Annotated in this window: 53 protein-coding genes and 1 tRNA gene (2 of these 54 cut by a window edge); 33 read left to right on the forward strand and 21 right to left on the reverse strand. The window is 41.2% G+C overall.

What is annotated here, in order from left to right; all coding sequences use genetic code 11:
• Nucleotides 1-387: the 5' portion of a Crp/Fnr family transcriptional regulator gene (locus tag AN391_RS09055; RefSeq protein ID WP_055015113.1), read on the reverse strand. 270 nt of this gene lie to the left of the window's left edge; 387 of the gene's 657 nt are visible here — the first part of the coding sequence; the start codon lies at nucleotides 385-387; the stop codon falls past the left edge of the window.
• 485 nt (nucleotides 388-872) lie between these two features.
• Here AN391_RS09055 and AN391_RS09060 point away from each other — a divergent pair, with 485 nt between their 5' ends.
• Complete coding sequence (locus AN391_RS09060) at nucleotides 873-1,112, forward strand: YgjV family protein (RefSeq protein ID WP_055015114.1); 240 nt, start codon at nucleotides 873-875, stop codon at nucleotides 1,110-1,112.
• Between the two features lie 5 nt (nucleotides 1,113-1,117).
• Here the strand turns inward: AN391_RS09060 and AN391_RS20375 are convergent.
• The 6 genes from AN391_RS20375 to AN391_RS09095 form a co-directional block, all read right to left on the reverse strand.
• Nucleotides 1,118-2,352, reverse strand: a protein-coding gene (locus AN391_RS20375; RefSeq protein ID WP_152967894.1) for an IS3 family transposase whose coding sequence is annotated in 2 segments (ribosomal slippage) — nucleotides 1,118-2,001 and nucleotides 2,001-2,352 — 1,236 coding nt in all. Because the reading frame shifts where the segments join, the coding sequence is not laid out codon by codon here.
• 89 nt (nucleotides 2,353-2,441) lie between these two features.
• A complete protein-coding gene (locus AN391_RS09075; RefSeq protein WP_055015117.1) occupies nucleotides 2,442-4,118 on the reverse strand; it encodes an amidohydrolase in 1,677 nt (558 codons plus the stop codon).
• 131 nt (nucleotides 4,119-4,249) lie between these two features.
• Nucleotides 4,250-4,486, reverse strand: a complete 237-nt coding sequence (locus tag AN391_RS09080; RefSeq protein ID WP_004586100.1) for a calcium-binding protein — start codon at nucleotides 4,484-4,486, stop codon at nucleotides 4,250-4,252.
• An 8-nt stretch (nucleotides 4,487-4,494) separates the two neighbouring features.
• Entirely contained in the window at nucleotides 4,495-4,731 is a 237-nt protein-coding gene (locus AN391_RS09085; protein WP_024033183.1) for a calcium dependent protein, read from the reverse strand.
• Between the two features lie 289 nt (nucleotides 4,732-5,020).
• Nucleotides 5,021-5,248 (reverse strand): hypothetical protein, encoded by a 228-nt coding sequence (locus AN391_RS09090; protein WP_004586102.1) that lies wholly within the window; start codon nucleotides 5,246-5,248, stop codon nucleotides 5,021-5,023.
• Between the two features lie 25 nt (nucleotides 5,249-5,273).
• Entirely contained in the window at nucleotides 5,274-5,507 is a 234-nt protein-coding gene (locus tag AN391_RS09095; protein WP_004586103.1) for a calcium dependent protein, read from the reverse strand.
• A gap of 301 nt (nucleotides 5,508-5,808) precedes the next feature.
• Here AN391_RS09095 and AN391_RS09100 point away from each other — a divergent pair, with 301 nt between their 5' ends.
• From AN391_RS09100 to AN391_RS09115, 4 genes are read left to right on the forward strand one after another with little or no spacing between them, the layout of a single operon-like run.
• Nucleotides 5,809-7,260 carry a HAMP domain-containing sensor histidine kinase gene (locus tag AN391_RS09100; protein WP_055015118.1) on the forward strand — a complete coding sequence of 484 codons (1,452 nt, stop codon included), beginning with the start codon at nucleotides 5,809-5,811 and terminating at the stop codon, nucleotides 7,258-7,260.
• Nucleotides 7,261-7,264: 4 nt separating this feature from the next.
• Entirely contained in the window at nucleotides 7,265-7,786 is a 522-nt protein-coding gene (locus AN391_RS09105) for a hypothetical protein (protein ID WP_054982762.1), read from the forward strand.
• A gap of 2 nt (nucleotides 7,787-7,788) precedes the next feature.
• A complete protein-coding gene (locus AN391_RS09110; RefSeq protein ID WP_004586106.1) occupies nucleotides 7,789-9,138 on the forward strand; it encodes a sigma 54-interacting transcriptional regulator in 1,350 nt (449 codons plus the stop codon).
• Between the two features lie 20 nt (nucleotides 9,139-9,158).
• Nucleotides 9,159-9,659, forward strand: a complete 501-nt coding sequence (locus AN391_RS09115) for a DUF1543 domain-containing protein (RefSeq protein ID WP_024033177.1) — start codon at nucleotides 9,159-9,161, stop codon at nucleotides 9,657-9,659.
• 8 nt (nucleotides 9,660-9,667) lie between these two features.
• Here the strand turns inward: AN391_RS09115 and AN391_RS09120 are convergent, their stop codons facing one another.
• Complete coding sequence (locus AN391_RS09120; protein ID WP_004586108.1) at nucleotides 9,668-9,895, reverse strand: hypothetical protein; 228 nt, start codon at nucleotides 9,893-9,895, stop codon at nucleotides 9,668-9,670.
• A gap of 125 nt (nucleotides 9,896-10,020) precedes the next feature.
• Between AN391_RS09120 and AN391_RS09125 the strand changes: the two genes are divergently transcribed.
• A complete protein-coding gene (locus tag AN391_RS09125; protein ID WP_024033175.1) occupies nucleotides 10,021-11,271 on the forward strand; it encodes a multifunctional CCA addition/repair protein in 1,251 nt (416 codons plus the stop codon).
• 8 nt (nucleotides 11,272-11,279) lie between these two features.
• Here AN391_RS09125 and AN391_RS20680 read toward each other — a convergent pair whose 3' ends face one another.
• The 3 genes from AN391_RS20680 to pdsR all read right to left on the reverse strand — a co-directional run bounded on the left by AN391_RS20680 (nucleotide 11,280) and on the right by pdsR (nucleotide 14,410).
• Complete coding sequence (locus AN391_RS20680; RefSeq protein WP_024033174.1) at nucleotides 11,280-11,444, reverse strand: hypothetical protein; 165 nt, start codon at nucleotides 11,442-11,444, stop codon at nucleotides 11,280-11,282.
• Nucleotides 11,445-11,585: 141 nt separating this feature from the next.
• Nucleotides 11,586-13,721 carry a proteobacterial dedicated sortase system histidine kinase gene (gene pdsS, locus AN391_RS09130; RefSeq protein WP_055015119.1) on the reverse strand — a complete coding sequence of 712 codons (2,136 nt, stop codon included), beginning with the start codon at nucleotides 13,719-13,721 and terminating at the stop codon, nucleotides 11,586-11,588.
• Entirely contained in the window at nucleotides 13,721-14,410 is a 690-nt protein-coding gene (pdsR, locus tag AN391_RS09135; protein WP_055015120.1) for a proteobacterial dedicated sortase system response regulator, read from the reverse strand. The genes pdsS and pdsR overlap by 1 nt, the downstream gene beginning before the upstream one ends.
• A 200-nt stretch (nucleotides 14,411-14,610) precedes the next feature.
• Between pdsR and pdsO the strand changes: the two genes are divergently transcribed.
• From pdsO to AN391_RS09150, 3 genes are read left to right on the forward strand one after another with little or no spacing between them, the layout of a single operon-like run.
• Nucleotides 14,611-15,342, forward strand: coding sequence for a sortase-associated OmpA-like protein PdsO (gene pdsO / locus AN391_RS09140; protein ID WP_024033170.1), 732 nt, complete (start codon nucleotides 14,611-14,613; stop codon nucleotides 15,340-15,342).
• A 46-nt stretch (nucleotides 15,343-15,388) separates the two neighbouring features.
• Nucleotides 15,389-17,371, forward strand: a complete 1,983-nt coding sequence (locus AN391_RS09145) for a marine proteobacterial sortase target protein (protein ID WP_055015121.1) — start codon at nucleotides 15,389-15,391, stop codon at nucleotides 17,369-17,371.
• On the forward strand, nucleotides 17,368-17,967 hold the full coding sequence (locus tag AN391_RS09150; protein ID WP_055015122.1) for a class GN sortase: 600 nt from the start codon (nucleotides 17,368-17,370) through the stop codon (nucleotides 17,965-17,967). The genes AN391_RS09145 and AN391_RS09150 overlap by 4 nt, the downstream gene beginning before the upstream one ends.
• Here the strand turns inward: AN391_RS09150 and AN391_RS09155 are convergent.
• Complete coding sequence (locus AN391_RS09155; protein WP_004586115.1) at nucleotides 17,856-18,821, reverse strand: DMT family transporter; 966 nt, start codon at nucleotides 18,819-18,821, stop codon at nucleotides 17,856-17,858. The genes AN391_RS09150 and AN391_RS09155 overlap by 112 nt on opposite strands.
• Before the next feature lie 116 nt (nucleotides 18,822-18,937).
• On the opposite strand from AN391_RS09155, the gene proB reads away from it, so the two are divergent.
• The 5 genes from proB (at nucleotide 18,938) to AN391_RS09180 (ending at nucleotide 23,558) form a co-directional block, all read left to right on the forward strand.
• On the forward strand, nucleotides 18,938-20,041 hold the full coding sequence (gene proB, locus AN391_RS09160; RefSeq protein WP_055015123.1) for a glutamate 5-kinase: 1,104 nt from the start codon (nucleotides 18,938-18,940) through the stop codon (nucleotides 20,039-20,041).
• A gap of 137 nt (nucleotides 20,042-20,178) precedes the next feature.
• Nucleotides 20,179-21,153 (forward strand): GGDEF domain-containing protein, encoded by a 975-nt coding sequence (locus AN391_RS09165; protein ID WP_055015124.1) that lies wholly within the window; start codon nucleotides 20,179-20,181, stop codon nucleotides 21,151-21,153.
• Between the two features lie 54 nt (nucleotides 21,154-21,207).
• Nucleotides 21,208-21,567: a glutaredoxin domain-containing protein gene (locus AN391_RS09170; RefSeq protein WP_004586118.1), complete on the forward strand. Its 360-nt coding sequence runs from the start codon at nucleotides 21,208-21,210 to the stop codon at nucleotides 21,565-21,567.
• Between the two features lie 45 nt (nucleotides 21,568-21,612).
• Nucleotides 21,613-23,097 (forward strand): glutamate--tRNA ligase, encoded by a 1,485-nt coding sequence (gene gltX / locus AN391_RS09175; RefSeq protein ID WP_055015125.1) that lies wholly within the window; start codon nucleotides 21,613-21,615, stop codon nucleotides 23,095-23,097.
• A 161-nt stretch (nucleotides 23,098-23,258) separates the two neighbouring features.
• Nucleotides 23,259-23,558 (forward strand): hypothetical protein, encoded by a 300-nt coding sequence (locus tag AN391_RS09180; protein ID WP_055015126.1) that lies wholly within the window; start codon nucleotides 23,259-23,261, stop codon nucleotides 23,556-23,558.
• 4 nt (nucleotides 23,559-23,562) lie between these two features.
• Here AN391_RS09180 and AN391_RS09185 read toward each other — a convergent pair whose 3' ends face one another.
• Nucleotides 23,563-23,955 (reverse strand): hypothetical protein, encoded by a 393-nt coding sequence (locus AN391_RS09185; protein ID WP_055015127.1) that lies wholly within the window; start codon nucleotides 23,953-23,955, stop codon nucleotides 23,563-23,565.
• Nucleotides 23,956-24,123: 168 nt separating this feature from the next.
• On the opposite strand from AN391_RS09185, the gene AN391_RS09190 reads away from it, so the two are divergent.
• The 3 genes from AN391_RS09190 to AN391_RS09200 all read left to right on the forward strand — a co-directional run bounded on the left by AN391_RS09190 (nucleotide 24,124) and on the right by AN391_RS09200 (nucleotide 27,202).
• Nucleotides 24,124-24,825, forward strand: a complete 702-nt coding sequence (locus tag AN391_RS09190; RefSeq protein ID WP_055015128.1) for a DUF3581 domain-containing protein — start codon at nucleotides 24,124-24,126, stop codon at nucleotides 24,823-24,825.
• A gap of 93 nt (nucleotides 24,826-24,918) precedes the next feature.
• Entirely contained in the window at nucleotides 24,919-26,169 is a 1,251-nt protein-coding gene (locus tag AN391_RS09195) for a DEAD/DEAH box helicase (RefSeq protein ID WP_055015129.1), read from the forward strand.
• 55 nt (nucleotides 26,170-26,224) lie between these two features.
• A complete protein-coding gene (locus tag AN391_RS09200; protein ID WP_055015130.1) occupies nucleotides 26,225-27,202 on the forward strand; it encodes a sensor domain-containing diguanylate cyclase in 978 nt (325 codons plus the stop codon).
• A 76-nt stretch (nucleotides 27,203-27,278) separates the two neighbouring features.
• Here the strand turns inward: AN391_RS09200 and AN391_RS09205 are convergent, their stop codons facing one another.
• Nucleotides 27,279-28,235, reverse strand: a complete 957-nt coding sequence (locus AN391_RS09205) for a methylenetetrahydrofolate reductase (RefSeq protein WP_055015131.1) — start codon at nucleotides 28,233-28,235, stop codon at nucleotides 27,279-27,281.
• Nucleotides 28,236-28,494: 259 nt separating this feature from the next.
• Between AN391_RS09205 and AN391_RS09210 the strand changes: the two genes are divergently transcribed.
• Complete coding sequence (locus AN391_RS09210) at nucleotides 28,495-31,374, forward strand: pitrilysin family protein (RefSeq protein WP_055015132.1); 2,880 nt, start codon at nucleotides 28,495-28,497, stop codon at nucleotides 31,372-31,374.
• A 79-nt stretch (nucleotides 31,375-31,453) separates the two neighbouring features.
• Here the strand turns inward: AN391_RS09210 and AN391_RS09215 are convergent, their stop codons facing one another.
• Nucleotides 31,454-31,768, reverse strand: a complete 315-nt coding sequence (locus tag AN391_RS09215) for a helix-turn-helix transcriptional regulator (RefSeq protein ID WP_055015133.1) — start codon at nucleotides 31,766-31,768, stop codon at nucleotides 31,454-31,456.
• Between the two features lies 1 nt (nucleotide 31,769).
• Nucleotides 31,770-32,177, reverse strand: a complete 408-nt coding sequence (locus AN391_RS09220) for a hypothetical protein (protein WP_055015134.1) — start codon at nucleotides 32,175-32,177, stop codon at nucleotides 31,770-31,772.
• Nucleotides 32,178-32,482: 305 nt separating this feature from the next.
• On the opposite strand from AN391_RS09220, the gene AN391_RS09225 reads away from it, so the two are divergent.
• From AN391_RS09225 to AN391_RS09235, 3 genes are all read left to right on the forward strand, one after another.
• Entirely contained in the window at nucleotides 32,483-33,412 is a 930-nt protein-coding gene (locus AN391_RS09225; protein WP_055015135.1) for a diguanylate cyclase, read from the forward strand.
• A gap of 123 nt (nucleotides 33,413-33,535) precedes the next feature.
• A complete protein-coding gene (cysE, locus tag AN391_RS09230) occupies nucleotides 33,536-34,354 on the forward strand; it encodes a serine O-acetyltransferase (RefSeq protein WP_055015136.1) in 819 nt (272 codons plus the stop codon).
• 40 nt (nucleotides 34,355-34,394) lie between these two features.
• On the forward strand, nucleotides 34,395-35,075 hold the full coding sequence (locus tag AN391_RS09235) for a hypothetical protein (protein ID WP_055015137.1): 681 nt from the start codon (nucleotides 34,395-34,397) through the stop codon (nucleotides 35,073-35,075).
• An 11-nt stretch (nucleotides 35,076-35,086) separates the two neighbouring features.
• Here AN391_RS09235 and xseA read toward each other — a convergent pair whose 3' ends face one another.
• Nucleotides 35,087-36,418, reverse strand: coding sequence for an exodeoxyribonuclease VII large subunit (xseA, locus tag AN391_RS09240; RefSeq protein WP_055015138.1), 1,332 nt, complete (start codon nucleotides 36,416-36,418; stop codon nucleotides 35,087-35,089).
• Between the two features lie 146 nt (nucleotides 36,419-36,564).
• Between xseA and guaB the strand changes: the two genes are divergently transcribed.
• Together guaB and guaA are read left to right on the forward strand one after the other, a co-directional pair.
• The gene (guaB, locus tag AN391_RS09245) at nucleotides 36,565-38,034 is read left to right on the forward strand and encodes an IMP dehydrogenase (RefSeq protein ID WP_055015139.1); all 1,470 of its coding nucleotides are present in this window, start codon (nucleotides 36,565-36,567) and stop codon (nucleotides 38,032-38,034) included.
• A 96-nt stretch (nucleotides 38,035-38,130) separates the two neighbouring features.
• On the forward strand, nucleotides 38,131-39,708 hold the full coding sequence (guaA, locus tag AN391_RS09250) for a glutamine-hydrolyzing GMP synthase (RefSeq protein WP_055015140.1): 1,578 nt from the start codon (nucleotides 38,131-38,133) through the stop codon (nucleotides 39,706-39,708).
• Between the two features lie 100 nt (nucleotides 39,709-39,808).
• Here guaA and AN391_RS09255 read toward each other — a convergent pair whose 3' ends face one another.
• Entirely contained in the window at nucleotides 39,809-41,392 is a 1,584-nt protein-coding gene (locus tag AN391_RS09255) for a BCCT family transporter (RefSeq protein ID WP_055015141.1), read from the reverse strand.
• A gap of 434 nt (nucleotides 41,393-41,826) precedes the next feature.
• On the opposite strand from AN391_RS09255, the gene AN391_RS09260 reads away from it, so the two are divergent.
• From AN391_RS09260 to rimI, 3 genes are all read left to right on the forward strand, one after another.
• Nucleotides 41,827-41,903: transfer RNA gene (locus AN391_RS09260), tRNA-Trp, on the forward strand.
• A gap of 64 nt (nucleotides 41,904-41,967) precedes the next feature.
• Nucleotides 41,968-42,273: a hypothetical protein gene (locus tag AN391_RS09265; protein WP_055015142.1), complete on the forward strand. Its 306-nt coding sequence runs from the start codon at nucleotides 41,968-41,970 to the stop codon at nucleotides 42,271-42,273.
• Nucleotides 42,260-42,727, forward strand: a complete 468-nt coding sequence (rimI, locus tag AN391_RS09270; protein ID WP_055015143.1) for a ribosomal protein S18-alanine N-acetyltransferase — start codon at nucleotides 42,260-42,262, stop codon at nucleotides 42,725-42,727. The genes AN391_RS09265 and rimI overlap by 14 nt, the downstream gene beginning before the upstream one ends.
• Before the next feature lie 3 nt (nucleotides 42,728-42,730).
• Here rimI and AN391_RS09275 read toward each other — a convergent pair whose 3' ends face one another.
• Complete coding sequence (locus AN391_RS09275; RefSeq protein ID WP_055015144.1) at nucleotides 42,731-45,403, reverse strand: ATP-binding protein; 2,673 nt, start codon at nucleotides 45,401-45,403, stop codon at nucleotides 42,731-42,733.
• 510 nt (nucleotides 45,404-45,913) lie between these two features.
• Here AN391_RS09275 and prfC point away from each other — a divergent pair.
• The 4 genes from prfC to AN391_RS09295 all read left to right on the forward strand — a co-directional run bounded on the left by prfC (nucleotide 45,914) and on the right by AN391_RS09295 (nucleotide 51,315).
• On the forward strand, nucleotides 45,914-47,503 hold the full coding sequence (prfC, locus tag AN391_RS09280) for a peptide chain release factor 3 (protein WP_055015145.1): 1,590 nt from the start codon (nucleotides 45,914-45,916) through the stop codon (nucleotides 47,501-47,503).
• 62 nt (nucleotides 47,504-47,565) lie between these two features.
• A complete protein-coding gene (argS, locus tag AN391_RS09285) occupies nucleotides 47,566-49,308 on the forward strand; it encodes an arginine--tRNA ligase (protein WP_055015146.1) in 1,743 nt (580 codons plus the stop codon).
• A 588-nt stretch (nucleotides 49,309-49,896) separates the two neighbouring features.
• Complete coding sequence (gene pdxH, locus AN391_RS09290; RefSeq protein WP_055015147.1) at nucleotides 49,897-50,535, forward strand: pyridoxamine 5'-phosphate oxidase; 639 nt, start codon at nucleotides 49,897-49,899, stop codon at nucleotides 50,533-50,535.
• Nucleotides 50,536-50,547: 12 nt separating this feature from the next.
• Nucleotides 50,548-51,315: a TatD family hydrolase gene (locus AN391_RS09295; RefSeq protein WP_055015148.1), complete on the forward strand. Its 768-nt coding sequence runs from the start codon at nucleotides 50,548-50,550 to the stop codon at nucleotides 51,313-51,315.
• On the opposite strand, the gene AN391_RS09300 is transcribed toward AN391_RS09295, so the two are convergent.
• Nucleotides 51,282-51,902, reverse strand: coding sequence for an AhpA/YtjB family protein (locus AN391_RS09300; RefSeq protein ID WP_055015149.1), 621 nt, complete (start codon nucleotides 51,900-51,902; stop codon nucleotides 51,282-51,284). The two genes, AN391_RS09295 and AN391_RS09300, sit on opposite strands and share 34 nt — an antisense overlap.
• Before the next feature lie 151 nt (nucleotides 51,903-52,053).
• On the opposite strand from AN391_RS09300, the gene serB reads away from it, so the two are divergent.
• Entirely contained in the window at nucleotides 52,054-53,085 is a 1,032-nt protein-coding gene (serB, locus tag AN391_RS09305; RefSeq protein WP_055015150.1) for a phosphoserine phosphatase SerB, read from the forward strand.
• 5 nt (nucleotides 53,086-53,090) lie between these two features.
• Here serB and AN391_RS09310 read toward each other — a convergent pair whose 3' ends face one another.
• The gene (locus AN391_RS09310; protein ID WP_055015151.1) at nucleotides 53,091-55,568 is read right to left on the reverse strand and encodes a PilZ domain-containing protein; all 2,478 of its coding nucleotides are present in this window, start codon (nucleotides 55,566-55,568) and stop codon (nucleotides 53,091-53,093) included.
• Between the two features lie 357 nt (nucleotides 55,569-55,925).
• Between AN391_RS09310 and radA the strand changes: the two genes are divergently transcribed.
• Together radA and AN391_RS09320 are read left to right on the forward strand one after the other, a co-directional pair.
• On the forward strand, nucleotides 55,926-57,311 hold the full coding sequence (gene radA, locus AN391_RS09315) for a DNA repair protein RadA (protein ID WP_055015152.1): 1,386 nt from the start codon (nucleotides 55,926-55,928) through the stop codon (nucleotides 57,309-57,311).
• A 75-nt stretch (nucleotides 57,312-57,386) separates the two neighbouring features.
• Nucleotides 57,387-57,671, forward strand: the start of a protein-coding gene (locus AN391_RS09320) for a hypothetical protein (RefSeq protein ID WP_055015153.1). Its footprint extends 648 nt past the window's final position; 285 of the gene's 933 nt are visible here — the first part of the coding sequence; it begins with the start codon at nucleotides 57,387-57,389; its stop codon lies off the right edge, out of view.

Consider the following 57,671-nt stretch of genomic DNA (forward strand, 5'->3'; position numbering starts at 1 on the left):
TTGGTTTTCTTGGAACTTTGCTGCAATAGTCTGCGCTGTATACAAGCTAAGCTCTGGCTTTTCGAGTAGTAAAGCTCGCCAGTGACGAAGCTCTATCAAGTTATAAGTTACATCACTAAAACAGGTCACTGTATAAATACAGGGATTATTGTTAAGCGCTTCTATTTCACCAATTAGCGTATTATTGCAATCTAATTGGCCTAATAATAGGCGGCGTCCGTTACCTACATCATAACTAAATGAAATAGTTCCGCTGCGCACCAGCACAAGTTTACTAAGTGGTTGATCTTGGTGGATCAGCACTTCTTTTTTTGATTGTTGATAGCTACTCCCTGCAAAAGTGAGTAATTGTTCAACAAGGTAACTAGAAAAATGGTATTGAAACATCAATATGCTCTTCGGACAATTGTCCTATTTATTACACCTTAATGACGATATTATTAAGGCTCTAAGAATTTACGCTAACTTGCTACTGTATCTAGCCTTGCTAAGTACGTAATACCTTCATTTCCCGTGTAATGATTTAGGAAGCTATTGGCTACAACCAATATACTTTTTAAGGTTTTTTAAGCAAGTTAGTTTTTTTATTTTATACCAATCGCCTAATTTAGTGATCAATTTTAAGGCTAGGAGAACGTGTTGATAGCTAGGCAAAAAATCGCTATTTAGTCGTTCTCGGCAATTGCTCCTGCATTGCTCTACCTTCTGCATCCATGCAGTCGTAAATGAGCATTTTTTAACACAGGTAGCGACACGTTTAGCCCCGCAAAATGATTGAGTATTATTGCGCATTGGTATTAAACGTTGTAACACTGACAAGTGCCACACGTTAGCATTAGCGTAATGCTAACCTAAAGGGTAGGAGAGAACAATTGAGTTGGGAATATTTAGGTTATATTGCATCAGCTTTCTTGGTTGCATCGTTAACAATGACCGATGTAGTAAAACTGCGTTGGTATAATATGTTTGGTTGTATTGTATTTACTATTTACGGTGTGGCTATTGGTGCAGTGCCTGTTGCGTTTACTAATGGCTTATTAGCGCTGGTAAATATGTACCATATTATAAAGCTCTACCGACAGCCTAAAGTGTCCCGTCCTGAAATAGGTTGACGGTTTTAATGAAAGACTTGGTGCGAAAGCGCCAGGTCTTTTTTATGCACTTGATTTGGTGTTTTCATATCCAAACTTAAGTGCGGTCGCATTTCATTGTATATAAATATCGATTCTTCAACGAGCTGTTTTAACTCTGCCATATTGCGACATTTATACAGTAAAAACTCTTGCTTTAATATCCCGTTAATACGCTCTGCTAATGCGTTTTGATAACAGTCATACCCATCGGTCATCGATGGTCTAATGCCCTCTTTTAATAGCGCATTTTGATATACTTCCGAGCAATATTGTAAACCTCTATCTGAATGATGAATGGCATCACGTTTATATACGCGTTGCTTAATTGTCATTTCTAATGCTCTGACTACATCGGTTGCTTTCATTTCATCACTCAGCTCATAACCCATTATTTTTCGACTGTAAGCATCAGTGACTAACGATAGGTAATGCACGCCTTGCGCTGACTTTACGTATGTAATGTCACTAACGAAGACTTCCTCGGCCGCAGTAGGCATGTATTCCTTTAGTAAATTGGGATGCTTGCGCATCCAATGGTTACTGTTTGTTGTTTTAGTGTAATTTTTCTTTGGTTTTACAAGAAAGTCATGCTCTCTCAAATAATCAAAAAAACAATCACGACCTAGTTTAATGCCACGCTCTTGCAGGTCTGGCTTTATCATCAGATAAAGTTTCTTCCCACCAATACGAGGCATGAATTGCCGCCAGTACATCACTAATTCTTTGACTGGCTCCAATTCTTTATTCCGAGCATCTATTCTGCGCATAGCTTGATAGTAACCTTGTCGCGTTACGCCATATGCACGGCATAACGGAGTAAGCTTTATTTGATGGTTTTCTTTTGCGCGCGTGATAGCTCGGATATGTACTTTTTTCGCAAGCCCGCTCCATATTCTTCATCCATAATATTAATCATTTCATCTTTGATTAAACCCTTTAGGCGTAACTCTTCTATCTCGCGCTCTAAACGTTTAATTTTTTGTGCTGGGGTTTCTTTCGATTTAGGCATGTTGGCTATATAAGTTGGTTTAGACCAATCTAATTTACCATGTTTTCGCAGCCATACCAGAACGGTACTGCGGCCTTGAATGCCGTAATGACTTTGCGCTTGTTTATAGGTGAAGTCGCCTTTTTCTACTTGCTCAACAATAGATAATTTAAAGCCTAATGTATAATCTCGCTGAGTACGCTTAACGTCTTTAGTTTTAGTGGTTTTCATAAAATAAGTCCTAAATGTGTAAACACATTTCAGGACAAGACAAAGTTAATATTGAAAAAGGGAATGCATAAGCATTCCCTTTTTTACGCTTAATCTATTTTCTCTTCTTCGATTTCTTTTTCATAGCGTAATTCTCCAGCTACCCAAGTCTGTAAAACCTGTGTTTTATAAATCTCATCGACAGGGACTTTAAAGTAGTCTTTGTCTATTAAAATAAAGTCTGCCCATTTTCCGTTTTCTAAGCTGCCTATTTTAAACTCTTGGTGCGCTGCATACGCGCCGCCGAGGGTAAACGCTCTTAAGGCTTGTTCGCGGCTTAGCACTTCGCTTGCGCGCCAGCCTTTCTCAGGCAGCATATTATGATCCATACGGGTAATGGCTGAATACAAGCCATCAAAAGGGTTTGCCAGCTCTACTGGGTAGTCAGAGCCTGCTGCAATCACAGAGCCTTGCTTTAAAAATGTTTGCCATGCATATGCGCCTTGTAATTGGTTATCGGTTAAGCGCTGCTGAGCCATATGCATATCTGAGGTGGCATGCACAGGCTGCATAGATGGAATGATTTTAAGTGCTTTAAAGCGCGGAATGTCATCAGGGGTGACTATTTGCGCGTGTTCAATACGGTTACGCAGTAACATACCGCCCGTTTGCTTAAACACGTTTTGATACGCATCAAGTACCACTTTATTTGCCTTATCACCAATTGCATGAGTGTTGGCGCTAAAGCCATTTTTGAAGCTTAAAGTAAATAATTCTTCAAGCTTGGCTTGGGTTTCTAGCATTAGGCCGTGGTGGTTTTTTCTATCTGCGTAGTCATCAATTAGCGCAGCCCCGCGCGAGCCTAATGCGCCATCGGCATATACTTTTACACTGCGGATAGACATAAACGATGCTGCATCTTGATAGCGCCCTGCTTTAAGCATGTGCTTTAAATCGGGGCTAGCAGCACTTAGCATGGCGACTATTCTTAGTGGCAAATTACCTTGCTCGCTGCGCTCTTTGTAAACTTCCCAGGTGGTTTTATCAATACCGGCATCGTGAGTAGAGGTAATGCCTAAGCTTAATAAGTGCGCGCCTGCGGCATCTAACGAGTCGCTTATAGCTTGTTTAGAAGGAGCGCTCATATGCTGGGTAATTAACGACTCGGCCTTATCAACAAAAATACCGGTTGGATTGCCAAATTCATCTTTAATAATCTCGCCGCCGTCAGGGGCTTGAGTGGCTGCGATAATACCGGCCAGCTCTAAGGCTTTGCTGTTAACCCAAATTGCATGGCTGTCAACGCGCGAAAGTACCACTGGACGGTCATTGACTACTTTGTCTAAGTCTTTGGCGGTAGGAAAGCGCGTGTCGCTCCACAGCTCTTGGTTCCAGCCTCGCCCTAGTATCCAGCCTTGTTTATTTTTCGCAAATTGTTCTAGCTTTGTGGTTATTTCAGCGACCGATTTAGCGCCGCGTACATCAAGTTGCGATAAGTTATCGCCAAGGCCAATTACATGCCCGTGAGCGTCAATCAACCCTGGCAGTAACGTATTACCTTTGGCATCAATAAGTGTGGCATCAGGAAAAGTGTTTTTAAGCGTATCATCACCAGTTTTAACAACTTTACCGTTTTTAATCACTAAAGTAGAAAACGTTTGAATACCACCTTGGTACAAGGGAGTGTAACCATTAGCGTTGTAAATGACCTGCGTTTGCGCAATCGCAGTGCTGCTTACAAATAAGCCGGCAAGCAGTAGTGGGTTAAATAGTTTTTTGAGTTGCATAAGTTGGTTATTTTTTATTGTTAGTAAAATAACACTAGCAAACTCACTTTTAGAATACCAATATGTTGAGGTAGATAGCTTAAAAGCGTAAGGGCTGTTAAAAATTTAGCGCTTACGCTTATAAAAAAGAGTTACTTACTGGCGTATATGCCATATTCCGAAAGGGTAAGTCTGCCGTCTTTATCTTTATCATAACTTGAAAAACGCGACCAAAGGGCGGGGTCAATGGCAGTTTCTGAACGGGTTAAAAAGCCATCGTGGTTACGGTCAAACTTTTCAAATTTATCGGCAACTTCTGTACTTTGGCCAAGGCTGACATCGCTAAAAAGGCCCAGCGCAACAAGCGCTAAATAGCTTACGGTCTTCATACTTATACTCAGTAAAGGTTATTGGTTAAATAGTCTTTAAACTCAAGAAGCGAGATTTGTTTGTCTTGGTTTTTATCCCAGCGAGTAAAGGTGCTGAGTAGCTGAGGCTGTGGCTCTAATTCGTCTTCTGTTAAGAAGCCGCTTTTATTGGCATCAAGGTGATCAAAACGTTGTTTAACATCTAACGCAACAGCATTAAAGCTGATCATAGTAATAGCGATAACACTAAAAAAAACACACTTCATGGTTTTCCTTCCAACATACAGTGTTTGTAGATTAATAAAAAAAGCACTTGCCATAATTTAACTTCCCAACATTAAATCCGTTTACACATTCCCTCAGGGATTATGGCAAATGCTTTTGAAACCTACCTTACTAGGTAAAAGCTTAAGTAAAACTTAATTAACTTCAGCTGTGGATAATAAATCTATTTTAAGCAGTCAGCTTTAGCGCTAACTGCTTAAAATTTCTAGCCAGAGAAAAAGACTTAAACATCGTTACTATTGAGTTTGTTATTAAAGCGCTTAATCACAATTAAGGTTTAAAATTTTGAAACTCTTCTTTAGAAATTTTCTTGTCTTGGTTTTCGTCTAAATCGGCAAATTGCCTCATTACTTCTTTATCTTGTTTGGCTTCTGCAAGCGATACTGCTCCATCCATATCTTTGTCTAAATGAGCAAAGCGAATGTTGACAGAAGAGGCTAAAGCCGTGGCGCTAATGGCTAAAAACATTAATGCAAATGCTGCGATAAGTTGTTTCATAATCATGTTCCCTAATTAAATGAATTTACTGAATAAACTTTTTGAATTCACTTAGCGACAACTGGCCATCTTGGTTAGTGTCTATTTGTGAAAAGTTTTCGTGTAGTACGGCATCTTCACCCGCTTCTGATTCGCTAAGTGTGCCGTTACTGTCTTTATCTAGCTCATTAAATGTAGCTTGAACGTCCATAGCTATTGCATCTGTGCCCATAAACCCAAAAGCCAGCATGGGTAAAATTACTAAAAAGCGGTTGTTCATTTAATTTCCTTATTGATTAAAGTTGCTCTCACTATTACAAAAATAGTGCCAATTTAAATAGGTGTTTAAAATCAATGGGTTAAATTACTTGTGGGGCGCTGGTCGGAATTTTTTACTTAAATGTGTGTTATTTTTGCAACAGGCGGTACGTGCTATTAGTAGTTAATAGAGTTATCAATAGCTTAGCGTGTTGCTAAATAGCAACAAGTGGATATATTGGGTTAAATATAGAAGTTGATTCAGCGAGAGTATAAGGTAAGTAACTAAAATAGGGCGCTTAAAATAATAAAAGGAAATGATAATGCCTGTAACGTTGGCTAAAAAGTATCGTGCAATGCTTAATTGGCGGCCTAACTTAATAGGTCAGTTTATAATTAGTATGCTGCTGTCGTTACTGCCGCTTAGTTTGGTGGTTATTGTTTTTTTAAATGCGTTAAACAAACAGCTTGCTGTTACCCAGCTTATCGTCAGTAATAATTACCAAGTTACTAAGTCGTTTAATTTTTTAAAGCAAGAGCTTAATAGCCTAGAGCGGGCAACGCGACAAAACTGGGTGTTAAAAAGCGAGTCGCTCGACACGTTAATAAATGAAAAATGGCAATCCTCCTTACAAACAATCGACACGCTCAGCCAAGCCAGTGCCACACAGCAATACACTATGCAGTGGCGACGCTTAGCAACAACATTGCGTAGTACTCATCAAGCTTTAATTGAAAACAACCAACAAGATGCTGCATTGTTTGTGCCTATTAGCGATTTAGTGGCTGAGCTTACTGTGTGGTTGCGCGATACGAATGCAGCACAAATACAAAACAACCAAAGTGAATTAAGTACTTTACAAAGCTCGTTTATTAACTGGTTAGTGGCGCTTATTCCGCTTACTTTACTAGTGGGTGGAGGCTTTTTATGGCGCATAAGTAAGCGCTTAAAAGGGCTTACGTCGGTAATAGATAAACTAGGGCAAGGCCACTGGCAGCAAAAAATTGCAGTGCAAGGCTCAAGTGAGCTGGTGGAATTAGGCGAAAAACTACAATGGGTACAAGAGCAGTTACATATGCTTGAGCAACAAAAAGATACCTTTTTACGCCATGTAACCCACGAGCTTAAAACGCCGTTGGCTTCAATGGTCGAGGGCACCGATTTACTTAGCGATGAAATAGTCGGCCCCATTACAAAAGAGCAGCAAGCCGTACTTGAGCTTATTAGCCAATCTATGGTGCGTCTGCGCACTATGATTGACAGTCTACTTAGTTATAACGCTATCAGAACCAGTAAAGACAGCGTTAGCGAAGTCGAATTTGGCAATTTAATAAATAAAATAAACAGCCATTTTGAGCACCGCTTAACGGCTAAGCAGCAACGCTTAAATTGGCACAACAGCATAACAAAACAGCCACTTGCATTACCCGCAGAGCTGATAGAAATGACCCTCATTCAGCTCATTTCTAATGCGTTAAAATTTTCAAATACAGGGCAAAGTGTTGATGTAACCTTAGCACTTGAGCAAAAGCTACTAACAATACAAGTGCGCGATGAAGGCTGTGGTATTAAAGAGCAAGAAAAAACCCAGATATTCAGCGCATTTTACCAAGGCAAGCATAATAAAGATGTTACGCTGCAAGGCAGTGGCTTAGGTTTAACCATAGTAAAAGATTCGGTTGAGCAGTTACAAGGCCAGCTTAGTGTTGAGCATAACCAGCCCCAAGGCTGCTTATTTACAATAAAAATACCTTTAAATAATCAAGGAGTTTAATAGCATGCGTACGCGTTTAATAGCTATTTTATGTGTGCTCAGTAGTACGGTTGTTTTAGCTGGGTGTGAAACAAATAACATACAAACAGCAGCAGTGTCGCAGGAGGTAGAGCCTGCAAAAAATGCGGTGCCAAATCCTAAAAAGCGCCCTAAAAGTGACCCCGTTTACCCCAGCGCAGAACGTGTTGTTGCATGGCATGCTAATCAATGTGGCGGTTTTAAAGTAAAACCAAGCCTACATACTTATTTAGGTGAAAAAGAGCTAAAACGTTTTTTTAAATTCATGTGTGTTAACACCTCAAGTGCACCAGAGGAGGTAATGACACGATTACAAAAACTCGATTTAGCCTACTTTTGGCCTGAGCCAATAAAACAATATTTATGGCTTCAAAAGCAGCATGTTACTCGGCAAATAAATGCCCTAAAAGAGCAGCAGGCGTTAAATGACAAAATGCAGCAAACGTTATCGTCTTTAGCCACCATAGAGCAGCAGCTGTTACTACGCGAAGACACTAAGGAGCAGTAATTATGGCAACACACACACCACAAGGTGCAAAAGTATTACTCGTTGATGACGATGCAAGTTTACTTAAATTACTCGCGCTAAGAATCGAGTCTAAAGGGTATGAAGTAACAACCTGTGAAAGCGGCATACTTGCATTACAAATTCTTAAAAACCAAGTGTTTGATGCAGTTATAACAGACCTGCGTATGGACGAAATGGACGGCATGGCCTTACATCGCCAATTACAAAGCCGCTACCCAGCACTGCCGGTTATAATGATGACAGCGCATGGCTCTATACCCGATGCGGTGGAGGCGACAAAACAAGGCATTTTTGCGTTTATTACAAAACCGGTAGATAAAGACGAGCTGTTTGACAGCCTAGCCAAAGCCATTGAAATACATGGCGTAAACGCAGAAGAATCGCCCCAAAAAAGCAATATAGTAACGCGCAGTGGCGCTATGTTACACCTCCTTGAGCAAGTAAAATTACTGGGGCCAACCCAAGTAAATGTACTTATTTCTGGCGCCAGCGGTACCGGTAAGGAGCTGCTGGCTCAGGCGATTCATCAACACAGCCATGTAAGCGAAGGACCTTTTGTGGCCATTAACTGTGGCGCAGTGCCTGGGGAGCTTTTAGAGTCAGAATTATTTGGCCATAAAAAAGGCGCCTTTACAGGGGCGGTGAAAGATCACCAAGGTTTATTTCAGCAAGCTCAAGGCGGCACCTTATTTTTAGATGAAATTGGCGATATGCCGCTTAATTTACAAGTTAAGTTACTGCGTGTACTGCAAGAAAAAACCATACGCCCGGTGGGCTTTCAAGAAGAGATTCCTATTGATGTGCGCATTGTATCGGCCACTCACAAAAATTTACCCGATGCGATTAGCAATCAACAATTTAGGGAAGATTTATACTACCGCCTAAATGTTGTTAATTTAAAATTACCGCCGCTGTGTGAGCGCCGAGAAGACATAAGCCTGCTTGCCCAGCACTTTAGCGCAAGTATTGCTAAACGTATGAACCAAAAAGAAAAGCGCTTTGCAAACGATGCCATGCATGCGCTGGTACGTTACGACTGGCCTGGGAATATTCGCCAGCTACAAAACGTTGTAGAGCAAGTGGTAGCATTGAGCGCCAGCGAGGTAATTTCTGCGCACTTAGTGTTAAACGCACTTAACTCAAACCAAGCCAGTGCAGAGCCGCTTTCTCTAAATGATGCCAAAAAAGAGTTTGAGCGCGATTATGTAATAAACACCCTCAAAATGGCCGGCGGTAACGTAGCCGAAGGCGCAAAGCTTGCCAAACGTAATCGTTCGGATTTTTATAAGTTAATAAAAAAACACAATATTGATGTCGATAATTTAGTGTAATTTAAGAGTAAGGTTATTAAATGCAGTTATTTATGGTGTATCTGGGCGGGCGAATTCAAGGCTGCCATATAGAAATGCACGATATTCGCTTTGTCGTAGGGCAAAGCATTGAGCAAACTTATTCAAAGCTAAAAAGCCAATGGGTGGGCGATAAAAACAATGTGCATATGGACAGCTACATGGCAATTAACCATATCGACGGTTATAAAGTAGAAGTCGTTGATACCTACGTTGAGCAAAATAAGCAGCTGTATTTTGTTAATTTAGGCGCTTACAGAAGCGACTCTATGGCTGAGCAACACGACTTTGCATTGTATGTTGCCAGTAGTGCTGCAGAGGCCAAGCAGCGCGCTAAAAGCGACTTGCTTGCAGGCCTTAGCCATATTCATAAAGATGATTTACATGATGTAGATGACTGTTTTGCTATAGACCTGCTCGACAGCCAACTAAATATTAAGCTTACGCCAAGTGGGCATGCTCAACCAATAAAACCAGATTGGTTTGGCTATTATATTCTTTAATAGTAAAATTAAGAGTCTTGCTCGCTTTGCTCATTGGCTTCGCTTTTAGCTGCCATTTTAAATGCCACAATAACTAGGCCAAACATCGCAAAGGGCAGCGCTGCCAACATGTATTCAACCATGTTGCTATCTTGAAAGTTAGCCTGTAGTAAAAAGTGACCCGCCACGCACATTACAATAACCACAAGTAATATAGGCAGTAGCATAAGTTCTTTTTTTGATGAATGATTTTTCATTGAGTATAAGGCTATGGCTTAAAATAAAGCGCTATTGTAATGAGCTTATTTAAGCTTGGCAAACTATGGCTATTTTAATGGTATGATCGACAACAAATAACCACCCAGTGTGATTAGGATAAACAGTGAAACACAACCTTAAGCAAGTTTACCTTGTTGGTGGCGCGGTACGCGACCAGCTACTTAATATAGCATCAAAAGATAACGACTATGTTGTTATAGGCGAAACACCCCAAACTATGGAGTCGCTTGGTTTTGTGCCTATAGGAAGTGATTTTCCGGTTTATTTACACCCAAAAACAAAAGAAGAATACGCCTTGGGCCGCACTGAGCGAAAAAGCGGTAAAGGCTATACCGGCTTTGTGGTAGATGCCAGCCCTAATGTCACCCTTGAAGAAGATTTAGCACGGCGCGATTTAACCATAAACTCAATGGCACTTGATGAAAACGGCACCGTTATTGACCCTTTTAATGGCCAAAGCGATTTACACAATAAAATACTGCGCCACACCACAGAAGCCTTTGTAGAGGACCCTGTAAGGGTATTACGCATAGCGCGTTTTTTAGCACGCTACGGAAGTGAATGGCGTATTCACCCAAGTACTTATGCATTAATGCGTGAGCTTAAAAACAAAGGTGAGCTTAATCATTTAGTGCCCGAACGTGTATGGCTCGAAACCGAAAAAGCGTTGGGTGAAAAACACCCTGAACTGTATTTTCAAGCACTACATGGCTTAGGTGTTTTCCCTGAAATAGAGAGTATGCAAGGGGTGCCGCAACCTGCAAACCACCACCCTGAAGGCGATGTGTTTGTTCATACTATGTTGGTACTTAGGCGCGCTGCCGATTTAAACTTTAATTTAGAAACACGGTTTGCGGCACTCACTCATGATTTTGGTAAGGCCCTGAGCTTTAAAAAACGCGGTAATTTACGCGGCCATGAACGCGAAGGGGTAGCCGTAGTAGAAAAGTTTTGTGAGCGTTTAAAAGTGCCTAATCGTTTTCGTGATATTGGCGTACTCACCAGCGATAATCACACCTTATGTCATACGCTTGAGCAATTAAGACCACAAACGATTCATAAATTAATTGTTACTAATTTAAATGCTTTAGTGCACCCAGAGCGATTTATTGCGTTTACCCAAGCATGCCAATGTGATGCGCAAGGGCGTGGAGAAACGCTCGTAAATAAGCCCTATCCGCAAGGGGCTAAGCTGCGTGCAATTTTTAATGAATTACAAAAAATGGATAAAAAACAGGTAGTGCAAACTGCACTTAAAAATGGCAAAAAAGGCCCAGAAATAGGCGAAGAGGTAAAACTGGCAGAAATAAACTGCATCAAAGCATTTTTACAAAACGAGCAAGCAACGCAATAGGCAATACCCTAGCTGAGGTATTCAGACACGCCTTCGTTTTTAACTTGTTCTGGCTGTCGTAAGTTTTTATATGTAGAGGTGGCAGGCTCTGAAGGCAAGCTAGGTGCTTGCTCTTGGGGCCTGTATAGATCAAAAATAAATTCGATCTCTTCACGCTCAAGTGGGTTGTTCATGATCTATTCTCCTTAATTAGCGTTCAGGGTATGGCCGTTTGACTGAATTAAAAGTGAATAGTTACATTTTAAGTTGTAGTAAATTGCAATCGATGTGCAAAAAATAAGGGCGACTCAGTAGGGCGCCACTTTATGCACAGCTTAGCTTTGTAAAGGCAGGGTTACTTTAAACACCACGCCATTACCGCGCTCGTTGTTTTGTGCAGTGACACTGCCTTTATGGTAATCACACACCAGCCTTACAATATAAAGCCCTAAACCTAAGTGCGGTTGCTGCTGCATTTGCTGGCTACGCACCGACACCATAGAATCAAAAATATGCTCAGTTAGCCCTTCAGGCAGGGCGGGGCCTGTATTACTCACTGTTAATATTGCTTTATTTTCGCTCTGCTTAAGACCTACATTAATAGCTGTATTTGCTTCACTAAATTCCAGCGCATTATTAATAAGCTTATCAAGTAGCTGAGCTATAAACTCGGGAGCTCCTTGCATAGGTAAAGGGCTTTGGCATACATCAAGCTCAAATAACTGCTCTGGGTAAGTGAGCTGGTAGCCTTGCATACAGCCATTAATTACTTTTTGTAAATCAAACGGCTCGCTCTCGTTGCTTTGAATGCTTTGCTCAAGGCGCGTGGCTTCGCTCATGGTGGTTATTATTTTACCTAAGCGCTCAACCCCTTCACTCGCTCGCTCTAGGTATTTTTGGCTAAGCTCATTTTGCTCCAAGCTTTGTAGGTTTTCTAAAGAAGAACGAACCACAGCCACCGGTGTACGTAGCTCATGAGATAACCGAGATGACATATTTTCTAAATAATTAGTGTACCCGCCTAAGCGGCCAACAATATTGGCAAAACTTCGTGAAAGGTCGCCAATTTCATCGTTTGAGTCGCTGTAATTAATACTGCCGGTAATGCGCCCTTGGGCATCAATGGCTTGCTCTGCGGTGTCGCGCAGTCGCCTAATGCGGCTCGAAATACGCGAGGCAAAAAAGAACAACGTAACGGTGCCAATTAGCATCACCGCTAAAATAACGTTAAAAAGCTTTTCGAGCGACTTATTACGCAGGGTGCGTACACCGTTAGTGGTTTCCTCGGCGATTACTGCGCCAATCACTTTATCTTCTATCCAAATAGGGTATGCCGCCGATAAAATAACGGCTTTACTGTCGGGCGTTAACCGCCAAGACGTCGCTGGTTGCCCCTTTAGTGCCTTAGCTAAATGCGTGCCCTGCATTGAGGCAACATCGTGCAGGGTATCTAAAAATTCGTTTTCGGGGCGAGTTAAAATTTTATAATAAAGCGGGTGCAAATACGTTTGCTCAAAGCGTTGCCAGGCATTTTTAGGCGGCTGGTTTTTAAGGCCGTCGGCCCATACGCCATCGGCATTTTGAATTGTGCCCGACTGCGCTAATACGCGATGATGATTATCAACCACCCAAATACGGCTACCACTGTGACCCATACCTTTTAAAATTCGGTTAATTTCTGGTGAGGGCACCAATACTGAGCCTAAATCGCTTGGGTTATTTAAGTTAGAGGTCGACATAGTTTTAAAATCGAGCGGCGCTTTTTTTGTGTCAATATCGACCACGGCAAAGCCTAGCTTGTTACCAAGCATATTTATAGGAAAGCGCAGCTCTACGTTATATCCCGATTCAGTGCGTATAAAATAGCCCTGAATTTTTGTAAACGGTGTTTTGGTATTAGCATCAAACGCATTTACCCAGCCATCTTGGCGTGGGGCAATAATGTACGTATTAAAATCTCCGGCTGGGCTTTTTAGGCCAATTATTAAATGGTCGTTATTAGTAATGCTTAAACTATTTTTAGCACGATATACAAGGTGATCGTCAGTTACTTTAAACACGGCATATAAGTAGTTATCAAATTTTCCAACCATATGATCAAACGATAAATCCTCAGCTTTATGCTCCTTGTCTGCTTTTTGTAAATAGCGTTTATCGTAATGCCAAAAGAGTGGTTGATAGCTTTGCCAGTCGCTCAGTTTGCCATCGAGTTGAATGGCGTTTTTAAGATTGTACGCATATAAGTCGCGCCCTTTTACTACCTGATCTAAAAAGTTGGTTTGCTCATCAAAAAGGGCTGGGCGTTCATGCAGGGCGGTGGCGAGCGCCCGTGTGGTGCCTACGAGGGTTTTTTCTTGGCCTTGGCGTAAAAACTTTTCCATTTCCCACACGTACTCGTAGCCTAGCCAAGGCAGTAAAAACAAAAAACACGACAGTAATATAAATTTACTGCGCAGGCCAAATCGTAACATTAGCGTTGTTCCCACCTGTAGCCCATGCCGTACACCGTATCTATGCAGTCAAAGTTTTTATCAAGGGCGATAAACTTTTTACGAATGCGTTTTACATGCGAGGTGATAGTGCTGTCGTCTACGTAAATTTTTGCATCGCTCATTAAATCGTTACGACTTTTTACATGGCCTGGGCGCTGCGCAAGTGAGTGCAACATCCAAAATTCGGTCACGGTTAAATCAACCAATTGCTGCTGCCAAAATACTTGCATGCGCTGGGTGTCGAGCGTTAACTGGCCGCGTGTAATTAATGCATTGGCATCGGCGGGCTGCTCAAGCGCTTCCATGCGTCTAAATAGCGCGCCTATTCTGGCAGCCAAGTGGGCTAAACTAATATCTTTTGTTAGGTAGTCATCGGCGCCCATACGCAGGCCACACACGGTATCTATTTCGCTATCGCGGGCGGTTAAAAAAATAATAGGCAGTGTTTTAGAAAGCGTACGCAAGGTTTGGCAAAGCAAAAAACCGCCGTCTATTTCGTGGCCTAAACCAATATCAACAATGGCTAAATCGGGTAGGGCGTCTTTAAATGCAATCTCTGCGCTGACGCGATCAGCAAAACCACTTACCTGATAACCCTGGGCGCTAAGCATTTCAATATAGTTTTCGCGGATGGCGGTTTCATCTTCAATGATGGCTATTTTTTTCATTCTACTCACCCTTATTTATTTTAAAACGCACTATATCGAAGTTTTTCAGTTATGTACGCTTAAAAAGGCAATTGCCATTTTTTTGCCATAATTGCTCAGCGGTTTGCCATTTTTGCTCCCCTTTGTTGCCACTTGCAGCTGTTTTAATACAACCATCAAAACAAAACATCACAAATTAAAACAAGTTTAAGGATTACATTATGAAGAAGACATTAATCGCATTAACGCTAGTAGCCACAGTGTGTACACCTGCATTTGCAGCAGCCGCTAACACCCCTTCTAAAGAAGCACATAAAGAAACTGCCATCGGCTTAGGTACTGGCGCCATTATTGGTGGTGTCGTTGGTGGGCCAATTGGTGCTTTTATTGGCGCATTTGCCGGGGGCTTAATTGGTGATTCAAAAGTAGCCGATGACAAAATTGCCCAGCAGCAGAGAGCAATAACAGTGATGCAGCAAAAAACCAGTGACTACCAACAGGTACTTAATCAAAACAATAGGCTAGAACAGCAGTTAGATGTACTGACTAATCAAAATGAGCAGTTAACACAATCACAAATAAATAACTTACTTGCCATGACAGTACAATTTAAAACAGGCTCAAGTGCTATTGCCCCGCACTTTGCTACGCAGTTAGACCAGCTTGTGGTGCTGTTAAAAAATCAGCCGCAACTAGCATTAGATTTAAGTGGCTTTGCCGATCAGCGCGGTGATGAGCAAGCGAATCTTTTATTGTCTAAAAAACGTGTAAACGCAGTGCAAAGTTACCTTATAAAGCACGGTATTAGCCATACACGTTTAAGTGCGCACGCTTTTGGCGAGCAACAAACATTAGCGCGCAGCAATACCGTAGAAGATAACTTTTTTGATCGACGCGTAACACTTACTACCCGCTCAATAAACCCAGTAAATGGCCAAACGGCAAGTAACTAAAGCCACTTTTATTTGTGTAAAGTTAAGCGTTCGATGGAGTGATTTTATGTTGAGTAACCCAACCAAAATGCTTACTAAAGTAAGCATTTTTATTTTCTTAGTGGCTGTGCTTCTACTTAGTTTTAATAGCCGTGCACAGTCGCCCAAGCTTGAACTTTTTGACAGCAGCGGCGCATCTGTCGCGCCGGCAATTATATTAAAAAGCGATGCTAACATGACCCTAACCGGGCTGATAAATCACGTGGTTGTTAAGCAAACTTATCAAAACGAAAATCCGTTTGCGGTAAATGCGCGTTATGTGTTTCCGTTACCTGATGAAAGCGCCGTACATGCGATGACGATGCGCATAGGTGAACGAGTCATAAAAGGCCAAATAGATAAAAAAGTAGAGGCCGAAAAAAAGTATCAGGCAGCTAAAAATGCTGGCAAGCAAGCCGCACTTGTACGCCAGCAGCGCGCTAATATGTTTATTACTAACGTGGCAAATATAGGCCCTGGCGAGCAAATCGTGATAGAGCTTGAATACCAAGAGATCATTGATTACAGCAATGGCACATTTGCTATTCGCTTCCCAAGTACTATTATGCCGCGCTATCACACAATAAGCGCAAATATTGAAACTGAGCAAACTAGCCTAACCCTTGCACCACAAGGATGGTTAAGCCCTGTATATAGCAAAACGCAGCACAGCGAAGCGCCAAGCAGCCAATTTAGTTTAAATATTGATATAGATGTAGGCTTAGAGCTTGTAGATATAACGTCTAAATTTCATCGTGTAGAAGTACAAAACCCGGCCTTTGGGCAATATACGGTTGCTTTAAATGAGCAAGCGGGGGCCAATCGCGACTTTGTACTTGAGTTTAAACCGCTGCAAAAAGAAAGCGCACAAGCAGCATTTTTTACCCAGCAGTTTGAAAATGGCGACCGATACGGGCTTGCTATGCTAATGCCGCCAGCAGATCACTTTACACAAACGCAGCGCCTACCACGCGAAATGGTGTTTGTTGTAGATACCTCTGGCTCTATGCACGGGCAATCTATGGAGCAAGCTAAAAAGGCCCTGTTTTATGCGCTGTCTTTGCTTGATAGCGACGACAGTTTTAACATTATTGGCTTTGATAACGTGGTTACCCCCATGAGCGATAAACCCCTTATTGCTAGTGACTTTAACTTACGCCGCGCTGAGCGCTTTATTTATAGCCTAGAGGCCGACGGTGGAACCGAAATACAAGGTGCACTTGATGCGGTACTTGATGGCAGCAGTTTTGAAGGCTTTGTACGCCAAGTAGTGTTTTTAACGGATGGCAGTGTAAGTAACGAAGATGCCTTATTTAAAAATATTCAGCGTAAATTGGGGGATAGCCGTTTATTTACTGTAGGCATTGGCAGTGCCCCCAATAGCTTTTTTATGCGTCGCGCAGCTGATATAGGTAAAGGGTCATTTACGTTTATTGGCAGCACAAATGAGGTGCAGCCTAAAATGCAGCAGTTATTTGATAAGCTTGCTCATCCCGCTATCACTAATTTAGCACTGCGCGATGAAAGCAATCACAGTTTAGATTTTTGGCCATCACCTTTGCCTGATTTATATTTTGGCGAGCCAATAATGGTGGCTATAAAACTAAATGATACAAATCAAATTACGCTTAGTGGGCAAACCGCTCAAGGCCCTTTAAATATAAAGCTAAGCGCACAAAATAGCGCCAGCGCAAAAGGGATTGATAAGCTGTGGGCGCGCCAAAAAATTAAATCGTTGCTTTTGTATAATGACCGTCAGTCAGTTAAAAATGAGGTGCAGGGGCTTGCACTCACACATCAACTACTGAGCCCGTTTACTGCTTTTATAGCTATTGAACACACTCAAATTAACGAGCCTGCAAAGCAAACGGCACTGGCTAAGAACGTAGCGCCACAAGGACTGGCTATGCGTTTACCACAAACCGATGGGCAAAGCCGACTGTACATATTGCTGGGCTGCATTTTATTACTTGGCTATGGCGCGTTTAAAATAAACCGAGGGCCTAAATGAATAAGTGGCTAAGTGCGGGCTTATTAATCGCCGGGCTGGTGCTGTTTTCTCATGGTGCTTATATGCAAGCTAAGGCATGGCTTGCCCAAGTATTAATAGAGCAGGCCTGGCAAGAGGCACTTATTACGCCACACGCTCGCGTTAAACCGTGGTTTTACGCCGACAGCTTTGTAACCGCGCAGCTTAACTGGCCTATGCATAATAAAGTGCTTAGCGTTTTAGCTGGGGCAAGTGGTCGTAATTTAGCCTTTGCACCAAGCCACTTTTTGCCAGGGGCAAAGCTTGGAGATAAACATGGCGGTGCGTTAATAGCGGGTCATAACGATACCCACTTTGCATTTTTAAAACACACCAAAGTGGGTGAAACGTTTACGCTGCAGCTGCAAAGTGGCGTAATACAGCATTATAAAGTGAAGGGGATTGAGGTAATTCATCAATCCCAGCATGCATTTTTACAAACCCCAGGGCTTTATTTATTAACCTGTTACCCTTTTGACTCGCTGGCATCAGGTACTGATTTAAGATGGCTTGTATCGGCTGAGTTGATAGGGTCATCGCCAGCGTCATTAAGCGGTATATCTACTACCAGCTCTTGATGTCGTTGGCTTATCATCACCCCTGCAAAAACAACAAATATACTCACCCATTGCCAAAAATCGAGTACTTCACCCAAAATAATGGCCGATAAAATAAGCGTGAAAATAGGTATTAAATTTGAATAAGCTGCAGCCGTTAATACCGACACTTTGCCAATTGCATAGTTATACATACCATAGCCACCTAAGGTGACAAACGAGCCTAAATACAAAATGCTCATAAGGGCGGTTAGGTCATGCTGGTTTTCGCTTGGTAAGTCGATAAAAAATAAAAACGGTGCAAAAAACACACTGCCGCTTATGCCTTGTAAAGCAATTAGCGTTAACGGCGAGTAGCGATTGGCCAAGTGCTTAATGCTAATGGTGTAAAACGCCGCGCATACCATGGCCATAAGCTCTAAAAAGTTACCCAATAATGGATTAGGGGCCTGATCGGTATTTGGTGAAAGCAAAGTAAGTAAAATACTGCCGCCAATACACAGGGTAAACCCAATCACAATGGCTTTACTTATATACTCTTTAAGCATAAAAAACGCCATCAACGCCACAATAATAGGCAAACACGAAACAATAACTCCCGCCTGAGAGGCCGAGGTGTATTCCATTGCGTGGCCTTCAAATAAAAAGTACAAGCATGGCTCTGCGAGCGACATACCTAATAAGTACTTCCAATCGCCTTTTAAATACTCAAACCTAATTACGTAACGCCATAAACACAGCGATAAAACTAAGGTGGTTAGCATGCGTAAAAATATAACTAGTGCAGGGTCGTAAACGGCAATAGCATACTTAAGTGCAATAAAGGAGCTACCCCATAAAAAGGTGGCAATAATTAGGCATAAACTGGCTGGCATAAATGAAATTTTATCAAATTAAATTAACGCCGATCCTAGCATGAATAATTTTAACTTGTTCAAAAATACCGAGCTGGTATAAGTTTATTTATCTTTCATTTTAATAGTAAATAATAATGCATAGGGAACAGGTAATTGTTGTTAAGCTTGGTACAAGTGTACTGACCGGCGGCACCGATAAGTTAGATAAAGCCCATATGGTTGAGCTGGTTCGCCAATGTAGCGAATTAAAAAAGCAAGGCCACCAAGTTATATTAGTATCAAGTGGCGCGGTTGCTGCGGGTCGCGAACAACTTATTAAACCCTGTGGCCGCGGCCTAATAGATAAACAAATGTTGGCAGCCGTTGGGCAAGGCCAGCTTATACATATTTGGCAAAGCTTATTTGCCTTGTATGGCATAAACGTAGGGCAAATGCTGCTTACCCGTGCCGACGTAGATGACCGCGAACGCTATTTAAATGCGCGCGACACCTTAAATGCGTTATTAAGCCACGATGTGGTGCCTATTATTAATGAAAACGACGCGGTAGCAACCGCCGAAATAAAAGTAGGCGATAACGATAATTTATCGGCGCTGGTGGCTATTTTAGCTAATGCCAATAAGCTATTACTGCTTACCGATCAAGAAGGTTTATTTACCAGCGATCCGCGCACAAATACCGATGCAAAACTGATTGACGAAGTCACTCATATAAACGATGAGTTACGCCAACTGGCTGGTGGCAGCGGTACAAGTTTAGGCACCGGCGGTATGGCCACAAAACTACAAGCCGCCGACGTAGCAAGGCGCGCAGGGGTAGAGGTTATTATTGCAAAAGGCGCTGGCAACAACGTTATTTTAAAATGCATGAGTGAGCAATTACCCGGCACGCGGTTTTTAAAACTTACTGCGCCAAAAGATGGCCGTAAAAAATGGCTAATGGCAGGGCCTAAAAGTACCGGCCAAATTATGATTGATGCAGGCGCTATTGCTGCACTACAAAACAAAGGGGCAAGCCTATTAGCCAAAGGCATAACCAATGCGTTTGGCCGTTTTGAGCGGGGCGACTTAATCGATTTAATAGACGCCAATAACCATGTTATTGCACGAGGGTTAACGCGTTTTAACCAAGTTGAAGTAAATAAAATTAAAGGTGCCCACTCAGAGCAAATAGGCGAGCTACTCGACTTTGATAGTGGTGCTGTGGTGCTACACAGAGACGACTTAGTTTTACTTTAGTTTTTTATAGTGCTTAGTAAAACAAACTTTAATCCACATAGGTGAATGCGCCCTAATTAAAAAGTATTGGTTAATTATTTAGCAAAGTTGATGATTTTGTCTAAACTGATTGAAGTTAAAACAGTTTAGGTAAACTAATGAAGGCAAACAATTGCGGGCACGAATGGATAATCAATCTAACTCAGCAAGAAGAAGAAAGTGATTTAGATACGTCGTTAGTACAGATTATTGGCGACCTGCTCGAAGTTGAAAATTTTGCTATTTATATTAATAAACACTTTAGTGCGCAATTACCGCCTACGCTTATAAACAGCGACACTCGCCTTGAAGTATTAGAGTCTAACGAAGCGTTAGCGCTGCTTAATAAAGTAACCCAAAACAAAATAAGAGTAAGCCGTGCCTTAGGTGTAGTAACAACGTATGTGCCAGTGTATTACTTTGGAAAAGTAATTGGCATATTACTAATAGAAACCACAACAGAGTTAGCGCAAACCACCACAATGCTCGCCGTACATATTTTAAATATTTATGCCAACCAGCTAGGGCTACTGCATAAATCGCGTTTAGACCCCTTAACTGAGCTTTTAAATAGACAAACCTTTGATAAAAAAGTGATCGAAATTGTCTCAGGCAAAGGCTTTTTATTACCCCGTGATGATACAAACGAAAAGCGACGATGGTATTTAGCCATTGCAGATATCGATCACTTTAAACGCGTAAACGACAATTACGGCCATGTCATAGGGGATGAGGTTATTTTACTTGTGGCGCGCCTGCTAAAAAATAACTTTAGGTTAGAAGACTACGTATTTAGGTATGGTGGCGAGGAGTTTGCGGTACTATTTCAAACCAAAACCGAGGCACAAGCACATATAGCACTTAACCGTTTGCGCTCAAATATTGCTGAGTACCCCTTTCCGCAAGTTGGGCAGCTTACAATTAGCATTGGCTTTTTAGAGTTGGCAAGTATTGATACTGTATCTAGCATAGTGCACCAAGCCGACATGGCGCTGTATCATTCTAAAAATAGCGGCCGTAATAAAGTGACTGCTTATAGCGAGCTTGAGGTAAATGAAGAAGTGACCACCGATAATAGTATTGAGCTTTTTTGATTGTGAATTTGTGCTAAAATCTGGCTCCTTAAATTGTTGTAGGCAGGCACAAACATGAAATTCGTTCGTTGGTTTTTAGGTTGTATAATTTTATTCTTTAATTTTGTATTTACTCCTCGCAGTAAAAAGCGTGCAAGCGATGTGCAAGCGCAGCTTGATCAGCAAACCTCACAATTTAAACTTTATCAATTTAAAGCATGCCCGTTTTGCGTAAAAGTACGCCGTGCAATTAAGCGCGAAGGCTTAAAAATAGAAACGCGTGATGCAAAAAATAATCAACAATTTCGTCAAGAGCTGTTAGAGCAAGGCGGCAAAATTAAAGTGCCATGCCTACGTATAGAAAAAAATGGCCAAGTAGAGTGGCTGTACGAATCTAACGATATTATTGCTTACTTAAATAAAGTAGCGGCTTAAACGACCCCCTTAATTTTTATCTCACTTATTAAAAGAGACATTATCATGACAATCCGTACTCGTGTTGCCCCATCTCCAACAGGTGACCCGCATCTTGGCACCGCTTATATTGCGTTATTTAACTACTGTTTTGCTAAACAACAAGGCGGCGAGTTTGTACTTCGTATTGAAGATACAGACCAGGTTCGTAGCACGCCAGAGTCAGAACAAGCGATTATGGATAGCCTGCGTTGGTTAGGTCTTGAGTGGGATCATGGCCCTGATGTAGGCGGCGAATTTGGCCCTTACCGTCAATCTGAGCGTAGCGATTTATACAAAAAATACGCGCACCAATTAGTTGAGCAAGGTAAAGCGTTTTATTGTTTTGCAACCAGCGAAGAGCTTGACCAAATGCGCGAAGAGCAAATGGCACAAGGTCTGCGCCCTAAATACGACGGTCGTGGTTTAAACCTCACAGAAGATGAAATTAAAGCGAACTTAGCTGCTGGGAAGCCTTACGTTATACGCATGAAAATACCTAGCGAAGGCACCTTTAAGTTTAACGACTACCTACGCGATGAAATTGAAATCCCGTGGGAAAACGTAGACATGCAAGTGCTATTAAAAGCCGATGGTTTTCCAACGTACTTTTTAGCAAACGTAGTGGATGACCACCACATGCAAATAAGCCATATTTTCCGTGGCGAAGAGTGGATTAATTCAGCACCTAAACTATTAAAACTTTACCAAGATTTAGGTTGGGAAGCCCCCGTATTAGGCCACTTACCATTATTACGTAATCCAGATAAATCAAAGCTTTCTAAGCGTAAAAACCCAACGTCTATTAATTACTATAAAGAAATGGGTTACCTACCAGAAGCCGTGCTTAACTACTTAGGCCGTATGGGTTGGTCAATGCCAGATGAGCGTGAAAAATTCACCCTTAACGAGATGATTGAACACTTCGACATGAAGCGTGTATCACTGGGCGGCCCAGTATTTGATGTGGAAAAATTAAGCTGGTTAAACGGCATGTGGATCCGCGAAAACCTTACAGATGAAGAACTTGTACAGCGCTTTGTTGATTGGAAGTTTAATGGCGAAATGCTAGCTAAAGTATTACCAGAGGCTAAAACGCGCATTAATACGCTTTCGGATATGGTTGACTTAGCAGGCCACTTTGTAGGCGGCATTCCAACTTACGACCCAGCACTGTTAACAGCGGGCAAAGCTGACGAAAACGTAATACGCCAAGCGCTACAGTTTTTTGTATGGCAGCTTGAAGGTTTACGTAGTTTCGATAAGCCAGCTATTTTTGCCATTGCAAAAGAAGTTGCTACATTCCACGAGCTTAAAATTAAAGACTTTTTAGAGCCAATATTTGTAGCAATCACGGGTAAAACATCATCTACCTCAGTGCTTGATGCAATGGAAATTTTAGGCTCAGACTTATCACGTGCGCGTTTACGTGTTGCACTTGCTCATTTAGGTATTTCTAAAAAGCAGGCTAAAAATATTGAGCGTGCGTACCGCACATACCCAAGTGCATAATCTTTAGTCATACTTTATAAAAAGCCGCGCTTATTAATTAAGCGCGGCTTTTTTGTTTCAGGCTGTTTGGCTATATGTCATCGCGTTTTGATATCGTTTAGCGCAAGCAGTGGCGCTTTAGCAAATGCTACAATGCTGCATGTAAATTAAAAGGAGGCAGCATGATTGCACCTTTAAAAAACAAAGCTTTATTTAGCAGTAATGCCTTTTCAATAAACCTAGTTACTTACCCTACAAACCACAGCGTAATGAGCCATATAGACCCCGTGCAGCAAGGGCGTTACTACAAACTTAATTTTGTACTCGTAAAACCCAAAGCGGGTGGGGTTTTTAAATGCTCAAAATGCATTATTAATTGGTTTAACCGCGTGTATCTATTTAGACCCGACAAGTACGAGCACAGCGTTTCTAAAATTGAGTCAGGAAAGCGCGTACTACTTAGTTTTGCGCTTAATATATAATTTATTAATAGTCGTAGGCCTGTCCGCTGCATAAAACAGACAGGTCACAATACGATACAGATATTTCGCGACAAGAATTTATAGTAAAGGCGTTACCGCCTCTGCGCATTGCATCTGCTTTAAGTAAATCTATAGACTCTGATTTAGAGCGATTGTAGCTTATACTACTGTTGCCTCTACCATCTCCATTGCAGCTTTCGCCTTCAATTCGGCCTAAAAGTGTGGCGCCACTTTCGTGTGCTTCTTGGTCGCTATAAAACTGTTGTAAATCTCGTTTTTTAACGTACGTACCAATTTCCTCAGATAAAACATCGTTATCTATATCGGTATGAAAAGTCACGTTTGAGCATCCAGTTAAAGCAGTGAATACGCTTATTGCTGCAAAAACACGTAACATAATAATTAGTCCCTTATTTAAGTTTGGTACCTAAATTACTAACTAAAACAGGTATGTGCAATATTTACCCTTAAGTTAATTGTATGAATTTGTAAGTGATTCGACCTCTCTTTAAATTTTTTCTGGTAGTATGGGCAGGTTATAAGCAGTTTAAGCAGTGAACAATCTATGTTAAGTCCTTACTTTCAGCAGCATGCTGACTATGTTTCTATCTCTCGTGAGCAAGGGTGTCGTTTCGCAAAGTGCGTTGCCGATGATTACAACCCACTTCATGATAAAGATGCCAAAAAGTTTTGCGCGCCAGGAGACTTACTTTTTTCTTTAGTATTAGACCGCTACGGTATAAGTGAGCGAATGGAATTTACCTTTGCCGGTATGGTTGACGAAAACACTAAACTTAACTTTCCACAAGGGGCTGATGAGTTTGATGTAACCAACGGCGACAAAGTAATTTTAAAGGTAAAACGCGAAGGTCAAACCAGCAAGTGCCCAACACTTACAAATAGCCTAATAAAAAACTATGTTGAGTTTTCTGGTGCTGCATTTCCGCACGTAATTATTCCGCTAATGGGCAAGCAAGATGTAATGATTAACCCAGCGCGCCCTATGGTTATTTACGAGTCGATGATCATTAACCTTGATAACATTAATATTCAAGCGCCAACGCTTGAGTTTGCTGAGCCAAGTTTTGAGTACACAGGTAAGCGCGGCAAAATTACCTTGCGCTTTAATTTACTAGAAAACGGCGAAAAAGTCGGTTTTGGTGAAAAGCACATGGTGGTGTCGGGTATTCGTGAATACTGCCAAGCAACGGTTGATGACTTAATCGCGTTTTATAATGAGCGAAAAGCCACCTTAAAACCGGCTTAAAGTTTATTTTAAATAAAGGCGCTATTTATAGCGCCTTTTTTATTGCTAAAGCTCAGGTATAATGGTGCTCTTTGTTATTTTAAAGCTAAGCCTATGTCTGCCACATCGTTCTCATCTCTAAAACTCGATTCGTTATTACTAACAGCAATTGAGCAAAATAATTACACCACGCCTACCGCCATTCAGGTTAAAACTATTCCGCACATATTAGCGGGCAGCGATGTAATGGGCAGTGCGCAAACAGGCACAGGTAAAACAGCCGCCTTTGTATTACCACTACTACATAAGCTTTTAAATACACCAAAAAAAGATGAGCCAGGTATAGCCCGAGTAGTTATTTTAACCCCCACACGTGAGCTTGCTCAGCAAGTATTTGCAAGCTTTGAAAAATACGCTCAAGGCAGTAATATTCAAGGCGCTTTAGCGTATGGCGGCGCAAGTATTGGCCCGCAAATTAAAGCACTTAAAACGGCGCAAGTGATAGTCGCAACACCTGGGCGTTTACTTGATCATATCGTTAAAGGCAGTGTGGTGCTTTCAAGTGTTGATTCGTTAGTATTTGATGAAGCCGACCGTATGCTGGATATGGGCTTTATTGATGAAATAAAACGTATTTTGCGCCACATTCCAGGCGATCGCCAAACCTTATTGTTCTCAGCCACATTTGATGACAGCGTGTTTGAGCTGAGTAAAAAACTACTTAAAAACCCAGAGCTGATTGAAGTTGATAAACGTAACTCAGCCGCCGTGGAAGTAGAGCAAGTTATTTACGCAGTTGATGAAGATAGAAAGCGTGAGCTTGTATCACACATGATTGGCATGAAAAATTGGCGCCAAGTACTTATATTCACGCGTACAAAACAAATGGCCGATAAACTTGCCAAAGAAATGTGTAAAGACGGTTTAAAAACTGAGTCTATCCATGGCGATAAATCGCAAGGTGCACGCGACCGTGCATTACAAAACTTTAAAGAAGGCTCAACGCGTGTATTAGTTGCCACTGATGTAGCTGCCCGCGGTTTAGATATTCCCGCGCTTAAATACGTAATAAATTTTGAGCTACCTTACATAGCAGAAGATTACGTACACCGAATTGGCCGTACAGGTCGCGCTGGCGAGCAAGGCCTTGCCATGTCGCTGGTAAGTATTGATGAGCAATGGTTACTGGAAGAAATTGAAGTACTACTTGATACCCGTTTAACACCACAATGGCTAGAAGGTTACGAGCCTGATTTAAACAAGCCCCCTAAAGATAACCGTAAAAACACCAATAAAGCCCGTAAAGATCGCGATAAAAAGCGCATTACGGGGCAAAGAGCACCAACTAAACGCCGCAGAAAGTAGCCTTAAACATATTTATTTAGCTATACTGAGGCGACTAAATAGCTGAGGTATAGTTATGTTTGAAACAGATAAATGGGCATTTTCTGGTATCGATGGCCAAATATCGTTACATAAATGGCAAAAGACCATTGATCTGATTACGGGGCTTTTTTCGGCACCTTCCGGCTATATAGTTCAGGCTACTAGTAAAGGCTATCGCGTAGTTATTAGAGCAAATGAAGGCGGCTCACACTTTGAAACCAACCCTATACTCCCTCCAGAAACGCCCTTGTTTTGTAAATATGTAGCCGAAAACAACAAAACCTTATATGTAAATAATGCCAGTAATGATGCGCAGTGGAATACCATGCCAGAGGTGATTGAAGATGATGTTGAATCCTACCTTGGCCTGCCAATTCACTGGCCTGAAGGCAATGTATTCGGTACATTGTGTTTAAAAGATTCAACAAAAACCAGTTATACCAATGAGTATTTTGAACTAATAGAGCAGCTGCGTGATTTAATTGAAGACGATTTAGCCCTTATTTATAGCTTTGAGCAAATGCGCGAAATAGCCATGCTTGACCCGCTTACCAACATTTATAACCGCCGTGCACTAAGCTTACTTGCCCAACACAAACTTAATTTAGCACTGCGTTTGGGTTTTGATGTGTGTTGCTTGTTTATTGATATAAACGACTTTAAAAAACTAAACGACACTTACGGCCATGATATAGGCGATCAGGCGCTAATCATTTTGGCAAATACCTTAAAAACACACTTAAGAGAGGCTGATATAGTAGGGCGTTTAGGGGGCGATGAATTTGTAGCTGTAATGCAAATTAGTGATAGAAGTAAGCTTAACCATATTATTGATAAAATAAAAATTGAGTATACAAACGCACTATTAGAAAACAACGTATGCGCGCTGACACTCAGCATAGGCGAAAGTTTTACTAATAAACAAAAGCAACCCTTTGATACGTTATTAAATTTGGCCGATCATCAAATGTATAAAAATAAACAAGCGTACAAATTGGCTAAAAAAGCATAATAATAAAAGCAATACACTTAAACATAGCAACAAAAAGCAAGCCATTAGGCTTGCTATAAACGGGGAGAATGAGGCGTTAAGCGATTTGTTTTTCGGCTAAGTTTAATTCCATCGTGGCTTTTAATAAACGGTATAAGTTTATTGATGCGTCAATTTCTTCTTTACGGTTTGTTAAGCTTTCAATATTTAAGCCCAGTGGCACATCAAGGTGTGCACAGCTTTTGAGTATTAGGTCGAGATTTTCTCGGCAAATACGTACCGATTCACTTAAGGTGTTTTCTGCATCAAGCATGCGCCATTTAGTGGCCTCTGGCACTGAGATACCCAACCATTGCATAAACTCTAAGGTTTTATCGCCACCGCACGGGGTAAACGTTAAAATAATTCGTTTTGGTGTAATACCTTGCGCTTTACAGGTACGCGCATAACTTGTGATTAGCTCTATCGTTGCTTGTGCGTCGTAAACCGCTTGCGATATAAAAAACTGACACCCTTGTGCTGTTTTTTCTATAAGGCGCTCGTGCTCATTTCGCTTACTTGCATGGCGCTCTGCTATGGTAACGCCCCCTAAAAAGAAGTCATCACTTTGCTCTGCAAGCGTTTTATAGGCATTGGGCAAGCTTAGTTTTATATCACCCACCGATGAAGGGCTACCCACTAAAACCACATTTTTTAAATCGTAGTCGTTTTTGGTTTCATCCAACCAGCCTTTAAACTCTTCTACATCACGCTGTGCCACACTTTTGTAAGTAATGACATCCGGAGCAGATAAATTACGTAGTAAGTGGCTGTATTCACGTGGGTCTACAGTTTGTTTAAACGGAAATGGGCGTGCTTTATCTGTACGACTACTTTCATCTTGAATGTCGTAAATTATTACGCCGTCGTATTCAATTTCGTGTAAGCGAGCAAGTAGTTTTTCTGCAATGATTTTTAGTTGCACTTTATCAGTACCAATTTTAGGCGGGGTAGTACCAATAAGATAAACACCTTGATTGGTGTCTTCTATTTTTTCTTGTAGTGATAAAGCCATAATCCTCATTCCAGCTTAGTCCAATGTATGTAATTTAATATAGCAGCCATTTAGACGTCTAGATAGATTTATTTGGTGAAAGTTTTTCAATTAACTTGAGTGTTTTTCATGCTTAAGTGTTTTTAAAATAGGGAATTGACACAGTTGTTTACATTAAAACTGTCGCAAAGCTCTTACAATCATTTGCTTTAGGGCATAATCAACTATGAATTAGCATTAAATCTAATAACAAATTTGCTCAATTTAAAAAGGGACAACAATGAAATTTAAATTACTAGCAACAAGCTTAGCGGTATCGCTGGCGCTAACAGGCTGCGCAACACAGCAAAGCGAAAACACCCAAGCAGCACAGCAACAGCAAACAACAGCTGCTGATGAGCGTGTATTTTCGCAAGAGTACTTAATCGAAGAGCTTGATAACGGCTTACGTGTAATGGTTGTTAAAACCGATTACCCCGATGTAGTGTCGCTGCAAATTCCGGTATCGGTTGGTTCACGAAATGAAGTAAAAGAAGGTAAAACCGGGTTTGCTCACTTTTTTGAGCACATGATGTTTAAAGGTTCTAAAAAATTCCCGCAAGACGAATACACTGCCATTTTTAAAAATGCAGGGGTAGATAACCGTGCTTACACCACTAATGATTACACAAACTACCATTTAAACTTTTCAAAGCAGCACCTTGATAAAGTACTTGAAATTGAAGCCGATATTTTTCAAAACTTAACCTACACCGAAGAGCAATTTAGAACCGAAGCGCTAACGGTTAAAGGGGAGTATTTAAAAAATAACGCCAGCCCAATTCGTAAGTTATTGAGCGCAGTTCGCGAAGAAGCGTTTGATACACACACCTATAAACATACCACCATGGGCTTTTTTGAAGATATTGAAGCCATGCCAGATCAAATGGCGTACGGTAAAGAATTTTTTGATAAGTTTTATAAGCCAGAATATGTATCGCTAGTAATTGTCGGCGATGTAGACCCTAAAGCCACGATGGCGATGGTGAAAAAACATTGGGGTGGCTGGAAAAAAGGCAATTACGTTGCCGATATAAAAGCCGAGCCTGCACAACAAGCGCCTAAATATGTACATGAGAAAAACGAAGGTCTGCCTGGTCATTGGTTGCTTGTATCTTACAAAGGTGCGGCCTGGGAGCCTGCAAAAAAAGATAGAGCCGCGCTTGATTTAATCTCACAACTTTATTTTTCAAATAACTCAGATTTATATCAAGAGCTGGTTGTTGAAAAACAAATAGCGAGTCAAATGTTTACCTATAATCCAGAAACAAAAGATCCTGGTTTATTGCATGTATTTGTAAAAGTAGAAAATGAAGATGATTTAGCAAAAGCACGCGATGCTATTAATCGCACTTACGCAAAAGCACGTACCGAACTTGTTGATGAGCAAAAACTAAGTGATTTAAAATCGAACCTTAAATACAGCTTTATTAACGGCTTAGATTCATCACAAGCAATTGCGTCAACCCTTGCAAGGTACATGCATTTTGAGCGCGATCCAGAGGTAATTAACCAACTTTATAAATCGGCCGACAACATCACAGCACAAGATATTAAAGCCGTGGCTAATAAATACTTTGTAGATGACGCGCGTACAACCGTAACTATGTCGGCACTTGATAAAGCGCCAGGGTTTGAGCAGGAAGCAAGCTTAAACGCGTTAGTTGCAAAGCTTGATAAAGCGCCTGAAGCGCCAGTATTTAAAGTGCTTGATAAAACCAATAGCTCGCCACTGATTGACGTAAACTTTTTATTCAATACAGGGGCTGCCGCAGACCCTAAAGGTAAAAAAGGGGTTGCTGCGCTTACAGCCGCTATGCTTGCTCAAGGTGGCTCGCAAAGTACGAGTTACAAAGAGATACAAAAAGCGCTTTACCCGCTTGCGGGTAGTTTCGGTTATCAAATAGATAAAGAAATGCTGTCGTTCCAAGGGCGTATACATAAAGACAATGCTGAAACATGGTATGCAATTATAAGCGAGCAACTGCTTAACCCAGGTTTTAGAGACGATGACTTTAAACGCCTTAAAAAAGAAATGATCGACGGTATTAAATCGGGCTTAAAAGCCTCTAACGACGAAGAGCTTGGTAAAGAAGTACTCTACAGCACGCTTTATAAAGGCCACCCATACGAAAGCTACAACTACGGCGATATTTCGGATTTAGAAGCGCTAACGCTTGATGATGTAAAAGCATTTTACAACACAGAGCTTACCCAATCTAAACTAACACTGGGTTTAATTGGCGCTGTGCCAAAAGCACTTAAAGCCGAAATTAAGAGCGATTTAGCAACCTTACCTAAAGGCGAGCAAAGCCGTTTAAGTATTCCTGATGCGCCAGAACTTAAAGGTCATCATGCAACAATTGTAGAAAAGTCAGCGCAATCTACCGCGGTATCGTTTGGTTTCCCAATTGATACCATTCGTAGCAGCGAAGATTGGACCGCCCTTTGGCTTGTGCGTTCGTACTTTGGTGAGCATCGTAGTTCTAACTCATACCTGTATGAGCGAATTCGACAAACACGGGGTATGAACTACGGTGATTACGCCTACATTGAGTACTTCCCGCGTGGTATGTTTCAAACTAAACCTGATGCAAACTTAGGACGCTCTGAGCAAATATTCCAAATCTGGTTACGCCCGCTGCGCTCTAATAACGATGCACACTTTGCAACGCGTACTGCATTGTTTGAGCTGGATAAGCTCATTAAAAATGGTTTAACCGAAAAAGACTTTGAAGCAACACGTAACTTTTTAATTAACTACGTACCGCAGCTTGTCGCAAGTCAAAACCGCCAGTTAGGCTATGCACTTGATAGCGAATTTTATAATACGGAGTCGTTTGTAAAGTACGTGACAAATAAACTTGAAAAGCTAACACTTGCTGATGTTAATCGCGTGATTAAAGATAACCTGCAAACAGACAACGTGCAGTATGTGTTTATTACCGGTGACGGCGAAGACATGAAAAAACGTTTAGTGTCAGAGCAAACATCGCCAATGGTTTACAACACAGAAAAACCAGCAGAACTTGTTGCTGAGGATAAAGTCATTGCCGATTACAAATTAGCAATCCCAGCTAAAAATATTGAAGTAATGGCCGTTGAAAAAGTGTTTCAGTAATTTAAGCGCTTTATTCAATATATAAAAAATGCCCCAGTGCTTATAGCCTGGGGCATTTTTATTTAATTAGCGTAGGGTATTAGTTAGTCGCTAAAAGCACTGAACCTGCGCCTAGAGCAAAGCTTATTAAGGAGCTAATAACAACGCCCGCTAAAAAGCTTTTAGTTGGTGTACTTTTAACGGTGTCATTTACAGGTTCATCAAGTTTAATTAGCTCGCCTTGGCGTACTTCAAGTACCGCGCATAGTGCCATAGTGGTTTCTTTAGAAGCGGCGCCTTGTTTTTCTACTCGTTGAATGGTCCGCAAGCTTACGTCGCAGGCATCTGCAAGCTGCTGCTGTGTCCAATTCAACTTACTTCTAAGCGATTTAATTGTTGTAGGATTTAATTGCACGTTAAAGCTTCCCTACAAATAGTTCAACAATGGTTGCCGTTGTATAGCCAAACACCGCTCCGCCTAATGTGCAGCCAGCAAGAAAAAATGCTGCCTTTTTAGGGTCGTCCGAAAGGCTAGATTGAACTTGTTTTGCAACGATTTTTGCATCTTTACAAAGTGTGCATTCTAGGCGCCCTGTGAATATGTTAAGCATGTCAAACTTTACTTGATACTGTGAGCCCTCAAAATCAAAAGAATGTGTGCTCGCACAATTAATAGTGCGTTTTTTACTGAATAAATCATCGTTTATGTACACTTCTTCTTTACCAGTAAAGTAACTACCAAAGCAGGCTATTTGGTTGTCGCCATCTTGAAAGTAGAATTTATAACCAAGTCGTTTTGTATTTAATATATCGTTTTTCATCATCGTTATCCTTGTTGAGTTGATGATGCTAATTTAGCGTTTGTTTTTATTTTTTACGCCGTCAGTAGTATGTCAGTAGCTAGTTTGGCACATGACAGCAGCCCTGTCATGCTTCATTAGTACTTGATTATTAATATAAAAATAAATTTTATGAATTTTTATAGTTCACTTAACTGTCATATAGTGTATTACTTAACATTAATAAATTAAGTAACTAGCGTTTAGATAAATCAAGTAAAGTAAGAATATTTTGTTAAAAAATTGTTATTGATTATACTGGTGAACAACAAAGCTAAAATGGAAAGCTCGTGATTGACGATAAAGCGTTTTTTAAGTTGGTATTAGATACCACGCCCGACCAAGTAGTGGTTATTAATTCTGCTGGCGATATAGTATACGTCAATAGAAGCTGGCAAAACTTTGGTGAACAAAACGACTGTGCCTGCTGTGATATGTGGGAGCAACAAAATTACTTAACTGAGTGTGAGAAAGCAGCGCAAAAAGGAGACAGCTTTGGTTTAAAAGCATTTAACGGTATTAAATCAGTTATTTCAGGTGCTAATGGCGACTTCTATCTAGAATATCCGTGTCATAGCGAAGATGAAAAACGTTGGTTTATGATGCGTGTGGTCTCGTTTAACCATATAGATAATGCGTATTACGCTATTAGTCATCAAAATATTACCGAGCGAAAATTAGCAGAAGAGCAAGTACAAAAACTTGCCGCTATTGATGGCTTAACAGATATTGCTAACCGAGGCTTTTTTGATACCTTTTTAGAGCAAGAGTGGAATCGCTGTCAGCGTTTAAGTATGCCGCTTTCACTGGCTATAATTGATATTGATGATTTTAAATTACTTAATGATACCTACGGCCACCAACAAGGCGATACATGTTTAAAAATGGTGGCTAAAGTACTTAATGAACACACTAAACGGCCCAGTGATTTATGCGCGCGTTTTGGTGGTGAAGAATTTGTACTAGTTTATGGAAATACAAACTCAGATCAGGCTTTGTTAGTATTGAACGATATTTTAGAAAACCTAAAACAGTTAAACATTGAAAATAAACATTCATTACCCAGCAGAACCCTCACTGTTAGTGTAGGGTTGACTACTATTACACCAAGTAGTGATTTTACAGCGGCGTATTTAATCAAAGAAGCAGACGATTTACTTTATAAAGCAAAAGATAAAGGAAAAGATGCTTTATGTGTGAGTGATTTAGCACTCGTATAATTTTTTACCCTTAGTTATACCTAATAACCAGAACAAATAACTAAGGCGTTAACACCTTAGGCTTTAAATCCGTTAAACTTGGGAAAAAGCTCTTTTTATATCAATTTAAGGCAGTGTAGTATTATGCGTCATGAAATTTGGCAACAGCTTCGTAGTGAAGCTAATGAAGTTGTAACTCGCGAACCACTTTTAGCAAGTCATGTGTATTCATGCATTTTAAATCATGAGTGTTTGGGTTCAGCGTTAAGCTTTATTGTTGCTAATAAATTGGCAGATGCTGTGGTATCGGCTTTTACAATACGTGAGTTGTTCGACCAAGCGTTTGTAAAATGCGACCGCATGCTTACCTATGTTGCCGAAGACATTAAAGCCGTTAAAGACAGAGACCCAGCAGCTGAAACCTACCTTACGGTTATTTTAAACTTAAAAGGGTTTCATGCTATTCAGGCGCATCGCTTGGCTAACTGTTTGTGGCAGCAAAACCGTAAAGAGCTTGCTCGTTTTATTCAAAGCCGTACCTCAGAAGTGTTTGGGGTTGATATTCACCCTGCGTGTCAGGTTGGTAAAGGGATAATGTTTGACCACGCTACCGGTATTGTTATTGGTGAAACCGCAGTGATTGAAGATAACGTATCAATACTGCAATCGGTCACGCTTGGCGGTACGGGTAACGAGCAAGGCGACCGCCATCCTAAAATTAGAGCCGGTGTGCTTATTGGCGCAGGTGCTAAAGTGCTGGGTAATATTGAAGTAGGCGAGGGCGCACGTATTGGCGCAGGTTCTGTGGTACTTACAGCGGTACCGCCACATACCACTGCGGTAGGCGTACCAGCTAAAATTATTGGCAGACCGGATTGCCCCTGTCCGGCGCAAAGTATGAATCAAAACTTTTTATCCACTCAAGAACCTGAGAACGAATCACACACCAGCGCTATGTTGTAATATTAACTTGTACAAATAAAAAATTTTAAAAGGGATTAAAATGAGCAAAAATAGCTTATTAACACTAGGGATAGGATTTATTGCGGGTGTAGGTTTAACCTGGAGCTACTTTAATTTGGTTTCAAGTGACGCAAACCCCGCTAAGTTACAACATGCAAATACAAAGCAGCAGGTCCCTGTTGTTCAGCCACCTAAAAGTAGTGACGCAACAACAAGACCTGTTGTGCCAGCTGCCCCTGAGCAAAGCACTGCTTTAGTGCAAAAAGATAATCCGCCTAACCTAGGCCCACAACCGCTTGATGAGCTTCCTCTAGAAGAGCAAGTTGCTCAGCTTAAGCAGCAATTAGCAGCGCAAAAAACCTTGATGAAAAACGCGGCGCAACAATTGCGCGACCCCTCTGATGCACAAGCCGTTTTGCAAGCGCAATTTGATGAGCAAACACGCAACGAAGAGTGGGCCTATCAAACAGAAACAGCACTGCAAGATTTTTTACTTACCTCTGATTTAAGTGCTATCCCTGAGATTGTCAGCGCAGCGTGTAAAACCACAGTATGTAAATTTGAACTTGCCGCACCAACTGATAACGATTCGTTTGATCACACCCAATGGCGAGAGCTAAACGATAAGTTAATGAAGCAAGAGTTTTGGTTGCAATTTAAAAGAACAACCTCAACGTCAAGCGACACCGAACTCACTTTATTTATGGCCACAGAGCTTTAATCAAGAGGGCTTTACAACGCGGTCGATTTTATAGCGCCATCGACCAGCTCTGTGATTAGCACGTCACCTTTTTTAATGTGTGCAACCGATTTAACCACTTTGCCTTGTTGAGATTTGGTGATGCTGTAACCGCGCGCTAAAACATTAAGTGGGCTTACCGAGTCGAGCCTACTCGCTTGCAGCGCTAAGCTATTTTGCGCGTGTTGCAACTTGTGCTGCATTGCTTGCTCAAGTCGGGTTTGTATCTGCATAAGCTGATGACTGGCCTGCGATAACTTTTTATCAGGCGATTGACGCATTAAACGCGGGATCAAATTATTAAGCGTGCGCTCTTGTTGGTATAGGCGATTACGCATGCCTTGTTGTAAGGCTATAGTTAGCTCATCTAATCGCTGCGCTTTTTGGTTTAGTTGATTGCGCGGATGACACAAATTAAGCCGATGCTGTAACTGTGTTGCTAGTGCGCGTTTGTCGGCCATATTGTGTTTAAAGGCATTATTTAACCGGTTAATGAGCTCAACCACCTTATTATGTAGCTCTTGCGTGTTAGGGCTAACAAGTTCAGCCGCTGCAGAAGGCGTTGCTGCACGAACATCAGCGACGTAGTCGCTTATAGTTGTATCTATTTCGTGGCCTACTGCGCTCACTATAGGTAATTCACTTTGGTAAATAGCGCGGGCAAGCAGTTCATGGTTAAAGCACCATAAATCTTCTAGTGAGCCACCGCCTCGCCCTAAAATAAGTACGTCTACCTCATTGCGTGCATTGGCTAACTGTATTTGGTTAACTAAATGCACATGGGCTTCTTTGCCTTGCACCATGGCTGGGTAAATAATGACGTCTAATTGTGGTGCGCGGCGTTTAAGTACGGTTAATATATCTTTTATAGCAGCGCCCGTTGCTGAGGTTATAACACCTACACGGTTTATATTTTGCGGCAGTGGTTTTTTATAGGCCGAACTAAACAAGCCCTCTGCGGCTAAGCGCATTTTTAATGCATCAAATTCTTGCTTAAGCTGGCCTTCACCTGCAGGTTCCATATGTTCAACAATAAGCTGATAATCGCCGCGTGGTTCGTAAAGTGAAACTCGGGCTCTAACTGTTACTTGAGCGCCGTTTTCGGGGCGATAACTTTGACTGCGGTTATTGCCGCGCCACATAGCTGCTTTAATTTGTGCTTTTTCATCTTTTAACGAAAAGTACCAGTGCCCAGAAGCAGGGGTAATAAAGTTGGAAATTTCGCCGGTTAGAACAAGCGATGCAAAGCCCTGCTCAAGAACTGCACGAATCTCTTTGTTAAGGCGCGACACGGTGTATACCGTTTGCGAAGGCTTCGAAAACATATAAAACAACCTAAAACTATTATGAGGTAAGTTATGAGATAAGTTTATCATAAATATTTGCGAAATATTATTTACGAATGCTCGCAACGCTGTTAAAATTTGGCCGCAATTCCTTATCTTAGATCCACATGTGAGAAGTTGCCAAAATGCTTAGAATCGCTAAAGAAGCTCTTACCTTTGATGACGTACTTTTAGTACCTGGTCATTCTACTGTTTTGCCACACACGGCAAATATTTCAACTCGCTTAACGCGTGGTATCAAACTTAACTTGCCGCTTATTTCAGCATCTATGGATACTGTTACAGAAGCTCGTTTAGCTATTGCCCTCGCGCAGGAAGGTGGTCTTGGTTTTATCCATAAAAACATGACTATTGAAGAACAAGCGAGAAACGTACGTAAAGTTAAAACCTACGAAGCAGGTATTGTGTCATTTCCTGTTACTGTGTCTGCAGATTTAACCATTGCAGATGCAACGCTTCTTTCGCAAGAAAAAGGGTTCTCGGGTTTCCCGGTGACTGATAGCGAAAATAACCTGCTAGGCATTGTTACCGGTCGTGACATGCGTTTTGAAACTAAGCTTGAACAGCCTGTTTCTAGCGTTATGACTAAAAAAGACAAACTAGTAACAGTTAAAGAAGGCGCGTCGCGCGAAGAAATTTTGGGTTTAATGCACGAACACCGCATTGAAAAAATCTTAGTGGTTGATGATGCATTTAAGCTAAAAGGCATGATCACCGTAAAAGATTACCAAAAGGCGCAAGACAAACCCAATGCGTGTAAAGACGAGCTAGGGCGTTTACGTGTGGGCGCTGCTGTTGGTGTTGGTGCAGGTACTGATGAGCGAATTGCTGCATTAGTAGAGGCGGGTGTTGATGTTTTACTCATCGATACGTCACACGGCCACTCACAAGGGGTTATTGACCGTGTTTCTCAAACTCGCGAAACGTACCCAGATTTACAAATTATTGCCGGTAACGTTGCCACTGCCGAAGGCGCTATTGCTCTTGCTGATGCCGGTGTTGATGCGGTTAAAGTAGGTATTGGCCCAGGTTCAATTTGTACTACGCGTATTGTTACAGGTTGTGGTGTACCACAAATTACGGCTATTTCTGATGCGGTAGATGGCTTACAAGGGCGTGACATTCCTGTCATTGCTGATGGCGGTATTCGTTTTTCTGGCGATATTGTTAAAGCATTGGTTGCGGGTGCATCGTGTGTAATGGTGGGCTCAATGCTTGCGGGTACTGAAGAAGCGCCAGGCGAAGTTGAACTTTACCAAGGCCGTTACTACAAATCGTACCGTGGTATGGGCTCGTTAGGTGCGATGGATCAAAAAGAAGGTTCGTCGGATCGTTACTTCCAAAAATCTAACCAAGCTGACAAATTAGTACCTGAAGGTATTGAAGGTCGCGTCGCTTATAAAGGCCCAATTGCAACGATTATTCATCAGCAAGTGGGTGGCCTTCGTAGCGCAATGGGATTAACGGGTTGTGCCACCATTGAAGAGCTAAATACAAAACCTCAGTTTGTACGTGTTACATCTGCAGGTATGGGTGAGTCGCACGTTCACGATGTGCAAATCACTAAAGAAGCGCCTAACTACCGCTTAGGTTAAACAACACGTTTAAATTACGGGGCTGGAATTACCAGCCCTCTTTTATAGCCACTAAGTAAATTAGTGGAATCTAGCATCTACTTTACGAGATCCTTCATGAGCAAAGATATTCACGATTCACGAATTCTAATTTTAGATTTTGGTTCGCAGTACACTCAATTAATCGCGCGTCGTATCCGCGAAATTGGTGTTTATTGTGAACTGTGGGCATGGGATGTGACCGAAGAGCAAATTCGCGAGTTTAATCCACAAGGTATTATTTTATCTGGTGGCCCTGAGTCAACCACACTAGAGAACAGCCCGCGTGCACCTGAATATGTGTTTAACGCTGGCGTGCCAGTACTGGGCATTTGTTACGGCATGCAAACCATGGCAGCTCAACTTGGCGGTAGTGTACATAGCTCTGATAAAAAAGAGTTTGGTTATGCACAGGTAGAAAAAGTGGGTAACTGTGCATTATTTGATGCAATTGAAGATCATATTACTGATGGCGGCAACGGCGTTTTAGATGTGTGGATGAGCCACGGCGACAAAGTAATGGAAGTGCCGGCAAGTTTTAGCACCACAGCTAAAACACCAACGTGTCCGCATGCAGCTATGTCTAATGAAGAAAAGCGTTTTTACGGTGTACAATTTCACCCAGAAGTAACGCACACACATCAAGGACAACGTTTATTAGAGCGTTTTGCAATTGATATTTGTGGCTGTGAAAAATTATGGACACCTGCCAAAATTATTGATGATGCCATTGAGCGTATCAAAGAAACCGTTGGCGATGACGAAGTGATATTAGGCTTATCAGGCGGTGTTGATTCATCTGTTGTGGCTATGCTTATTCACCGTGCCATTGGCGATAAGCTAACATGTGTATTTGTTGATAATGGTTTACTTCGTTTAAACGAAGGTCAGCAAGTGATGGATATGTTTGGCAATAAGTTTGGCTTAAATATTGTTAAAGTAGACGCTGAAGATCAATTTTTAGCTGACCTAGCTGGTAAATCAGACCCAGAAGAAAAACGCAAAGCCATAGGCCATACGTTTATCAATGTATTTGATGAGCAAGCTAAAAAGCTTAAAAATGCCAAATGGTTAGGCCAGGGTACTATTTACCCAGACGTCATTGAATCTGCAGCATCTGCTACAGGTAAAGCACACGTAATTAAATCTCACCACAATGTGGGCGGCTTACCTGATGACATGAAAATGGGCTTAGTTGAACCATTGCGTGAATTATTTAAAGATGAAGTACGTAAAATAGGCTTAGAACTTGGTTTACCGTACGACATGCTTTATCGCCACCCATTCCCAGGACCAGGTTTAGGTGTACGTGTACTAGGTGAAATTAAAAAAGAATACTGTGATTTACTACGCCGTGCTGATGCTATTTTCATTGAAGAGCTACACAAAGCCGAGCTTTACCATAAAGTAAGCCAAGCGTTTACTGTATTCTTACCTGTTAAGTCGGTAGGGGTTATGGGCGATGCGCGTAAATACGACTGGGTGGTATCACTGCGTTGTGTTGAAACGATTGACTTTATGACGGCACGTTGGTCACATTTACCGTATGAGTTTTTAGGTGTGGTTTCTAACCGTATCATTAACGAAATTGATGGTATTTCACGCGTTGTTTACGATATTTCTGGTAAACCACCTGCCACCATAGAGTGGGAATAATACCAAATAAGTAAGCTTAATTTACTGAGCTGATTATTGCACATTAAAAAGCCCGTTTAATAAACGGGCTTTTTTATGCACTAACTTTAAGGCTAAGCTTTTAAGTTTTAGGGGGTAACTCAGTTAGCATGCCTTTTACTAAACTCACGCTGCCAAGCAGTAAAATAAACGTAAAAGGTAAGGCGGCGATAATAGTAATGTATTGCAACGCTTGAATTGAGTCGGTGCCGCCAATCCACAGCATCAACATAGCAATAATACTGGCAATAACGGCCCATACTAACTTTTGCTTTATAGGCACTTCTAGTTTGCCGCCAGATGTAAGGCTATCTATTACAATAGAGCCGGAGTCGAGGGTGGTGACAAAAAAGATAATTATTAACGCCACAGCTAAAAGCGAAAGCAGCGTACCAAACGAATAAGCATCTAGCATATAAAACAAACTAAGCGTTACATCTGTAATGCCTTGATTCGCCCCTAGTACCCCAACTTTATTTATAATTTGATCAATTGCTACACCACCAAAAACCGACATCCACGCGGTAGTTACGAGAGTAGGAATAAGTAATACGTACACTAAAAACTCACGTATGGTACGCCCTTTTGAAATACGCGCTACAAACATACCAAAGCAAGGTGCGTATGCAACCCACCACGCCCAATAGAATACGGTCCAGCCATGTAGCCACTGCGTATCTTCTCGGCTTGTGCTGTAGCTTAGTGGCATGATATTTTTAATATAGCCGAGTACGGCCGTGTAGGCAGAATCAAGTACGGTGGTAAAGTTTAAAATAAACACTAACCCCAAAAACACGAAGGCGATGCCCATATTTATATTACTTAGGAGTTTTACGCCACCATTCATACCACGCACAATAGAGAGGATAGCCAAGCTCATAATTAATAAAATAATGCCTTGTTGTAATAATAAGGTGCTTTCAAAGCCCAGTACGTGGCTAATACCACTGGCGGCTTGTGCTCCGCCTAAACCTAACGAGGTCGCAAGACCAAAAAGGGTTACTAATACCGCCATTACATCGATAACATCACCTAACCTGCCCCAAACTCGGTCTCCTAAAAGCGGATAAAATACAGAGCGCATAGAAAGCGGTAAGCCTTTGTTATAAACAAAATAGGCTAAACATAAAGCGGTCATACCGTAAATTGCCCAAGCGTGCAGCCCCCAATGGAATACTGTAGCCCCTAAAGCCATTTCGCGGCCTTGTGTGCTAAAGGGTTCTGCATTGAGTGGGGTGCCAAACCAGTCGGTGTAAAATGCAGTCGGTTCTGCCACACCCCAAAAAATAAGGCCAATACCCATACCCGCAGCAAAGAGCATAGATACCCACGATAAGGTTGAATAGTCTGTCGTTGCTTTATCGCCGCCAAGGCGAATTTTACCCAGTGGTGAAGCGGCAATACCTACTGCAAACAGCAGTAATATATTGGCACCCCACATAAATACGTAGTCAAAATTAGTTAGTGCGGCATTTTTTATTGAGTTAATTGCCTCTTTTGCTTCGTTAGGTGATAGGGCAAGCAGGGTAATTATAAAAAGTAGAGATAGACCAATAGAAACAGAAAATACATTAGTATGAATATCCATGCCCCATTTGCTAACGTTGTCTTGCCCTACTTGGTAATCGGTTGAATCGATACTGTATTTTTTTGATTTAAACTTCATATAACACGGCATGAACTACTAGCAACGGCTAATAGTAAAGCTCCTCCATATTTGCATTGTTAATGATCCGCGTATGTAAGATACATGATGAAATATGCAATTAGGTGGTAAGGCGCGGATCCCCTAGGCGCTAAACTGTATCATAAATGCTGCTAATGTTATTGATTTGTTTATGCACTTAAATGCTGCATTAGGGCGGGAGGAGGCGCCATAAATAGTGAGGGCGGATGAAATACGTGATGCTCGGCACCAAATTATTACCGGTGAGAGTATTTACAGCATAACATCTAGGCTCTGCTGGGCTGGTAAAGTGTTTTTATAACGCTATTTAGCTTGCTAATTCAGCGTTTTGTATAATTTAAAGGCAGTTGAACTAAAAAGTTAATTTTTTACTTTACCTTTTCTAAAAGGTCTCTATAATTCGTCGACATTGCAGGGGCGTAGTTCCAATTGGTAGAACAGCGGTCTCCAAAACCGACGGTTGGGAGTTCGAATCTCTCCGCCCCTGCCATTTCTTCTTTACATCGTTTTTATTACTTCATATATTGTTCCCGTGTTTAATTTACTGAGTTGTTATGCATCCACGTTACGCAGCTATTTTTGGTATAGAAAACCTTGAACTAAATCGGCACTATCGCCAAAAAAATAGTGACTCTTCTTCAGACGTTTCGCAAAGCACCGCCGCTGAACGTTTAACGCTGAGTGAGCCGTTATTAAGTGATATACGGTTAAGCGCACCTCCTTTAATAATTAACCATGTTTTTAAAGGCGCTGGTATAGAGTTAACCGACGATAAGCTTACACTACCAACCTCACAGCTCAGTGCTTCTGATAAGCGCGCTCTATGGGCTTTAATGAGTACACACCTTGATAAACTTTAAGCCTGTAAACGAAAATGCCATAGCTCAATTAATGGCTATTGAAACCGCTTGCCACTCTCATCCTTGGTCTCTTAAAACAATGAGCTCTTGCATGGGCGGTCGTTACTTTAATTTAGCGGCGTTTGATGAAAACACCCTAGTAGGTTTTTATATTGGTGAAAAGGCAGGGCCTGACTTTACCCTTATGGATATATGTGTAACACCCAGTGAGCAAGGTAAAGGCATTGCAAGGCAGTTACTTAGCCAGTTTATTGAATATGGCGAGCAGGAAAATGCTGAAAACCTGTTTTTAGAAGTACGCGAATCAAACGCGCGTGCAATAAAGCTTTACGAACATGCTGGCTTTACGCAAATGTCGGTACGTAAAAATTATTACCCGAGCGATGATGTGACTAAAAATGGTTATGAGGACGCCATACTAATGGGTATGGCGCTTAACTTAGGCTTTTTGTAAGCTTTAAGCTGTTTCTTTACTTTTAGCGATAGTTTGCTCTATTGCATTGATTAAATTAATGATCAAAGTAGGGCGCTGTGTTTGATCGTTACTTAGTAAGTTCTCTTCTAATAAAGCAGCACTGTGGTAAATATCATCAAAATTGAAGCACCCCGCACTGCCTTTTAGGCTATGGGCTACGCTTCTAAGTGCTTCTGCATCGTTACTCGCCTTTAAGCTGTTTACCTTTTGCAGGTAACTTGGCAGGTTAGCCACGTAGTTGTCATTAATTTGCTGAAACTTTTCACTTTTTAGTAAGCTATCCCACTTATTTTGATTATCTTTTTCAAGATTTAAGTAGCTTACCAGTACGTTTTCAAGCGCGTCCTTATCGATTGGTTTTGCGAGTGCTTTATCGCAACCCGCTTCTATATAGGTGTCTATATCATGGTTCATTACATTGGCGGTAAGCGCAATTATAGGCCCATCGTAGGCGGCATGGCGTAGCATTTTAGTTGCTTCAAGGCCACCCATTACAGGCATTTGCATATCCATAATAATAAGCTGGTAGTCATTTACTAGCGCCATTTCTACCGCTTGAGCACCGTTATTAGCCATATCAGGCTCAAGCCCCCAGGTTTGTAATAAAAGCTTTATAAGAAGCTGGTTATCTGGATTATCTTCGGCCACCAATATATTGGCATCAAAACTAGAAGTAGCAAACGACAAGAAAGGGTCTTTTTCTGGAATAAGCTGTGCTTTCTCAGTTAAAAGCTCTAATGATTGTTTAGGCTCGTTAATATGGCAATCAACGGTAATAGCAAAGCGACTGCCTATACCAATTTCGCTTTTTAAAGTGACATCGCCACCTAATAACTGTGCTAAGTTTTTAGATATACACAAACCTAAGCCTGTGCCTCCAAAACGTCGCGTTGTGGTGGCATCAGCTTGTTCAAAAGGCTTAAATATACGCTCTATTTGGTGCTCAGACATACCAATACCTGTGTCTTTAACCACAAACTCAAGCTGTTGCTTACTTTGTAAGTAATGCACACAAATAGACACTTTACCTTGTTCGGTAAATTTAACGGCGTTACTGGCGATATTTATTAAGATTTGTTTTAAACGCGTCATATCACTATAAATAGTGCGTGGTAATGGCAGCTCGTAATGAATGCTGAACGCGAGCTGCTTTTCTCGTGCTAGCGGTTCAATAATTGATTCAATATCGTGAACTAGTTGGACTACATTGAGTGGCGCCTGCTCTACTGCAAGCTTTTCTGCTTCTATTTTAGATAAATCGAGTATGTTGTTTATTAGCTCTAATAAGTGTTTAGAGTTTCTTAAAATAGTGTTTAAATGCTGCTTATCGTTAACCACTTTATCGTTAATTAGTAACTGCTCGGTAAAGCCCATAATGGCAGTAAGTGGAGTGCGTATCTCATGACTCATATTTGCTAAAAAGCGACTTTTAAGCTGGTTGGCTTGCTCAGCTTGAGCTATCGCAAGTTCAAGTTGGCTATTCATCGCTTCAAGCGCTTTAGTGCGGCTTTCTACTTTATCTTCTAGGTGGTGTTTATATTCTTCAAGCTGCTCCTGGTAGTGCCTAATTTGGTTGATCATGTGGTTAAAATCGTTAAACAATACCCCAACTTCATCATTGGTATGAGCCGGTAAATTTACCGATAAATCACCATCACCAACACGATGGCTAGCCGCCCCTAAAAGCTCAATGGGGTTAAGTAGTAAGTTGCGAACAACCACAAAAATAAGAATAGGCAGGGTGATCACCGAAATGATCACAATTAAGCCTGTAATTAAGCTAATAGCCTTACCCGATTGATAAAGCACGCCCTTTGGAATGGTTGATACAAAATAATAACCGCCACTCATTTGTACGGCAAAAATCATTCTTTCTATTTTGTCTATGCTAGAAAGCTCAATAGTCGAAAGGGTGCCTACATCAGCTAAATTATGCACTTGTTCAAGCTCGTGCTCGGTAATGTATTGTCCGCGTAAACTGTAGTCTGAGCTAAATAAAATTTGCCCATCGTTTGTAAGCAATAAATTTAGCGTATTGTTGTAAGGCGCTTCTAAAATACTGGTGTTTAATATAGAAGGTTCGACTTGTAATACTATAAAGCCAAGTTGTTGTGGCCGCTTTAAATAGTAATCTACACTTTGAACGCGTTGTACAAAAAATAAATTTGTGGTGCCGTCGCTGTTTTGCACCATAAATTGTTGCTGGCGCAAATTACTTTGCAGTACTTGCTTAAAAAATGGGTATGACTGCGGTGCAGTTGTTAGGTTGTTAGAGTAATACGCGTCACTTTTACCACTGGCCGACACTAAATTAATACTAATTATATCTGGGTAGGCTTCGCTATAACTGGCAAAAACATCCATTAGTGCCCCTAAACGGCGAGTATAGCTGCCATCAGCGTGAATGTCGTTTGATAAAAAATCACTTAAAACCGGTGAGGTTGACAGTAGTTTTGCTGTGGAATGAAACGAGTCTATGTAGTTAAAAACCTTTTGTTGCTGTTGCTCAACAAAGCGACTCATTATAAGGTCGGCTTGTTTTTGGGTCGAATTGGTTACATTAGTTAGGGTAAAGCCACCTAAAAATAGCAAAGGTAATATCACCAAAGGAGTTATATACCATAATAATCGAATGCTTAACTTACTGGTTTTCATGACCAAACTACTTATCCTCCGTGCAATCTATCAATGATATGCGTTACAGGTTTAATTCTCAAGAAGCTAAGGTCGATTAGCGTTAATTTAGAGTAAAAATATAATGTTTTAATACATGGGTCGTTAATAAGTTATTGCTAAGGAGGCTTTTATATTCTTGGCACTTTAAGTTTATCTGTTAAGTTTTAAAAAATTACCCTATGTATTGTGCTTTAAGTGAAAACATCATTGTTAAAATTTAATGTATCTACCGATTAAATTACAGTTAGATGGCCCCCTAAAATAGTGATTAGACAAAGCCAAGATATTTTTAAGTTAGATAGCACACTTTTATACCGACTCCTGTTACAATTGCCACTATTAAAAAATTAGCTATATGGCGTTAATTGTTGTCAATTTATTCACACTAAATTGCTCAAAGCCCAGTTAATAACGATCAACTTAACGGGTTGCCTTGCATACACTCAATGTTATGCATGTAACTTGGCATCAAACTAAAAGAACTTATTAATGGCAGACCAGAATATTATCAACGAAATTAGCAAGCGAAGGACTTTTGCAATTATATCGCACCCGGATGCTGGTAAAACCACCATCACCGAAAAAGTACTTTTGTTCGGACAAGCGATTCAAAAAGCCGGTACTGTAAAAGGCCGTGGCTCTAATCAGCATGCAAAGTCTGACTGGATGGAAATGGAAAAGGAACGTGGTATATCAGTTACTACCTCTGTCATGCAGTTTCCATATAACAATGCGCTAGTTAATTTACTTGATACTCCTGGACACGAAGACTTCTCAGAAGATACTTACCGTACTTTAACTGCGGTAGATTCGTGTTTAATGGTTATTGATGCCGCAAAAGGTGTAGAAGAACGTACCCGTAAACTTATGGAAGTTACGCGCTTGCGTACTACCCCAATCGTTACCTTTATGAATAAGTGTGACCGTGATATTCGTGACCCAATGGAGCTACTTGATGAAGTAGAAACAGAGCTAAACATTGCCTGTGCGCCTATTACGTGGCCAATTGGTTGTGGTAAAGAGTTTAAAGGTGTTTATCACATTCATAACGACGAGGCAGTTTTATACAAAACAGGCCAAGGTCATACGATTCAAGAAGTACGCACTGTAAAAGGCCTTGATAACCCAGAGCTTGATACCGCCATTGGTGAAGAGCTTGCCGAGCAATTACGTGAAGAACTAGAACTGGTAATTGGCGCCTCTAACGAGTTTGACCTTGAGCTGTTTTTAGCGGGTGAGCTTTCGCCTGTTTACTTTGGTACAGCCCTTGGTAACTTTGGTGTAGACCATGTACTTGATGGTTTAACACAGTGGGCACCAACACCATTGCCGCGTGAAACAGAAGACCGCCAAGTTGTTGCAACTGAAGAAAACTTTACCGGCTTTGTATTTAAAATTCAGGCTAACATGGACCCTAAACACCGTGACCGTATAGCCTTTATGCGTATTGTATCGGGTAAATACAGCCAAGGCATGAAAATGAACCACGTGCGTATTGGTAAACAAATAAGTATTTCCGATGCGGTAACCTTTATGGCGGGCGATCGTGAGCGCGCAGCAGATGCATTCGCAGGCGACATTATTGGTTTGCATAACCACGGCACTATTCAGATTGGCGATACTTTTACGCAAGGCGAAAAGCTTAAATTTAGTGGCATTCCTAACTTTGCCCCTGAATTGTTCCGCCGTATTCGATTAAAAGATCCGCTTAAGCAAAAGCAGCTACTAAAGGGCTTAGTACAGTTATCTGAAGAAGGTGCAGTACAAGTATTTAGACCGCTTATTAATAACGATTTGATTGTAGGCGCAGTAGGTGTGCTGCAGTTTGATGTTGTTGTTGCGCGTTTAAAAGCAGAATACAACGTAGATGCTATTTACGAAGGTGTTAACGTAAATACTGCGCGCTGGGTACATTGTGACGACGTTAAAAAGTTTGAAGAGTTTAAGCGTAAGTGCGAAAGCAACTTAGCGCTTGATGGTGGCGATAACTTAACTTACATAGCACCAAGTCGCGTAAACCTAAATTTATCGGTAGAGCGTTACCCAGACGTAACCTTTAGCCACACGCGCGAAAATTAGAACTGACTGACTAAAGTTAACTGAAAGCCTGCTATGGCGGGCTTACATAGGTAAATAATATAATGAACATTCGTACTATTTTAGTAGAAAAAGCCATTGCCGCCATGACCGCTGCAGGCCTACCAGAAGATACCAATCCAGCAGTTACACAAAGCACACGCCCGCAATTTGGTGATTACCAAATTAATGGTGCAATGGGTGCCGCTAAAAAAATGAAAAGCAACCCACGCGAGCTTGCGCAAAAAATTATTGATAATTTAGATGTAAATGATATTGCTGAAAAAACAGAAATTGCCGGCCCAGGTTTTATTAACATCCACTTAAAGCCTGAGTTTTTAGCAAACAGTGTAAAAGCAGCAAACAGCGATGCAAAACTGGCTGTGAATGAGCACACTAACCCACAAACTGTGGTAGTAGATTACTCATCACCAAACCTTGCAAAAGAAATGCACGTAGGCCATTTACGTTCAACCATTATTGGTGATGCGATTGTACGTGCCCTTGAGTTTAGAGGCGATAAAGTTATTCGCCAAAACCATATGGGCGATTGGGGCACACAGTTTGGTATGCTAATTGCGCATTTAGAAGATCAAATTAGCCAAGGCGTAGACTTAGAGTCGGTAGCGCTTGCTGATTTAGAAACGTTTTACCGCGACGCTAAAAAACGTTTTGACGATGAAGAAGGCTTTGCCGATAAAGCCCGTGATTACGTGGTTAAACTACAAGGCGGCGATGCGCACTGTGAAAAGCTATGGAAGTTATTTATAGCAACCTCAGTTAAGCACTCTGAAGAAGTATATAAACGTCTAAATGTAACGCTTACTCAAGACGATATTATGGCTGAAAGTGCATACAACAGCGAACTTAACGATATTATTAGCCTTTTAAAAGATAAAAATATTGCTGTAGAGTCGCAAGGCGCACAAGTGGTGTTTTTAGATGAGCTTGCCAACAAAGATGGTGAGCCATCAGCGTTTATCGTGCAGAAATCTGGCGGTGGCTTTTTATATGCAACCACCGATTTAGCCGCATGTAATTACCGCTCAAACACTTTAGGCGCTGAACGTATTTTAATATTTGTTGATGCGCGTCAAAGCCTTCACTTTAATCAAGTGGAGCTTACAGCACGAAAAGCAGGCCTTTTACGTGATGAGACAAGCTATGAGTTTTGCCCGTTTGGCACCATGATGGGCGCCGATGGTAAACCATTTAAAACTCGCACCGGTGGCACTGTTAAACTTGCCGACTTACTTGAAGAGTCAATTAGCCGTGCAGCAACAAAACTTGCTGAGCGTGAATCTGATTTATCGGATCATGATCGCAGCGAAATTGCGCGTAAAGTCGGTATTGGCGCGGTTAAGTACGCTGACCTTTCTAAGCACCGTACCAGCGATTACATATTCAACTGGGACACCATGTTAAGCTTTGAAGGCGCCACAGCACCTTACTTACAATATGCTTATACGCGAGTGCGCAGTCTTTTCCGTAAATCAGGTGTAGATGCTGCCTCGTTAAATGCTGATGTAGCTATAGCTGAGCCGCAAGAAAAAGCGCTAGCGCTTAAACTGCTACAGCTTGAAGAAGTCCTTGATTTAATGATCTCTGAGGCTACTCCCCACGTATTATGTAGCTACTTATACGAGCTAGCTAGCTTATACATGACATTCTACGAAGCCTGCCCAGTACTAAAAGAAGGCGTAGAGCCAAGCGTACGTGACAGCCGTTTAGTGCTGTGTAATTTAGTGGCAGATACGCTAAAAACAGGATTGGATTTGTTAGGCATTGAAGTCATGGAGCAAATGTAATCACCTTCTGCTTCGTGTAGTTCGCTTTGACTGCGTTGTCGTGCTTTTTTAGCCTAAGTCACATACTAATTGTATGCTCCTTGGCATAAAAAAGCACTTCGCCTTGTCAGCACTCCTACACTTGCCGACATAACTTGGCACAGAGTTCTACCCTAATCACATACAAACCGTATGCTCATAGGGATAAGTCGGGTTGGATGCCTTGTCTTAGGCTAAACTACTTAGGTGAACGTCTGCTTCGTGTAGTTCGCTTTAGCTGCGTTGGTAAAACTATTTAGCCTAAGTCACATACAAACCGTATGCTCCTTGGCATAAATAGTTTTACCGCCTTGCTAGCACTCCTACACTTGCAGATGATTTTAGGCTTTACTTGACGAACTTTTGTAAGTTAATCAATTTTGTAGCTGATAGCTGATAGCTGATAGCTGATAGCTGATAGCTGATAGCACCGTAGGTTGGGTTTAGTGAAACGAAACCCAACACTAAACTAACATTAAACAAAACATTTTTATTTTTGCTCTTATAACGATTAACAGCCTGACCTTAACTTACCCACATACGCTTTAATAAACAGAGAAGGATTTGTTTATGAAACTCGAAGATATCCGCCGTGAATACCTGCAAGACGCGCTAAGCGAAGATAACTTGCAAGATGATCCATTCAAACAATTTGAAACGTGGCTTGAGCATGCTGTTGGCAGTAATATTCCAGACCCAACGGCGATGGTTGTAGCAACAGTTGATGAAACTGGGCAACCTTCACAGCGTATTGTACTGTTAAAGCATTTAGATGATAACGGGTTTGTATTTTTTACTAATACCGGCTCTCGTAAAGCACAAGAGCTAAAAGGTAATAATAAAATATCGCTGCATTTTCCATGGCACCATATGGAGCGCCAAGTGATTGTATACGGCGAGGCAAAACCATTACCAACATCAGCGGTGGCAAAATATTTTTTATCGCGCCCTAAAGAAAGTCAATTAGCCGCATGGGCATCAGCGCAAAGCCGTCCGGTGTCCTCGCGAAAAGCGCTAATGGAAACCTTTGCCAATATGAAGAGTAAATTTGCTAACGGCGAAATTCCACTGCCAGATTTTTGGGGCGGATATTGCGTAGTGCCTTCTAAAATTGAGTTTTGGCAAGGTGGCGCGCATCGATTGCACGACCGTTTTATATATCAGCGTCAAGCCGATAATAGCTGGCAAATAACACGTTTAAACCCTTAATCGGTTTACGCTGTGAAGTTTATAGACTCGCATTGCCATCTTGATTTTAGCGAATTTGATACAAATCGCGAATCACTCATAAAAGAGTGTATTGCTAAAGGTGTTGAGCGTTTTGTTGTGCCAGGTATCAGCTTGGCGCAATCAAAGCAACTAATTGAATTTAAAGATAAATACTCACAAGTACATATTGCCGCAGGCCTTCACCCTTACTTTTTAGGTGATCATAAAGATGCTCACTTAGTGCAGCTATTCGACTTTGCAAAGGTGAACAATAATCAACTGGTAGCAATAGGTGAGTGTGGACTTGATAGAAGTATTGAAGACCTTGAAAAGCAAACAAGATTGTTTGAGCAGCAAATAACGATTGCTAACGAACTGAACCTACCGCTTATTGTGCACCACAGGCAAAGCCATGACTTAATTGCGCAATCGTTTAAACGTTGTAAGCCAAAATGTGGTGGGGTGATACATGCGTTTTCGGGATCACTCCAGCAAGCCCAGTATTATATCAAACAGGGCTTTAAATTAGGGGTAGGTGGGGTTATTACCTATGAACGGGCTGCTAAAACCCGTAATGTCATTGCTCAAATTGAGCCACAACATTTAGTGCTCGAAACCGACTCGCCTTCAATGCCACTTAGCGGTCATCAAGGTGAAATTAATACGCCATTACACATTCCAAATGTGTTCAATGTATTATGTAGTTTAAAGCAAAGTAGCGATATAGAGGCGCTTGCGAAGCAGCTTTATGACTCTTGCTCTGAGGTTTTTTGCATATAGCGGTTTACCTGCCAACGTTTTAGTCCACGCCCTAACTGCCACGTAAAAATACACGCAATAACTAGCATTAACAAAACTTGCCTGCCTAAATCATGAAAATGATTGTGACTGTCTGATATCGCAGCACGTGTTAAATAGGTAATAGAGACAAAGCCAAGAGGCTTATCTATGTCGCTTACAACAGGCTCAACAAACGGGGTTTTTAGTTTACTTATTCCAGGGGTCGACTCTGGTAATTGGCCAAATACATGATGTGACTGCCAATGATCGCTGCTTGCTATAAGCACGCCTTGCTGATCGTATATTGTGGCTGAAAGTACAAACTCGTCTTTACTTATATCGTTGCATAGCGCAGTAAGTTGTGGCTTATTTTTAGCAAGTAATGGCTCTTTAGCATTCAGTGCCATAAATCGGGCTAAGCTTTTGGCAGTGTTATCGGCACTATTATAAAGCAGTTGGTGGCTTTCAAAGCTGCTGTTAACACCTACAAAACTCAGTAATACAAAACAGCCCGCAGCCAATAATAAACGAATAATTCGCTTTCTTTGTGATGCAGATAAAGGGCTTTTTATATGGTTATTTTTCATAGTCACCGTATATGCTACTGACAGCATTTTGATTTGATGTTACAACTACAGTAACTATAACCTTAAATCTACCTCAATGGCGAATTTAGCGTTATGAATCCTCTAAAAGATACGCAAAATTAAAAAAACAAATAACAAACACGGAGACCCCATGTCGCAAACGAACATGGCACAGCCAGCTGCTGAGCAAGCATTACACTTTTTAACGCTAAACACATGGTTTAATTATAATGGTGGGCAGTTTACTACTGCTCAAACACAACCAGATAAAACCGTTGGGTTATTTAGTATTGCGTTTGCCGGCGATTTTGAACTAAAGCACGTAACTAGCATTATCGAATTTTTAAAAAAGCACGAACTCAATGTAACGGCTGTATGTCACTATCAACCCGACTTAGGGTTAGCCCCAGCTTTGTGTTTTTATAGCCCAGAGTCAGAGCAAAAAATTAATCCGCTTGTGCTAGGGGAGTTTGCAAATTCGCTTGATTGTCAGCTAGTGCAAGTTGCCACACCGCCAAACTTATATGAACCAGGCTTATTGGTTATGGATATGGACTCCACCGCCATCACCATAGAATGCATTGATGAAATTGCGCGTTTAGCAGATGTATATGACGATGTGGCTTCTGTAACCGCACTTGCAATGGCTGGCAAGTTAGATTTTAGCGAAAGTTTAAATCAACGTGTAGCAAAGTTAGCTGGCATAGAGCAAAGCTTAATAGATGAGTTAAAAAATACTTTACCATTAATGCCAGGTATTAAAGCCTTATGCCAAATATTAAAGCAGCATAATTGGTATCTTGCTATCGCATCAGGCGGGTTTGTACCCTTTGCAGAGCGTGTGCAACAGCTTATTAATTTAGATGAAGTACATGCTAATGTGCTTGAGTTTGCGAACGACAAGCTCACTGGGAAGGTCTCTGGTACTATAGTTGATGCGCAGCAAAAAGCGGTTGTTTTAGAAACATTGCAACAAAAGTTGGGCTTAGCAAATACGCAAACGGTAGCCATTGGCGATGGTGCAAATGATTTGCTAATGATGGAAAAAGCAGGGTTAGGCGTTGCCGTACACGGTAAACCAAAAGTGGTGGAGCAAGCTCAAGCAGCTATATGTAAGGGGTCGTTATTACAGTTACTGTACATGCTGGCAATTCCTTACATAAATAACCGCAGCATAAGTTAAACCGCTTAGCGCAAGCGGTTTAACCACAGCAGTTTTCTTCGGCCCATTTGAGCCACTTGCTTTTGATCTAATTGTAAATGGCTAAGGGCTTCGTCGGTTATATCTACAATATCACCCACGCCAGATACTGCCCACAGCGCTTCTTCTATATCCTTTGCTTTGTGCATTGCATATTGGCTTACATACTTTAGCTCATTTGATAGATAGTCCGTATCTGGGCGCCCAGTACGCGATAAATATAAGCGCATTACAAATACCAGTTCAGATTTAACGCCTGCACTAATTTGCTCGCTAAAGCTTGAATAGTTTTCACCTAGTACGCATTGGCTTGTGACAGCCTTTTCAATAGTCTCTTGCTTAGGGTCAAAATTAATCACGAGAGTAAACGGTAAAGGCGGGTCTTGTCGGCTACGATCTTTGATGCTTGGGGTGATCACATCAATAATTTGTTGTTGCGTTAAAATATGGCTCAGATCAGTTTTGTTATTTAATAAGCCAAAATTTTGTAAAATAACGTGGATAGGGCTGGCATATAAACCAAAACCTATGGCACCTGGAATAAAGTGGTTTGCTTCTTTATGTAAATAAAGCGGGAATTGGCACACACTTTTGGTCACCATATTTCTCAGTGCAGTAGAAAGGCCTTCTATTTTCGGGGCTTCTTCAGATACTTTTAGTTTATCTTTATTACTTTCAATTAATTGGGTAAAAAAGTTAACACCTGCATGTGGTAAGTCAGCCACTCTGTTCGCTTTTAAATTAATGGTTGTTAATGACTTACTAATCGCCATTACTTCGTATTTAAGCTCACTTAAGTTATGTTTTTTAGTTATTTTTTGTAAATCGGGGAAAGATAGTAAAACAATATCACCCTTTTTAAAGCTAACCGGTACGGATGACTCTAATTGCAAACCCATCACCGAAAAATCCCGAGAATGGGCCTGGTACTGCTTATCCTCAAAGGTAACTAAAGCGGGTGTTTTATATAAGTAGCGTTTATGAGAGCGCAAATTTACATACTCTAACGCAACAATATCTAAATAAGGTGGTTTGTTATGCTTAGCATGGCCAAAATGCTTAAGTTGGTTAACTATCGCCTTATCAAACGGTAATTTTTTATAATTTGCTTGTTCTTCGCTATTGCCAATGGCAGTTAAAACCGCAATGTATTTCACATCTTTTATAAGGCCTGACACACGTGGCGATGGCGGTTTATTTAGCTTTTCTATATTTTTACCCGCCGAGTTTGGTAGCGATAACGGAATAAACGAATCATCTGGGTGGCTTGGCATAACTTGTAGCTTAAAACATTGCCAACTATCTTTTTGACTGCCGAATCCTAAAAATAGATTTTTTAATTTAGGGCTGTTATTAAGCTCTGTACGCGTGGCTGAGTAGTAATAAATTTTTCCCGCAGAGACATGTGTAAATGTATATAGATACTCTTCTTTTACGGCGGTTACTTGGCTAAGCATTTGACTAATGCGTTGGTTATTCAAAACGCTATATAAGCAGGGCACTTTTCTTTCATCAGTAAAATAGCGCTGAATAAAAATGTTATTTTCAGTTGTCAGGCTCAAGCTTGGGACTATATGGTCGCCTTTTTTACTTAAAAATACGTATAAAGAGGTAACACGGGGGATATAATATTGCTCATAACCTTTGGAAACAACTGCATCAAGGGTGTTATCTAAATTCACTTTATAGCGACGTTTATTGCCATGAATAAAGCTTTCTAAAAATTTATCGAATGCTTCATTTTTTTCTATATAAGTGCGCTTTAAACGAATGTGGTTATATTCGCGTGATATGTTATCAACTGCCACGACTTCATATTGAATGCCGTTTTTAAGGCCTAACTCAAAATCTTGCTCAAGCCCAACTAGGCGCATGGCAATGAGTTGCCCTTTTTTAATAACTTGGCGGGTAGAAAGTTTAATTTTACAGCCACTTAAAGAAATATCTGAAGTGCTAGCGGCAATATTTTTATGATCATTGTACTCAATTTTAACTTTAATTGAGTAGTTCATCCGCTCTTCAGAGCGACTTTCGTATGAGGCAAATTTTATTACGCTGGTAGTTAGGGTATCGTTTTCGGCTTGCGCATCACTTTGGTCTTGCGCTTGCTTTTGCAGTACGCGATGGTTGTTTTCGGTATTCATTACTGCTTCGTATACTGCTAACGTATAGCCGCCGTGTTGCTTAAGGGCTGCTTCAAAAACCTCTATGGCAGTATCATCCATAAAATGTTGTTTGCCATTATGCTCATATGGGCGCACTTGCCCGGTAACTAAGCCCCGTAGGTCTACAAAGCGGGCTACTGGCTGAGATAGGCGCGACATTTCCATTTTCATCAAAAATTGCTCAGGCTTTGTTAAACCGGCCGTTTTAGATTTGAAAATTTGGTCGAACTTCGCGTTACCTAAATAGGTTTTTAACTCATTTACGAGACTTTCGTGTTTGAGCAGTATGTCTTCAGCCATTTATAAATCGTCACCGTCTAATTGAAAAGTAGGTATACTGTAAAGTCCATTTATTTGAAAATTCAATAAACGTAACATCGCACCACAGTGTTGATATAGGTACGGTTTTTCGTGTAAGTACAGTTTAACTCTTGTTATTATGTGTTAAATGCCAAATTATTGGCAAGTTACTTCAAAGCATATAAAAGCAATAAGTATGCCCTAAATTAGGGCAAAATAAAAAGTAGTATGTATTTGTATTTAAAGTAGAAACAAACTACGTGTGACGAATGCTACACTGCAAGCACATTGCTTCAATGGTAATATCTATTCTTAATAGTAAACGCTCAAATTAAACAATAGTAGGTAAGGTTATAAATGGCTAAAGCGGCAAAAGTAGAATTTGTTTGTACAGAATGTGGTATGAACTATCAACGTTGGCAAGGTCAGTGTCGCTGTGGTGCATGGAACACGTTGGCAGAATTTAAACCCTCAGCAGGACAAAGTAAAAAAGCGGCTGCGCGCGCAACGGTAGGTGGCTATGCCGGTGGTGTTGGCGGCGGCTCTAAAAAAATTGACGATGTAGCCACCACAGAAGCCGAAAAGCAACTAACCGAAATAGGTGAACTTGACCGTGTACTAAGCGGCGGGGTAACCACAGGCTCGGTTAATATTATTTCGGGCGACCCTGGTGCGGGTAAAACAACGCTATTATCTGACTTAGTAGCCAGAATGTCGCAGCGTATGCCATCGCTTTATTGTACAGCTGAGGAGTCGCTGTCGCAGTTTAAAAACCGTGTAAACAGACTAAAGCTTAATTACAACGCCGATGAGCTTTATTTACTTTCCGAAACCAGCGTAGAAACCATTATTGAAGAGCTTGATAAAAATAAAATTAAGTTTGCTGTTATCGACTCTATTCAAGCGGTTGTAACCGATACCGCCAACGGCAGCCCAGGTTCGCCTTCGCAAGTAAAAAGTGCCGCACAAGCGCTTACCCAGTATTGTAAGCAAAACGATGTCACCATGTTTATTATTGCCCATGTAAATAAAAACAACGAAATTGCAGGGCCGCAAACATTAGTGCATATAGTGGATGCTTTATTGCATATTGACACGAATGATGGACAAGTACGTACGCTAAGAGCTAATAAAAACCGTTTTGGTGATATTGATACCGTAGGCATTTTTAAAATGTGCGAGCGCGGCATGCTGAGCGTTGATAACCCCAGTGAGATTTTTTTATCGGGATCAAGTACTGAATCACCGGGCTCTACTATTACGTGTATCCGAAAAGGTAACCGGAACTTATTGCTCGAAATACAGTGTTTAACCACCGAAACCGAAGCTGAATTCCCACAGCGAGTATGTGTAGGTTTAAACATGAACCGAATAAAAATGCTTACTGGTATTTTACGTAAACACACCAAAACTAAAATATTTCACGATACGTTTTTTAATATTGTGGGCGGCTTACGAATTGATGAAACCGAAACCTGTATTGATTTAGCGTTAGTGACTGCGCTTTTAAGTAGCTTAAACGAATTTGTAGTACCGCGTACAACCTGCATTATGGGTGAACTTAGCTTAAACGGCGACGTACGCCCAATCGACAGCGGTGTACCGCGAGTTAAAGAAGCGGCGCAGCATGGTTTTACCGAAATATTTATTCCATTTCGTAATTACCATAAATCTATGGAAGGCTTAGGCGCTAAAATTACGCCTGTAAAAACAGTGCATGAGCTGCTTAGTTTGATTAATTAACGCTTACAGGGATTGCCATGCAATGTTACTCTTGAGCTAATATAACTTACACAAAGAACAGAATAAGGAAATAACATGAAAAAACTCGTAATAGCCATAGCCATTGTTGCAGCAGGTGTTGGTGGCATTAGCTACGCAAACTATGTAGCAACCCAAGAAGTTCGTACTGAAGTAGACAAGCAGCTTGCTTTAGTAAGCGATCAAACTGGTGCAACGTTTAAATATGCGGGTTTATCGGCAAGTGTTATTTCTAAAAGTGTTGAAATTACTAACATGGAAGTAATAAGCCCTGAAGGTGAAAACGTAGCGCATATTCAAAGTATTGAAGTAACCGGTTACGAAACCGATAAAATATCGCCA

The organism is Pseudoalteromonas sp. P1-13-1a (assembly GCF_001401875.1).
Classification (GTDB): Bacteria; Pseudomonadota; Gammaproteobacteria; order Enterobacterales; family Alteromonadaceae; genus Pseudoalteromonas.

Excerpts from the sequence above, each read along its gene's own strand:
- AN391_RS09075 (WP_055015117.1), bottom strand. The coding sequence starts at position 4,118 with ATGCAACTCAAAAAACTATTTAACCCACTACTGCTTGCCGGCTTATTT.
- AN391_RS09080 (WP_004586100.1), bottom strand. The coding sequence starts at position 4,486 with ATGAAGACCGTAAGCTATTTAGCGCTTGTTGCGCTGGGCCTTTTTAGC.
- AN391_RS09085 (WP_024033183.1), bottom strand. The coding sequence starts at position 4,731 with ATGAAGTGTGTTTTTTTTAGTGTTATCGCTATTACTATGATCAGCTTT.
- AN391_RS09090 (WP_004586102.1), bottom strand. The coding sequence starts at position 5,248 with ATGAAACAACTTATCGCAGCATTTGCATTAATGTTTTTAGCCATTAGC.
- AN391_RS09095 (WP_004586103.1), bottom strand. The coding sequence starts at position 5,507 with ATGAACAACCGCTTTTTAGTAATTTTACCCATGCTGGCTTTTGGGTTT.
- AN391_RS09100 (WP_055015118.1), top strand. The coding sequence starts at position 5,809 with ATGCCTGTAACGTTGGCTAAAAAGTATCGTGCAATGCTTAATTGGCGG.
- AN391_RS09105 (WP_054982762.1), top strand. The coding sequence starts at position 7,265 with ATGCGTACGCGTTTAATAGCTATTTTATGTGTGCTCAGTAGTACGGTT.
- AN391_RS09110 (WP_004586106.1), top strand. The coding sequence starts at position 7,789 with ATGGCAACACACACACCACAAGGTGCAAAAGTATTACTCGTTGATGAC.
- AN391_RS09115 (WP_024033177.1), top strand. The coding sequence starts at position 9,159 with ATGCAGTTATTTATGGTGTATCTGGGCGGGCGAATTCAAGGCTGCCAT.
- AN391_RS09120 (WP_004586108.1), bottom strand. The coding sequence starts at position 9,895 with ATGAAAAATCATTCATCAAAAAAAGAACTTATGCTACTGCCTATATTA.
- AN391_RS20680 (WP_024033174.1), bottom strand. The coding sequence starts at position 11,444 with ATGAACAACCCACTTGAGCGTGAAGAGATCGAATTTATTTTTGATCTA.
- pdsS (WP_055015119.1), bottom strand. The coding sequence starts at position 13,721 with ATGTTACGATTTGGCCTGCGCAGTAAATTTATATTACTGTCGTGTTTT.
- pdsR (WP_055015120.1), bottom strand. The coding sequence starts at position 14,410 with ATGAAAAAAATAGCCATCATTGAAGATGAAACCGCCATCCGCGAAAAC.
- pdsO (WP_024033170.1), top strand. The coding sequence starts at position 14,611 with ATGAAGAAGACATTAATCGCATTAACGCTAGTAGCCACAGTGTGTACA.
- AN391_RS09145 (WP_055015121.1), top strand. The coding sequence starts at position 15,389 with ATGTTGAGTAACCCAACCAAAATGCTTACTAAAGTAAGCATTTTTATT.
- AN391_RS09150 (WP_055015122.1), top strand. The coding sequence starts at position 17,368 with ATGAATAAGTGGCTAAGTGCGGGCTTATTAATCGCCGGGCTGGTGCTG.
- AN391_RS09155 (WP_004586115.1), bottom strand. The coding sequence starts at position 18,821 with ATGCCAGCCAGTTTATGCCTAATTATTGCCACCTTTTTATGGGGTAGC.
- proB (WP_055015123.1), top strand. The coding sequence starts at position 18,938 with ATGCATAGGGAACAGGTAATTGTTGTTAAGCTTGGTACAAGTGTACTG.
- AN391_RS09165 (WP_055015124.1), top strand. The coding sequence starts at position 20,179 with ATGAAGGCAAACAATTGCGGGCACGAATGGATAATCAATCTAACTCAG.
- AN391_RS09170 (WP_004586118.1), top strand. The coding sequence starts at position 21,208 with ATGAAATTCGTTCGTTGGTTTTTAGGTTGTATAATTTTATTCTTTAAT.
- gltX (WP_055015125.1), top strand. The coding sequence starts at position 21,613 with ATGACAATCCGTACTCGTGTTGCCCCATCTCCAACAGGTGACCCGCAT.
- AN391_RS09180 (WP_055015126.1), top strand. The coding sequence starts at position 23,259 with ATGATTGCACCTTTAAAAAACAAAGCTTTATTTAGCAGTAATGCCTTT.
- AN391_RS09185 (WP_055015127.1), bottom strand. The coding sequence starts at position 23,955 with ATGTTACGTGTTTTTGCAGCAATAAGCGTATTCACTGCTTTAACTGGA.
- AN391_RS09190 (WP_055015128.1), top strand. The coding sequence starts at position 24,124 with ATGTTAAGTCCTTACTTTCAGCAGCATGCTGACTATGTTTCTATCTCT.
- AN391_RS09195 (WP_055015129.1), top strand. The coding sequence starts at position 24,919 with ATGTCTGCCACATCGTTCTCATCTCTAAAACTCGATTCGTTATTACTA.
- AN391_RS09200 (WP_055015130.1), top strand. The coding sequence starts at position 26,225 with ATGTTTGAAACAGATAAATGGGCATTTTCTGGTATCGATGGCCAAATA.
- AN391_RS09205 (WP_055015131.1), bottom strand. The coding sequence starts at position 28,235 with ATGGCTTTATCACTACAAGAAAAAATAGAAGACACCAATCAAGGTGTT.
- AN391_RS09210 (WP_055015132.1), top strand. The coding sequence starts at position 28,495 with ATGAAATTTAAATTACTAGCAACAAGCTTAGCGGTATCGCTGGCGCTA.
- AN391_RS09220 (WP_055015134.1), bottom strand. The coding sequence starts at position 32,177 with ATGATGAAAAACGATATATTAAATACAAAACGACTTGGTTATAAATTC.
- cysE (WP_055015136.1), top strand. The coding sequence starts at position 33,536 with ATGCGTCATGAAATTTGGCAACAGCTTCGTAGTGAAGCTAATGAAGTT.
- AN391_RS09235 (WP_055015137.1), top strand. The coding sequence starts at position 34,395 with ATGAGCAAAAATAGCTTATTAACACTAGGGATAGGATTTATTGCGGGT.
- xseA (WP_055015138.1), bottom strand. The coding sequence starts at position 36,418 with ATGTTTTCGAAGCCTTCGCAAACGGTATACACCGTGTCGCGCCTTAAC.
- guaB (WP_055015139.1), top strand. The coding sequence starts at position 36,565 with ATGCTTAGAATCGCTAAAGAAGCTCTTACCTTTGATGACGTACTTTTA.
- guaA (WP_055015140.1), top strand. The coding sequence starts at position 38,131 with ATGAGCAAAGATATTCACGATTCACGAATTCTAATTTTAGATTTTGGT.
- AN391_RS09255 (WP_055015141.1), bottom strand. The coding sequence starts at position 41,392 with ATGAAGTTTAAATCAAAAAAATACAGTATCGATTCAACCGATTACCAA.
- AN391_RS09265 (WP_055015142.1), top strand. The coding sequence starts at position 41,968 with ATGCATCCACGTTACGCAGCTATTTTTGGTATAGAAAACCTTGAACTA.
- AN391_RS09275 (WP_055015144.1), bottom strand. The coding sequence starts at position 45,403 with ATGAAAACCAGTAAGTTAAGCATTCGATTATTATGGTATATAACTCCT.
- prfC (WP_055015145.1), top strand. The coding sequence starts at position 45,914 with ATGGCAGACCAGAATATTATCAACGAAATTAGCAAGCGAAGGACTTTT.
- argS (WP_055015146.1), top strand. The coding sequence starts at position 47,566 with ATGAACATTCGTACTATTTTAGTAGAAAAAGCCATTGCCGCCATGACC.
- pdxH (WP_055015147.1), top strand. The coding sequence starts at position 49,897 with ATGAAACTCGAAGATATCCGCCGTGAATACCTGCAAGACGCGCTAAGC.
- AN391_RS09300 (WP_055015149.1), bottom strand. The coding sequence starts at position 51,902 with ATGAAAAATAACCATATAAAAAGCCCTTTATCTGCATCACAAAGAAAG.
- serB (WP_055015150.1), top strand. The coding sequence starts at position 52,054 with ATGTCGCAAACGAACATGGCACAGCCAGCTGCTGAGCAAGCATTACAC.
- AN391_RS09310 (WP_055015151.1), bottom strand. The coding sequence starts at position 55,568 with ATGGCTGAAGACATACTGCTCAAACACGAAAGTCTCGTAAATGAGTTA.
- radA (WP_055015152.1), top strand. The coding sequence starts at position 55,926 with ATGGCTAAAGCGGCAAAAGTAGAATTTGTTTGTACAGAATGTGGTATG.